The 55558-nt window shown below is 56.1% G+C and carries 60 protein-coding genes (2 of these 60 only partly in view); 23 read left to right on the forward strand and 37 right to left on the reverse strand.

Going from position 1 to position 55558, the window contains the following annotated elements; genetic code table 11:
* The 4 genes from HCH_RS01485 to HCH_RS01500 all read left to right on the forward strand — a co-directional run.
* Positions 1–567: the final stretch of a sigma-54-dependent transcriptional regulator gene (locus HCH_RS01485; RefSeq protein ID WP_011394315.1), read on the forward strand. Its footprint begins 822 nt before the window's first position; 567 of the gene's 1389 nt are visible here — the last part of the coding sequence; its start codon lies beyond the left edge, outside the window; it ends in the stop codon at positions 565–567.
* A gap of 48 nt (positions 568–615) precedes the next feature.
* Complete coding sequence (locus tag HCH_RS01490; RefSeq protein ID WP_011394316.1) at positions 616–1584, forward strand: M28 family peptidase; 969 nt, start codon at positions 616–618, stop codon at positions 1582–1584.
* A 194-nt stretch (positions 1585–1778) separates the two neighbouring features.
* On the forward strand, positions 1779–2192 hold the full coding sequence (locus HCH_RS01495; protein WP_011394317.1) for a hypothetical protein: 414 nt from the start codon (positions 1779–1781) through the stop codon (positions 2190–2192).
* 275 nt (positions 2193–2467) lie between these two features.
* Positions 2468–2962 (forward strand): hypothetical protein, encoded by a 495-nt coding sequence (locus tag HCH_RS01500; RefSeq protein WP_011394318.1) that lies wholly within the window; start codon positions 2468–2470, stop codon positions 2960–2962.
* 89 nt (positions 2963–3051) lie between these two features.
* Here the strand turns inward: HCH_RS01500 and rarD are convergent, their stop codons facing one another.
* A complete protein-coding gene (gene rarD / locus HCH_RS01505) occupies positions 3052–3963 on the reverse strand; it encodes an EamA family transporter RarD (protein ID WP_011394319.1) in 912 nt (303 codons plus the stop codon).
* 213 nt (positions 3964–4176) lie between these two features.
* Here rarD and HCH_RS01510 point away from each other — a divergent pair, with 213 nt between their 5' ends.
* On the forward strand, positions 4177–5721 hold the full coding sequence (locus tag HCH_RS01510) for an FMN-binding glutamate synthase family protein (RefSeq protein WP_011394320.1): 1545 nt from the start codon (positions 4177–4179) through the stop codon (positions 5719–5721).
* Here the strand turns inward: HCH_RS01510 and HCH_RS01515 are convergent.
* Both HCH_RS01515 and HCH_RS01520 read right to left on the reverse strand, forming a co-directional pair.
* A complete protein-coding gene (locus tag HCH_RS01515) occupies positions 5704–6240 on the reverse strand; it encodes a chalcone isomerase family protein (protein WP_049780814.1) in 537 nt (178 codons plus the stop codon). The two genes, HCH_RS01510 and HCH_RS01515, sit on opposite strands and share 18 nt — an antisense overlap.
* Positions 6237–6803, reverse strand: a complete 567-nt coding sequence (locus HCH_RS01520) for a nuclear transport factor 2 family protein (RefSeq protein WP_011394322.1) — start codon at positions 6801–6803, stop codon at positions 6237–6239. The genes HCH_RS01515 and HCH_RS01520 overlap by 4 nt, the downstream gene beginning before the upstream one ends.
* A 216-nt stretch (positions 6804–7019) precedes the next feature.
* Between HCH_RS01520 and HCH_RS01525 the strand changes: the two genes are divergently transcribed.
* The 8 genes from HCH_RS01525 (at position 7020) to HCH_RS01560 (ending at position 15151) form a co-directional block, all read left to right on the forward strand.
* Positions 7020–7970 (forward strand): acyl-CoA desaturase, encoded by a 951-nt coding sequence (locus HCH_RS01525; protein ID WP_011394324.1) that lies wholly within the window; start codon positions 7020–7022, stop codon positions 7968–7970.
* Positions 7967–9226, forward strand: coding sequence for an NAD(P)/FAD-dependent oxidoreductase (locus HCH_RS01530; RefSeq protein WP_011394325.1), 1260 nt, complete (start codon positions 7967–7969; stop codon positions 9224–9226). Before HCH_RS01525 ends, HCH_RS01530 begins: the two co-directional genes overlap by 4 nt.
* The gene (locus HCH_RS01535; RefSeq protein ID WP_011394326.1) at positions 9210–10004 is read left to right on the forward strand and encodes a DUF1365 domain-containing protein; all 795 of its coding nucleotides are present in this window, start codon (positions 9210–9212) and stop codon (positions 10002–10004) included. Before HCH_RS01530 ends, HCH_RS01535 begins: the two co-directional genes overlap by 17 nt.
* 44 nt (positions 10005–10048) lie before the next feature.
* Positions 10049–11287: an SAM-dependent methyltransferase gene (locus HCH_RS01540; protein WP_011394327.1), complete on the forward strand. Its 1239-nt coding sequence runs from the start codon at positions 10049–10051 to the stop codon at positions 11285–11287.
* Positions 11278–12057: a DUF1295 domain-containing protein gene (locus HCH_RS01545; protein WP_011394328.1), complete on the forward strand. Its 780-nt coding sequence runs from the start codon at positions 11278–11280 to the stop codon at positions 12055–12057. Before HCH_RS01540 ends, HCH_RS01545 begins: the two co-directional genes overlap by 10 nt.
* The gene (locus tag HCH_RS01550; RefSeq protein ID WP_011394329.1) at positions 12054–13067 is read left to right on the forward strand and encodes an SAM-dependent methyltransferase; all 1014 of its coding nucleotides are present in this window, start codon (positions 12054–12056) and stop codon (positions 13065–13067) included. Before HCH_RS01545 ends, HCH_RS01550 begins: the two co-directional genes overlap by 4 nt.
* Positions 13068–13599: 532 nt before the next feature.
* Complete coding sequence (locus HCH_RS01555; protein ID WP_011394331.1) at positions 13600–14523, forward strand: DUF4382 domain-containing protein; 924 nt, start codon at positions 13600–13602, stop codon at positions 14521–14523.
* 199 nt (positions 14524–14722) lie between these two features.
* Complete coding sequence (locus HCH_RS01560; protein ID WP_011394332.1) at positions 14723–15151, forward strand: hypothetical protein; 429 nt, start codon at positions 14723–14725, stop codon at positions 15149–15151.
* Between the two features lie 5 nt (positions 15152–15156).
* Here the strand turns inward: HCH_RS01560 and HCH_RS01565 are convergent, their stop codons facing one another.
* The 3 genes from HCH_RS01565 to HCH_RS01575 all read right to left on the reverse strand — a co-directional run bounded on the left by HCH_RS01565 (position 15157) and on the right by HCH_RS01575 (position 19951).
* On the reverse strand, positions 15157–17322 hold the full coding sequence (locus HCH_RS01565; protein WP_011394333.1) for a bifunctional diguanylate cyclase/phosphodiesterase: 2166 nt from the start codon (positions 17320–17322) through the stop codon (positions 15157–15159).
* A 228-nt stretch (positions 17323–17550) separates the two neighbouring features.
* On the reverse strand, positions 17551–18747 hold the full coding sequence (locus HCH_RS01570) for a maltoporin (protein ID WP_011394334.1): 1197 nt from the start codon (positions 18745–18747) through the stop codon (positions 17551–17553).
* Between the two features lie 328 nt (positions 18748–19075).
* The gene (locus HCH_RS01575; RefSeq protein ID WP_041598350.1) at positions 19076–19951 is read right to left on the reverse strand and encodes a MurR/RpiR family transcriptional regulator; all 876 of its coding nucleotides are present in this window, start codon (positions 19949–19951) and stop codon (positions 19076–19078) included.
* Between the two features lie 247 nt (positions 19952–20198).
* Between HCH_RS01575 and zwf the strand changes: the two genes are divergently transcribed.
* The 3 genes from zwf to HCH_RS01590 are packed head-to-tail and all read left to right on the forward strand — an operon-like array spanning position 20199 to position 23073.
* Complete coding sequence (zwf, locus tag HCH_RS01580) at positions 20199–21683, forward strand: glucose-6-phosphate dehydrogenase (protein ID WP_011394336.1); 1485 nt, start codon at positions 20199–20201, stop codon at positions 21681–21683.
* Positions 21676–22383, forward strand: coding sequence for a 6-phosphogluconolactonase (gene pgl, locus HCH_RS01585; protein WP_011394337.1), 708 nt, complete (start codon positions 21676–21678; stop codon positions 22381–22383). The genes zwf and pgl overlap by 8 nt, the downstream gene beginning before the upstream one ends.
* A gap of 36 nt (positions 22384–22419) precedes the next feature.
* Complete coding sequence (locus HCH_RS01590; protein ID WP_011394338.1) at positions 22420–23073, forward strand: bifunctional 4-hydroxy-2-oxoglutarate aldolase/2-dehydro-3-deoxy-phosphogluconate aldolase; 654 nt, start codon at positions 22420–22422, stop codon at positions 23071–23073.
* 131 nt (positions 23074–23204) lie between these two features.
* On the opposite strand, the gene HCH_RS01595 is transcribed toward HCH_RS01590, so the two are convergent.
* From HCH_RS01595 to HCH_RS01615, 5 genes are all read right to left on the reverse strand, one after another.
* Positions 23205–24224, reverse strand: coding sequence for a succinylglutamate desuccinylase/aspartoacylase domain-containing protein (locus HCH_RS01595; protein ID WP_011394340.1), 1020 nt, complete (start codon positions 24222–24224; stop codon positions 23205–23207).
* A 48-nt stretch (positions 24225–24272) separates the two neighbouring features.
* A complete protein-coding gene (locus HCH_RS01600; protein ID WP_011394341.1) occupies positions 24273–25745 on the reverse strand; it encodes a hypothetical protein in 1473 nt (490 codons plus the stop codon).
* A gap of 257 nt (positions 25746–26002) precedes the next feature.
* The gene (locus HCH_RS01605) at positions 26003–27154 is read right to left on the reverse strand and encodes a GNAT family N-acetyltransferase (RefSeq protein ID WP_011394343.1); all 1152 of its coding nucleotides are present in this window, start codon (positions 27152–27154) and stop codon (positions 26003–26005) included.
* Between the two features lie 253 nt (positions 27155–27407).
* Positions 27408–28151, reverse strand: coding sequence for a substrate-binding periplasmic protein (locus HCH_RS01610; protein WP_011394344.1), 744 nt, complete (start codon positions 28149–28151; stop codon positions 27408–27410).
* Positions 28152–28233: 82 nt separating this feature from the next.
* Positions 28234–30777 carry an ExeM/NucH family extracellular endonuclease gene (locus tag HCH_RS01615; protein ID WP_011394345.1) on the reverse strand — a complete coding sequence of 848 codons (2544 nt, stop codon included), beginning with the start codon at positions 30775–30777 and terminating at the stop codon, positions 28234–28236.
* Between the two features lie 488 nt (positions 30778–31265).
* On the opposite strand from HCH_RS01615, the gene HCH_RS01620 reads away from it, so the two are divergent.
* Positions 31266–31583: a GIY-YIG nuclease family protein gene (locus HCH_RS01620; RefSeq protein ID WP_011394347.1), complete on the forward strand. Its 318-nt coding sequence runs from the start codon at positions 31266–31268 to the stop codon at positions 31581–31583.
* Positions 31584–31639: 56 nt separating this feature from the next.
* Complete coding sequence (locus tag HCH_RS01625) at positions 31640–32284, forward strand: methyltransferase family protein (RefSeq protein WP_011394348.1); 645 nt, start codon at positions 31640–31642, stop codon at positions 32282–32284.
* 4 nt (positions 32285–32288) lie between these two features.
* Here HCH_RS01625 and HCH_RS01630 read toward each other — a convergent pair whose 3' ends face one another.
* Entirely contained in the window at positions 32289–33251 is a 963-nt protein-coding gene (locus tag HCH_RS01630; RefSeq protein WP_011394349.1) for an alpha/beta fold hydrolase, read from the reverse strand.
* A 251-nt stretch (positions 33252–33502) separates the two neighbouring features.
* Here HCH_RS01630 and HCH_RS01635 point away from each other — a divergent pair, with 251 nt between their 5' ends.
* Together HCH_RS01635 and HCH_RS01640 are read left to right on the forward strand one after the other, a co-directional pair.
* A complete protein-coding gene (locus HCH_RS01635) occupies positions 33503–34423 on the forward strand; it encodes an ion channel (protein ID WP_148212444.1) in 921 nt (306 codons plus the stop codon).
* Between the two features lie 97 nt (positions 34424–34520).
* Complete coding sequence (locus HCH_RS01640) at positions 34521–35435, forward strand: hypothetical protein (protein ID WP_011394351.1); 915 nt, start codon at positions 34521–34523, stop codon at positions 35433–35435.
* 25 nt (positions 35436–35460) lie between these two features.
* Here the strand turns inward: HCH_RS01640 and HCH_RS01645 are convergent, their stop codons facing one another.
* The gene (locus HCH_RS01645) at positions 35461–36006 is read right to left on the reverse strand and encodes an HNH endonuclease (protein ID WP_127968070.1); all 546 of its coding nucleotides are present in this window, start codon (positions 36004–36006) and stop codon (positions 35461–35463) included.
* A 312-nt stretch (positions 36007–36318) separates the two neighbouring features.
* Between HCH_RS01645 and HCH_RS01650 the strand changes: the two genes are divergently transcribed.
* Positions 36319–37113: a P-loop NTPase fold protein gene (locus tag HCH_RS01650; protein ID WP_011394354.1), complete on the forward strand. Its 795-nt coding sequence runs from the start codon at positions 36319–36321 to the stop codon at positions 37111–37113.
* A 448-nt stretch (positions 37114–37561) separates the two neighbouring features.
* Positions 37562–38956, forward strand: coding sequence for a diguanylate cyclase (locus HCH_RS01655; RefSeq protein ID WP_202945287.1), 1395 nt, complete (start codon positions 37562–37564; stop codon positions 38954–38956).
* A 324-nt stretch (positions 38957–39280) separates the two neighbouring features.
* Here the strand turns inward: HCH_RS01655 and HCH_RS34085 are convergent, their stop codons facing one another.
* Entirely contained in the window at positions 39281–39631 is a 351-nt protein-coding gene (locus HCH_RS34085; RefSeq protein ID WP_041598352.1) for a hypothetical protein, read from the reverse strand.
* A gap of 92 nt (positions 39632–39723) precedes the next feature.
* On the opposite strand from HCH_RS34085, the gene HCH_RS01665 reads away from it, so the two are divergent.
* Positions 39724–40050: a hypothetical protein gene (locus HCH_RS01665; RefSeq protein WP_011394359.1), complete on the forward strand. Its 327-nt coding sequence runs from the start codon at positions 39724–39726 to the stop codon at positions 40048–40050.
* A gap of 27 nt (positions 40051–40077) precedes the next feature.
* Here the strand turns inward: HCH_RS01665 and HCH_RS01670 are convergent, their stop codons facing one another.
* The 23 genes from HCH_RS01670 to HCH_RS01770 form a co-directional block, all read right to left on the reverse strand.
* A complete protein-coding gene (locus tag HCH_RS01670) occupies positions 40078–41163 on the reverse strand; it encodes a hypothetical protein (RefSeq protein ID WP_011394361.1) in 1086 nt (361 codons plus the stop codon).
* Complete coding sequence (locus HCH_RS01675) at positions 41139–41852, reverse strand: hypothetical protein (protein ID WP_011394362.1); 714 nt, start codon at positions 41850–41852, stop codon at positions 41139–41141. The genes HCH_RS01670 and HCH_RS01675 overlap by 25 nt, the downstream gene beginning before the upstream one ends.
* Positions 41849–42370: a hypothetical protein gene (locus HCH_RS01680; protein ID WP_011394363.1), complete on the reverse strand. Its 522-nt coding sequence runs from the start codon at positions 42368–42370 to the stop codon at positions 41849–41851. The genes HCH_RS01675 and HCH_RS01680 overlap by 4 nt, the downstream gene beginning before the upstream one ends.
* Complete coding sequence (locus HCH_RS01685) at positions 42367–43266, reverse strand: hypothetical protein (protein WP_011394364.1); 900 nt, start codon at positions 43264–43266, stop codon at positions 42367–42369. The genes HCH_RS01680 and HCH_RS01685 overlap by 4 nt, the downstream gene beginning before the upstream one ends.
* A complete protein-coding gene (locus HCH_RS32030; RefSeq protein WP_011394365.1) occupies positions 43266–43607 on the reverse strand; it encodes a phage tail assembly chaperone in 342 nt (113 codons plus the stop codon). The genes HCH_RS01685 and HCH_RS32030 overlap by 1 nt, the downstream gene beginning before the upstream one ends.
* Positions 43608–43623: 16 nt before the next feature.
* Positions 43624–45438, reverse strand: a complete 1815-nt coding sequence (locus HCH_RS32035) for a phage tail protein (protein ID WP_011394366.1) — start codon at positions 45436–45438, stop codon at positions 43624–43626.
* A gap of 13 nt (positions 45439–45451) precedes the next feature.
* Entirely contained in the window at positions 45452–46048 is a 597-nt protein-coding gene (locus HCH_RS01700; RefSeq protein WP_011394367.1) for a phage tail protein, read from the reverse strand.
* Positions 46045–47214, reverse strand: a complete 1170-nt coding sequence (locus tag HCH_RS01705; protein WP_011394368.1) for a baseplate J/gp47 family protein — start codon at positions 47212–47214, stop codon at positions 46045–46047. The genes HCH_RS01700 and HCH_RS01705 overlap by 4 nt, the downstream gene beginning before the upstream one ends.
* Positions 47211–47528, reverse strand: a complete 318-nt coding sequence (locus HCH_RS01710) for a DUF2590 family protein (protein WP_011394369.1) — start codon at positions 47526–47528, stop codon at positions 47211–47213. Before HCH_RS01710 ends, HCH_RS01705 begins: the two co-directional genes overlap by 4 nt.
* A 3-nt stretch (positions 47529–47531) precedes the next feature.
* Complete coding sequence (locus HCH_RS01715; RefSeq protein WP_011394370.1) at positions 47532–49556, reverse strand: phage tail tape measure protein; 2025 nt, start codon at positions 49554–49556, stop codon at positions 47532–47534.
* A 7-nt stretch (positions 49557–49563) separates the two neighbouring features.
* Positions 49564–49743: a DUF6890 family protein gene (locus HCH_RS35135; protein ID WP_371824041.1), complete on the reverse strand. Its 180-nt coding sequence runs from the start codon at positions 49741–49743 to the stop codon at positions 49564–49566.
* On the reverse strand, positions 49740–50024 hold the full coding sequence (locus HCH_RS01720) for a putative phage tail assembly chaperone (RefSeq protein WP_011394371.1): 285 nt from the start codon (positions 50022–50024) through the stop codon (positions 49740–49742). Before HCH_RS01720 ends, HCH_RS35135 begins: the two co-directional genes overlap by 4 nt.
* Positions 49996–50226 (reverse strand): HP1 family phage holin, encoded by a 231-nt coding sequence (locus HCH_RS01725; protein ID WP_011394372.1) that lies wholly within the window; start codon positions 50224–50226, stop codon positions 49996–49998. Before HCH_RS01725 ends, HCH_RS01720 begins: the two co-directional genes overlap by 29 nt.
* Before the next feature lie 3 nt (positions 50227–50229).
* Positions 50230–50709, reverse strand: a complete 480-nt coding sequence (locus HCH_RS01730) for a hypothetical protein (protein WP_011394373.1) — start codon at positions 50707–50709, stop codon at positions 50230–50232.
* Positions 50706–51293: a hypothetical protein gene (locus HCH_RS01735; protein ID WP_011394374.1), complete on the reverse strand. Its 588-nt coding sequence runs from the start codon at positions 51291–51293 to the stop codon at positions 50706–50708. Before HCH_RS01735 ends, HCH_RS01730 begins: the two co-directional genes overlap by 4 nt.
* Complete coding sequence (locus HCH_RS32920; protein ID WP_011394375.1) at positions 51290–51526, reverse strand: DnaK suppressor protein; 237 nt, start codon at positions 51524–51526, stop codon at positions 51290–51292. The genes HCH_RS01735 and HCH_RS32920 overlap by 4 nt, the downstream gene beginning before the upstream one ends.
* A gap of 3 nt (positions 51527–51529) precedes the next feature.
* Positions 51530–51985, reverse strand: coding sequence for a DUF2597 family protein (locus HCH_RS01740; RefSeq protein ID WP_011394376.1), 456 nt, complete (start codon positions 51983–51985; stop codon positions 51530–51532).
* Between the two features lie 18 nt (positions 51986–52003).
* Positions 52004–53107 carry a DUF2586 domain-containing protein gene (locus tag HCH_RS01745; RefSeq protein WP_011394377.1) on the reverse strand — a complete coding sequence of 368 codons (1104 nt, stop codon included), beginning with the start codon at positions 53105–53107 and terminating at the stop codon, positions 52004–52006.
* Between the two features lie 2 nt (positions 53108–53109).
* A complete protein-coding gene (locus HCH_RS01750) occupies positions 53110–53763 on the reverse strand; it encodes a phage virion morphogenesis protein (RefSeq protein ID WP_041598353.1) in 654 nt (217 codons plus the stop codon).
* The gene (locus HCH_RS01755) at positions 53747–54235 is read right to left on the reverse strand and encodes a phage tail protein (RefSeq protein ID WP_011394379.1); all 489 of its coding nucleotides are present in this window, start codon (positions 54233–54235) and stop codon (positions 53747–53749) included. The genes HCH_RS01750 and HCH_RS01755 overlap by 17 nt, the downstream gene beginning before the upstream one ends.
* Positions 54235–54699 (reverse strand): head completion/stabilization protein, encoded by a 465-nt coding sequence (locus HCH_RS01760; RefSeq protein ID WP_011394380.1) that lies wholly within the window; start codon positions 54697–54699, stop codon positions 54235–54237. The genes HCH_RS01755 and HCH_RS01760 overlap by 1 nt, the downstream gene beginning before the upstream one ends.
* Positions 54700–54798: 99 nt before the next feature.
* Complete coding sequence (gene gpM / locus HCH_RS01765; protein ID WP_011394381.1) at positions 54799–55500, reverse strand: phage terminase small subunit; 702 nt, start codon at positions 55498–55500, stop codon at positions 54799–54801.
* A 3-nt stretch (positions 55501–55503) separates the two neighbouring features.
* A protein-coding gene (locus tag HCH_RS01770; RefSeq protein WP_011394382.1) for a phage major capsid protein, P2 family crosses the window boundary here: on the reverse strand, positions 55504–55558 show its 3' end. 983 nt of this gene lie beyond the right edge of the window; the window shows 55 of its 1038 coding nt (coding positions 984–1038); its start codon lies off the right edge, out of view; the stop codon is at positions 55504–55506.

The raw sequence follows: 55558 nt of genomic DNA on the forward strand, positions 1-55558 counted from the left end.
GTGGAGCGTCTAGGCTCCAATACGTTGATTCCTTTGGATTTGCGCGTAATCGCCGCCACTAAAATCAGTTTGAAGGAAATGGCGGATAGAGGTGAGTTCCGTAGCGATTTGTATTACCGGCTCAATACGGTGGCGGTGGAAATTCCCTCCTTGCAGGATCGGCTTGAAGATGTGCCCCTTTTGTTCGAACACTTTGCGTTAGTCGCCGCCGCCCGCTATCAACAGGAAATCGTGCCGTTAAAGCCTGAACAACGACATCGCCTGTTGACTCACAACTGGCCGGGCAATGTGCGGGAACTGCGCAATTTGGCGGAGCGTTACGTCATTATGGGGGAAGAGTGCTCCTTTGATATGGAGCACATGCTCGGCGAACCTGAGATACAAAGCCGCCGTACATTGACGGAAAAGGTGGAGCTATACGAACAGACGCTCATCCGCGAAGCCTTGGCCGCCCATCACGGCAGTATCAAGGACTCTCTTGTTGCGCTTGGTCTGCCGCGGAAAACCCTGTATGACAAGATGAAAAAATACGGCATCAGCCGTCAGGATTTTCGTGAGTCGGAGTAGGGCCCGCATTCTGATATTTTCTCTTCAAGGCATGAAGTTATTTCGTTTATGAAACGTCTACTGTGTTTCGTGGTGGCGCTGGCTGCTTCGCTGTTTGCGCTTTGGTATTTCATTACTGTTCCCGTCTTCTTTGTTTCGTCGCCCGAGAGCTACCAGCCGATGGCCAGCGCTGTCACATTGCGACGGCATGTAAGAACGCTTTCTGAGGAGTTGCCTCCCCGCTCTGAGGACGCTGATGAACTGGCGGCGTCTGCGGATTATATCCGGGCGCAATTTCAACTGCATACGGATAGAGTTGAAGAGCAACCCTACGGCGTGTGGGGAATCGAATATCAAAATATATCGGCGAAGTTCGGTCCTGACGACGATAATGGAGCAGTTATCGTCATTGGCGCTCATTACGATGCATTCAAGGGCTTACCCGGCGCAGACGACAACGCCAGCGGCGTCGCCGGACTACTTGAGCTGGCCAGACTATTCGCCGCTCAACCGCCGCCTATCCAGGTAGAACTAGTCGCGTACGCTTTGGAGGAACCGCCGTACTTTCGCACTGACGATATGGGGAGTTTTCATCACGGTCAGTCTCTGAGGGAGAAGGGTGCGGAAGTCAGATTGATGATCTGTCTGGAAATGATCGGCTATTTCTCCGACCAAGCCGGCAGTCAACGATACCCTTTAGCCAGATTGAATACGCTGTACCCGGACAAGGCGAATTTTATCGCCGTTGTCTCCAATCTTGGCGGACACAGCGACGTCCGCGCATTGAAAACCGGCATGCTACAAGCCACGCCTCTTCCTGTGGAGTCGATGATTGGCCCCGCTTTCCTGAGTGGCGTGGATTTCTCCGACCACATCAATTATTGGTATCACGATTACCCAGCAGTCATGGTGACCGACACGGCTTTCTATCGTAATCCCGCCTACCATACGGATCAGGACACCTGGGATACGCTGGATTATGAGCGTATGGCGATGGTGGTTGATGGTGTTTTTAATGGGGTGTCTAAACTTCTATAAAGTATGCTGAACCTACGGTCAAAATACTTTTTATCTAAATGATAAATAAGGGGGTTATGATGACGTTTGAACGGGTAAGTTAAGAATTAATAGTGAAAGTTCTGTACATTATGTGGCGTTAAAATTTAAGGGCGGAGATTGTATCGGATTGTATTTTTTGCCAACTATGCTAAATAAACTCAGGTTAATAGGGTATGACCAGATCATTATGCTTTTTTCTTCTGGCTTTTATTGTTCGCTCAGCCTTGGCTGAGACTACTGGTGTCCCAGCTTCAGTAAGTCAGGTTCAGACCGAGACTGTGAATGGCCAAGTTGTTAGGATTGTTCAGCACAATATGGAGATTAATCCCATCATTCAGTTCGAAATATTATCACGCCCTGACTTTGAGCCCATACAGACGTTGACCGCCGGGGAGCTGCCGTATGGTTCTGAAACGCTGAGCCTGAAGGATTCAAGCGGAGCTTTTGTGGAAGAAGTGATTGTCGAGGATACTCATATTAGTATTGTTTTCGAATATTTCTTTATTGAAGGCCCGTCTGCACTTTTGGAATGTCAGCTACCAGTGATTGGCAAACACTTTGGGCCATTCCAATGTGGTAAGAAATAGAAATTATTCTTCTCTCATTTTTTATTAATTTAATAGAGCGCATACCACAGAAATTGATCGATTCCTGATAAAAATACGCTGTTCAGTTTCAATTCAGCTTGTATCTCCATAATGGCCTCCGTGTTGTCGCTTCATCTGGTTTGACCGAGGTGGAGGGCGCATTTAACGGTTGCCTGCAGCTTTTGATGATAACGGGTGGTTTTCACCGCTGGCGTGGTCGGTTGTATGGCGGATTATCAAATAGCATTCGTGCATAAGTCATCTCAGGGATATCTATGAAAAAGGTAGTGGTAGCGTCGGTTTTAACTTCCTTTATTCTTTCCACAGGTTGCGCAAGTATTGTTAGTGAAAGCAGCTATCCGGTCGCGATAAGCAGTTCGCCTTCTAATGCGCAGTTTGTCATCGAAGATTTAAACGGCAATGAAATCCATGCAGGGCATACTCCCGCAACAGTGACGCTTAGCGCAGGTGGAAGCTACTTTCAAAAAGCGAAATATCGGGTGACGTTCCACAAAGATGGCTACGTGGATAAAACCGTCATGCTGGAAAGTACGCTGGATGGCTGGTATTTCGGCAATATATTGTTAGGCGGATTGATTGGTATGTTAATAGTTGACCCTATTACTGGCGCAATGTGGAAGTTGCCAGATGGAAAGGCGACGGTCCTGGAGGATAGGTATGCTTCAACACAGAACAACGGCGACCTGACTATCGTGTCCATCGACCAGCTGTCAGATGCAGAGCGTAACTCTCTGGTGCGCATTAACTAAGAATTCCGCTTGTCGCAGCGGGCGACTCGCCGCCCGCCGCCTACTTATCTTCTCTCTGTCGCCTCCCTTTTTCTATACGCAGAGCGGTCTCACGCCGCCGGCGCCAGTCGCCGTGAGCGATAGCGCATGACTGCATCCCAGGACACCAGCGCCAAGGCGCACCAGATAATGACAAACGTGGTCCATTTACCCTGGGGCACAGGCTCCTGGTAGAGCGTAATCGCCAGGATGAACATGATGCTGGGGCCGAGATACTGGAAGAAGCCGAGGATGGTCAGAGTCAGTCTGCGGCTGGCGATGATGAACAACAACAGCGGCAAGGTGGTCGCGGGGCCTGCTGCGAGTAGCAATAGATTGTGGTACGTGTCGTTAGTGAGCATGTTGCTGGCGGAGGACGCTGAGGCCCACATATAAATCAGCGCAGCCGGCGCCAACAGGCAGGTCTCCACACACAGTCCGCTGACGGCGTCCACCGCGACCTGCTTACGCAGTAAGCCGTAGAAGCCGAAGGAAAGCGCCAGCACAATGGCGATCCAGGGCAGGGAGCCGAAGGCGATGATTTCGAGTAAAACGCCACCTACAGCGAGGGCGGCGGCGATGCGTTGCAGGAAAGTCAGGCGTTCGCCCAGAAACAGATAGCCCAATAGCATATTAACCAGTGGGTTGATGTAATACCCCAGGCTCGCCTCGGTCATATGATTGTTGTTTACGGCCCAGATGAACAACAGCCAGTTGCCCCCTACCAATAACGCCGACAATGCCAGCCACCGTAATTTGCGCCATTCGAGCAGACCCGCGCGCACAGCCATCAGGCGCCCGCTTACGGCGCACAGCAATACAGTCAACACACTGGACCAGACAATGCGATGCCCCAGGATTTCCAGAGCGGGCATGTGGCTCAGTTGCTTGAAATAAATGGGCATGAAGCCCCAAAGGAGGAAGGCTCCCAACGCGGCTAAGGCGCCGGTGGATGAAGATGGTTGTGTAGACGATGCGCTCATGGGTTCCTGCAGAGGCAAAGGTAGGGACTGGTTACTATGCTGATGAAAGCCCTGACTGGCAAGCTCGGATTTACCTTGGTTTTTCAGAGGATGTGATTCGGTGGCGAGGGGAGCCGTCGCGTTGCATAATTTGTCCAATAACCGTGAACGGTTCCCTCTTGCTGCTAAAATCAGGCGCTACCACGCGACCCGCCGAATATGGAGACTGCTGCGATGCCCGATGCAATCCGAAACCTGACTTTCACCCTGGTTGAAATCGCCACCTTCTTCGGGGCGGCGGTGGTCGCCATATTAGTGGTCTGGGTGGCGATCGCCTATGTCATTGATATTACTCAGAAGAAACACGCGATCCGCCGTAACTTTCCCGTGATCGGACGATTCCGCTATTTCTTCGAGCATCTTGGAGAATTTTTTCGGCAGTATTTCTTCGCCATGGACCGGGAAGAATTGCCCTTCAATCGTGCGGAGCGCGCCTGGGTTTATCGCTCCGCCAAAAACGTGGATAACACGGTGGCGTTTGGCTCTACACGCAATCTCACTCATGCGGGCGAAGTGATATTTTTGAACTGCCCCTTTCCTACGCTGGAGGAAGACGCGGTGCCGCCAAGGGAAATCACCTTGGGAGAGGGTTTTGCGCGTACGCCCTACAGCACCAGCTCCATTTTCAATATCTCCGGAATGAGCTATGGCGCAATTTCCCGTCCGGCGGTGCTGGCGTTGTCACACGGTGCCAAAGAAGCGGGCGTATGGATGAATACTGGGGAAGGCGGGCTCACTAAATACCATTTGGAAGGCGGCTGCGATCTGGTGTTTCAAATCGGCACGGCAAAATACGGCGCACGTACTGAAGAGGGAGCGCTGAGCGATGAGAAGCTGGTTCAGATCGCCGCGCACGAGCAGGTAAGAATGTTTGAAATCAAGATGAGCCAAGGCGCCAAGCCCGGTAAAGGCGGCATTCTTCCAGGCGGGAAAGTAACGCAAGAGATCGCTGCTATCCGGGGTATTCCGGAAGGCAAATCTTCTATCAGCCCCAACGGCCATCCGGAAATCCGCAATGTGGACGATCTGATCGATATGATTCATCACATTCGCGAAGTCACTGGCAAGCCCGTTGGTTTCAAAGCGGTGATTGGCGCTTATGGCTTCCTCGATACCTTGTTCAAGCGTATCCATGAACGCGGGCTTGAGTATGCGCCGGACTTTATCACCATTGATAGTGCGGACGGCGGCACGGGCGCTGCGCCGCAGAGCCTGATTGACTATGTGGGACTGACCATCAAGGAAAGTCTGCCTTTGGTGGTGGATAAGCTGATGGAATACGGCTTGCGACATCGTATTAAAGTCATTTGTTCAGGTAAGCTCATCACGCCTTCCGGCGTCGCCTGGGCCTTGTGCATGGGGGCGGATTTTATCGTTTCCGCGCGCGGCTACATGTTCGCCTTGGGATGCATTCAGGCGCTGCAATGCAACAAGAATACCTGTCCGACCGGGGTCACCACCCATGATCCAGAGTTGCAGAAAGGTCTCGACCCCGCTAATAAAGCCGTGCGCGTCGCCAACTACGCCAAGAAAATGGCTTATGAGGTTGGAGTTATCGCCCACTCCTGCGGCGTGCGCGAACCCAGAGAGCTGCGTCGCTATCACGCCCATATCATCACCGACAGCAGTTTCTCCACGTCCTTGGAGACCTTGTTCCCAACCCGTCAAGTGCGCCCGGAATACGCCGAGGAAGTGGTCAAGCTAGTCCAGTCCGAGTAACCGCTGTTTCAGCGCCTCATCGAAGGGACGTCGGCCTAGCCAGATGCCGAAGTAGGCGTGCGCCAGCGGCTCCTCCCGCAGGCGCGACAGCTCCTGATCGTTGAGCAGCAGGCGTAGACCCTCGTCGGCTTGATACTCCAGCCGATACAGATCTCCGGCGGCCACATCGCGATAGCTGGAATGGAATTGGCGCAGGGCGCTAGTGTTTGCAGGCAAGGTCTGGTTGCGCCGCAGCAAGGCTTCCGCACTTTCGGTAAAAGCATGAGCGGGGATGTTTCGTTCATAGCGAAATAACATCACGCGACTTTCCTTTGTATCCTGCCTCCATGTAGCGGCGCAGTTTTCACGGTAGAGAGCGGCGGCGCCAACGGTGAAAAGGCGATAGGCCTTTAACTCTGCAACGCCGCAGCGTTGCAAGGTCGCGTCAGCGATCTGTTGCGTTGACGGAAAGCTGCCTGTGTCTGAAGCCCATGTTTTGGAAGCGCACAGCGCCAGGATGAGCAGCAGAAAGGCTTTCACTGGTCTGCGCCCACGCCGCTGCGAATTTTCTGCAGGACGCCTCCCACCAGTGGAAGATGGTTGTAAAAGCCTTCCGCACTGTCCCAGTAATCCTGGTGGAGAACGATCTTTCCTTGATCATTAAAACGCAGATGAGAGATCCCGATGGATGTGACTTCGACCTGTTTCCACCAGACTTTGAACTTTAAGGTCATGGTCCAGCGCAGCAGGATGTCGTCGCCTGTCGAAGCAAAGTCAAGAAACTGCACTGACGTGGAGGCTTTCTCCGCCATCGCGGCGAAATAGCGTGTAAGCTCCTCCCGTTCCTGCAAGCTGTGGAAGGTGTCATTGAAATAAAACGATTCCGCATAAGCGCGCTCGACGGCGTTTGGGATGTTGTCAGGCGTGAAATCGTTCATAAGCGCCACAAAGCCTTGCAGCCGTGGCTCCTGCTCAATGGAAGAGAAGGTTTCGGTCCCCGCTGCTTTCAAGTAATCCTGGTGAGGCGTCAAAGGACCTGAACTGGAGCAGGCGCTTAGTAGACTTGCGAAAGCGGCGGTCAAGCTGGTGCGAAGAAGGGCCATAACGTGGTTTCCTGAAAGGTTTTCGTGTACTTGATGCTAAGCTTTACGACGCTGGACGAGATTCAGTTTTGCCATGGCCGGCGATGATGAAGTTGAACTCTCGCCGAACCTGACCAACACAGTTATAAAATCCCGCCTGCAAACCAATCCGCTTCTTCGTTCGTAAGATATTGGCGATGACGGCTGCGACTCTCTCAACTGAGGACTGTTTTTAATATGCAAGGCTTGGGCAGGTTATTGAGCTGGATTGATAATGACCGCAAAGGAATGTTGGTAGATGTAGGTCGGGACGCTGTGGACTGGCGCAGAGTCTGGCCGTTCGTGGGCATTCACTTGGCTTGTCTGGCGGCGTTGTGGGTCGGGTGGAGTCCCGTTGCGGTGTGGGTTGCCGTTATCGCTTATCTGGTGAGAATGTTCGCCATTACGGCGTTTTATCATCGTTACTTTGCTCACAAGACCTTTCGCACCAGTCGCCCCATGCAGTTCCTCTTCGCGGTATTAGGGGCCTCCGCCACCCAACGGGGTCCACTTTGGTGGGCGGCGCACCATCGCCAACATCATCGCACCTCCGATACCGAAGCAGACCCGCACTCACCCAGACATGGCTTTTGGCGCAGTCATGCAGGGTGGTTTCTGGGGGGCAAACACTTCAAGGCTCCGCTGAACTTAGTGAAAGATTTCAGTCAGTATCCCGAATTGCGCTGGATTGATCGGTTTGATTTGTGCGTACCTCTGGCATTCGGCGTTGGTATGTGGCTCCTGGGCGAGTGGCTTGCATATGTGGCTCCCCACCTGCAAACCAATGGTTGGCAAATGTTGGTGTGGGGCTACTTTATTTCCACGGTGGCGCTGATTCACGCGACCTTGGCGATCAACTCTCTGGCCCACCGCTGGGGCGCGCGCCGTTACGAAACGGGAGATGATTCCCGTAATAACTTCATTTTGGCGCTGCTGACCCTGGGGGAAGGCTGGCACAACAACCATCATCACTACTCAGGAAGTGCGCGGCAGGGGTTCTTTTGGTGGGAGTTGGATCTGAGTTATTACCTGCTGCGTATCCTGTCGGCGTTAGGTTTGATCTGGGATCTCCGAGATGTTCCTGAACATAAGAAGTGGGCGCATAAGCCTGAAATCCAGGCCATGACGCTGAGCGGGGAGCGCAGATGAACATCGCGATTATCGGCGCCGGCGTTTCCGGCCTTACTGCAGCCTATTACCTGCATAAAAACCATGACGTCACGCTGTATGAAGCGAATGGGCGTCCAGGCGGCCACACTGATACGCACATTCTAAGTCTGGACGGTCAGGAGGTGGCGGTCGACTCCGGTTTTATCGTATTTAATGAACGCAATTACCCCAGATTCTGCGACATGTTGCGAGAATTAGGCGTGCAGTGGCGAGACAGCGACATGAGTTTCAGCGCGGTGAACGAGGCGACAGGCATGGAGTATGGCGCGGCGGGGCTAAGTCGACTGTTGGCGCAGAAGCGCAATCTGTTGCGACTGGATTTTTACTTGATGCTTAAAGATCTCATACGTTTTTACAAAGAAGCGCCGGAACGCGCGTTGGAAGTGGAGGCGGATCTGACATTGGGCGAATTTTTGCGTCAGGATGGATATAGTCGCGCGTTTATCGACAACCACATTGTTCCCATGGCTTGCGCCTTATGGTCTGCGTCTGCGCGGATGATTGAGGCTTTCCCGTTCCGGTTCTTCATCTCCTTCATGGACAATCACCGTATGCTGCAATTGCGCGGACGACCGCAATGGAAAGTGGTGGAGGGCGGCTCGCAGAAGTATGTGCAACGTATTCAGGCCGCGCTTGGGCGTCGCGTGCGTCTGTCCTGTCCTGTCTCCGTGGTGTCTCGCTGCGGCGACTCCGTGATGGTGCACTCGGAGCGGTATGGCGCTGAAAATTATGACGCCGTGGCCTTCGCCTGTCACAGCGATCAGGCGTTGGCTTTACTCAAGGATTCTGACAGTACGGAGCGTGACGTATTGGGCGCGATTCCTTATCAGGAAAATCTCGCGGTGGTGCATTCCGACATACGCGCCATGCCCTCGAAACGCGCCGCCTGGGCGAGCTGGAACGCCTTTATTCCACAGCAAGCGACTCAGCATTGCTCCGTCAGCTATTGGATGAATTCGCTACAAGGCCTGACTTGCCCGACTCCCGTGATTGTGACCTTGAATCCTACCTTCCCGATCGCCCCTGAAAAAGTATACGCCCGTCGCACATATGCGCATCCCGTTTACACTCATGAGACGCTGATGGCCCAGGCGCGACGTGAGGAAATCAATGGCCGCCGCAATACCTACTATTGCGGCGCCTATTGGGGCTGGGGCTTTCACGAAGACGGCGTGCGCAGCGCGTTGGATGTCGTGTCCCTGATCCAGCGGAGGCGATATGGCGTTGCGGCATAGCGCAATCTGCGAAGGTAAAGTGCGACATCGCCGCTATGCACCGGCGTCGCATTGTTTTGATTACCGAATCAGCATGACCTGGCTGGATCTGGATGAGTTGGATGAAATCAACGCATTGCCGCTCTGGTCCAGCCGTCGATTTAACCTGATGCAATTCCGGCGCTCGGATTATCTTCGCCCAGAGGTTCCGGATTTACGGCAGGCGGTATACGAGCGGTTGCAGGAAGGCGGCGTCACGCCGCAACCAGGCTCCGTTCGCTTGCTTACCCATCTGCGTTCCTGGGGCTTTTGTTTCAACCCCGTGTCGTTCTACTTCTGTTTTAACCTCCAGGATGAGTTGTACGCAATCGTCGCGGAGATTAACAACACGCCCTGGAACGAACGTCATTCCTACGTGTTGCCAGTGACGCCGCAACGGTTGCAGGGACAGGCGCTGACGTTCAGCTTTGATAAGGCGTTTCATGTGTCGCCGTTTATGCCGATGGCGTTGCAATACGAATGGCGATTCCGTCTCGACGAGAAACGGGTGTGGACGCACATGCGGTTATTGGAGCGCGGCGCAGTGGTGTTTGACGCCAGTCTGGGTCTGGTCAAGAAACCTCTGACCGCCGCCAGCGCATGGCGTGCGCCGCTTAAATTTCCCTTTATGTGCATGGCCGTGGCGATAGCGATATATCGGCAGGCGTTCTCGCTTTGGCGTAAAGGCGTTCCTTTCTATCCCCATCCCAATAAAAAGTCACGAAGGGAGAGGAAGCAGATGGAGCAGGAGACAGTTTAATACGGCGTTAAGCCTCGATAGTTCAAATAGCTGGAGAAATAACTATGTGGGCGAGTGCAATCAGCAAACCCTTATTGTTGCCCGAACGTTTTTGGAAACAAGCTTTATACCGTTTGTGCTCGGGTATACAAGGCGGAGAACTGGAGCTGCGCGGCGACGGAGAAAGTCGCGTTTTCGGCGCGCCGGGACGGGACGCTTTGCGGGCCAGGATCGACGTCGCAAACCCTGACTTTTATCGCATCGCGTTGACAGGTGGCGTCAACGGGTTGTCAGAAGCCTGGATGGCGGGCGCCTGGACGTCGCCGGACCTGACTGCGCTGGTGCGCTTGTTGTTGCGCAATCGCGCGCGACTGGAGCAGTTGGAATCCGGCATGGCGCGCCTGCCGGGGGCACTGAGTAAGCTTTGGCACAGCTTCAACCGCAATACGCTGCAGGGCTCCCGCAAAAACATTGCGGCGCACTATGACCTCGGTAATGATTTCTTCCACCTGTTTCTGGATGAAAGCATGATGTATTCCTCTGCGGTATACGTCACCGGCGAGGAATCCCTAGAACAGGCCTCGAAAGCCAAATTGGAGCGAATTTGCCGCAAGCTGGCGTTAACGCCTAACGATCACCTGCTTGAAATTGGTTCAGGTTGGGGAGGCATGGCCTTGTACGCCGCCCGGGAATATGGCTGCAAGGTCACCACGGCGACCATTTCCATTGAGCAGCACACAGCCGTAGTTGAGCAGGTTCGGCAGGCGGGGCTGCAAGATCGGGTGACCGTGCTGTTGCAGGACTATCGCAAACTGGAAGGCCGCTATGACAAGGTGGTCTCCATTGAAATGGTGGAGGCGGTGGGGCATCAGTTTCTGGATGGCTACTTCCGTCAAATCAGCGGCCTGTTGAAGGACGATGGTCTGGGGCTGATTCAAGCGATCACCATTGATGACAATCGTTATGAGAAAGCGCTGCGACACGTGGACTTCATCAAGCGCTATATCTTCCCCGGCAGCTTTATCCCCTGTGTGTCGGTGCTGACGCAGAGCGCCGCCAATGCCGGTTTGCGCCTGTTTAATCTGGAGGATATCGGCGAAAGCTACGCCCTCACTTTGCAGGAATGGCGCAGTCGCTTTCTAAAAAGTCTGCCGCAAGTACGCGCGCAGGGATTTGACGAGCGTTTCATTCGCATGTGGGAGTTTTACCTTTGCTATTGCGAAGGCGGCTTCCGCGAGCGGGCAATCTCCAATGTGCAGATGCTGTTCGCCAAACCGGATAGTCGGCGCGGGCAATGGCTGTGAATCTAATGCTGCTGTGGTGGTCGCCGGCCTGTCTGGCGGCCGTCTTCCTGTTGGGATACCTGGTGCAGACTCGCAGTCGGAATGCGGGATGGGTCGATGTCTGGTGGGCGGCGGGCGTTGGCGTCACTGGGGCTTTATACGCGTTAGTGGGAACGGGCGAACTGGCGTTACGTCTGACCGTGGCGGTGATCTATCTGGTCTGGTTTGGACGTCTGGCGTGGCATTTGGCGAACCGAATTTCCCACACGGAGGAGGACGGTCGATACGCTGCTCTGCGTGCATGGGCGGGAGATCGCTGGCGCAGCGTATTTCTCGGGCTGTATATGATGCAGGCCTCCTGGGTGTGGATTTTCACTTTGCCCGCCTGGGTGCTTAGTCAGGCGCAGACGCCGCCTGCGCCTCTATATGCGGCTGCGCTGGCGCTGGTAGTCGCCGCCTGGATGGGCGAAGCGCTGGCGGACCGGCAGTTGGCGACGTTTAAAGCCGATTCGCAAAACCAGGGTAAAACCTGCCGACAAGGTCTATGGCGCTATTCGCGGCACCCCAATTACTTTTTTGAATGGCTGCACTGGTTCGCCTATCCGCTATTGGGCGCCGCTTCCGCCTGGAATCTCTGGTTATGGCTCGCGCCAGCGCTGATGTTTGTCTTCCTGTATTTCATTACCGGCATTCCGTTCACCGAACGACAGGCGTTGCGTTCACGAGGAGAGGATTACCGGGATTATCAACGCCGCACCCCTATGTTTATTCCCTGGAGGCCCAAGTCATGAGCATGATTGAACTGGCGGAAAAAGGCTGGTTGCCTGACGCCCTGATTCGCTTTGGCATTCGTCGCCTGTGTCGCGAGCGTCTGACGCAGGAGCGCAAGCGTGGCGGCGGCGAGCTTGAGAGAATCGCCCGCTACCTCGACGGTCCCATCGCCATTGAGACACGGGCGGCGAACGAGCAGCATTATGAGGTTCCCGCTGAGTTTTATCGCCTGGTCTTAGGGCCGCGCTTGAAGTACAGCGCCTGCTGGTGGGGGAAAGAGGTAAGCGATCTTGCCGCAGCGGAGGAAGCAATGCTGGCTATATACGCAGAGCGGGCTCAGCTGGCCGATGGACAACGGATACTTGATCTGGGGTGCGGTTGGGGATCTCTGAGTCTATGGCTGGCGGAGACCTTCCCCAAGGCGGAGATTACTGGCGTGTCCAATTCCTCATCGCAGCGTAGTTACATTGAGGAGCAGGCGGCGCTGCGCGGTCTGAGCAATCTTAAAATTCTGACATGCGATGTGAATGTGTTTTGCCCCACTACAACATTCGATCGCATTGTTTCGGTCGAAATGCTGGAGCATGTGCGTAACTATCAGGCCTTATTTGAGCGTATCGGACAGTGGCTGACGCCAGCGGGTTTGTTTTTCGCTCACATATTCTGTCATCGCAAACTGCTCTATCCCTTTGAAACGGAAGGCGCCAGTAACTGGATGGGCAGATATTTCTTTACGGGAGGGCTGATGCCGGCGGCGGGCACATTTGGCCATTTCCAGCAGAATCTGCGCCTGATGCAGCAATGGATGCTGGACGGTCGCCACTATGGCGCGACGGCGGAAGCCTGGCTAAGCAACCTGGACGCCAATGAGGCTGCAGTAAGACGAATCTTTGCTGAGGCCTACGGAGAGGACAGCGCCGAGCTTTGGACACAACGCTGGCGTATGTTTTTCATGGCCTGTGCGGAGCTGTTTAACTACCGCTCTGGCGCAGAATGGCAGGTAGGGCACTATCTATTTATGAAGCAATAGTCGCGTTTGACTTTCTAAGCGATAGTGACACTGGCGACGGTCGCTATCGCCCTCTGTGAAAAACAGCCCTTTCTTCATTATTAATTTTTCTTGTCTTAATGGAATAAGTGCGTCCTGCACTCCAAATGTAATAACGATATATATAGAAATGAATATGTATCTGCAAATGGCATTACGCCCTTCCATGATGCGTCAAAGTTCATGACTTTGCGGTGAATTAATAATGGCGTTATTTTATAACCTGCTGATAATCATGACCATTATTAATGCTAATCCAGAGTATGTAGGCGGTACGATCGTCCAAATAGTCCATATGGATGGTCGTAATTTCATCAATCATGGGGTTAAATACGCCGCTTGTTGGATGGTTCGCGTGTAAGCAGGATAGGTTTCAGTATTGGTCGCCAGGGTCGCCGGCGCTTTTTCCGCCGCAAACGCGAATGTTTTGCAGAAAAGGTTAGATAGATTCTATGGAAGAACCCAGAAATCGGGCCGGTTTCGTTTCTCCGGAGTTTGAGCGGGGAGAATGACGATGTTGAAACTCGTGCTTAAATTTTTGTTTCTTGTCGGCGCGCTAGGCCTGTTCGGTTGTGGGCAGGATGAAAGCGCTGCGGACAAGGCTCCGTTCTCTCTCGAAATCACCGATGCGCCGGTGGATGGAGCGACCAAGGTGGTCATTGAATTCACCGGAGTAGAGATCCAGTCTCAATCAAACGGTCGTTCCGTTTACGAGTATGCAGAGCCGCGCAGTATAGATTTGTTGTCAGAATCCCTGGCTGGAAATCGCATTTCCCTGTTGCAGGGCGAGCTTGGCATTGGCGCATATTCATGGCTGAGACTGATGGTGAATGCTCGTCTGGATGGTGTTTTCGACTCCTACATTGAGTTAGCGGATGGTTCTCGCTATGAGCTGGCCATTTCCGAAGAAAATCTGGATGGGCTAAAAATTGATCGGGAGTTCATGGTCCGCGCCGGACAGCCAAAAGGTTTTCTTATCGACCTGGATTTGAGACGCTCCATCATTGAGAACAACCGCCAATTCAAGTTGAAGCCGGTATTGAAAACGGTGGATCTGAGCAGCGTGCGCTCCTTAACCGTCAATGTTGCGCCTGAATTGCTGGCGGCTAACTGTGACAATTCCGGCCAGTATGCTGGCGCGATATATATGTTCGCTGGCGCGCACGCAGTTTTGGATGATATCGACGGTGACGATAAAGACCCGGTGGCGACTGCCGTGCTGTCCAGTACAGCGAACCCGGAAAATGGCATGTACAGGGCGGTTATCTGGAATCCGGACAACGGGGCTTACCGCTTGGCGTATAGCTGTAATCCCAAAGACAATCCAGAGCTGAATGACCAGGGTTTTTCCTTCGCTGAACAAACGGTCACAGTGGTTGTCGTTAATGATGACGGCGATAAGACCGCAATTCTGGACGCTTCCGCAACGCCGCTTTGAGCGGCGTCTGCGTATATCTAGACTCTTTTCTTCTTCTTTGTTCTTCGGCCCTTGCGCCGTAACTTCAATCTACTCCCTCTCCTTCCTGATGCTACGCCCCTTCCTGTGGCGTTATAGATGATGCGCCTTGAATCGGTTTCAACGAGCATTTTGGTTCTGACTGCGACACTTCCAATAACAACTTTGCAGGAGAACAAGAATGCAAAAGCCAATCCTTATTTCCGCTTTGGCCGCTACGATATTGCTGAGCGGCTGTGCTTCCACAGGCGGTAAGCGCGATCTAAGCCAGTCTTTATACTTGCGTGGGCAGTTTGCCTGGTGGGATGCGTTGGATGAATACAAGGTCAAAAAAGCCGGACCTGATCTTTATGTCGCCAGCGTGGAACTGAAGGCGGACGGTCAGCCCTATGAACTGAAATTCGGCGACGCAGCCTGGAGTGCGGGAACCAACTGCGGCTTCCTGTCCCAGGAAGACCAAATGCTGGAGTTCGGCAAGAAGTCCAAAGCCAATTGCTCATCCGTTTTTGAAAACTTCAAATTCAATCCGCCCGAAACCGGGGTGTACAGCTTTTATCTGGATAACAGCGGCGAACAGCCGGTGGTTTACGTTGAGCCGGCTAATAAATAAAGCCGCTATCCCTGCTGCAGGCTGGTCCCGTTTCTCAGCGACGTGGCCAGTTTGTACAACTGATCCGGGGGCAAAGGTTTGGCGAACAGGTATCCCTGGGCTTCATCGCAGCCCTGTTTTTGCAGATAGGCGGCTTGCGCTTCTGTTTCCACGCCTTCCGCCACTACACTCAGATTAAGGTTGTGAGCCATGGCGATGACTGCATTAATGATGACCCGATCATCCGCGTTCGTTTCCAATTGCGACACAAAGCTGCGGTCGATTTTGATGCAAGAGATAGGGAAATGCTTGAGATAGGCGAGGGAGGAGTAGCCGACGCCAAAGTCGTCGATGGATAGACGGAAGCCCATTTTGATCAGCTCGTTGAGGTGAGCCATGTTGGATTCGATGTTCTGGATGAAAACTTCCTCTGTCAGTTCAAACTCCAATTGCCTCGGCGGGACGTCGAACTCTCGTAGAAGGTTGTCAATCTTATGGACCAGCTCTTTATCTTCCAACTGGATGGCGGATAAATTGATCGCGAGCCGGATATGGCTCAGCGGGGTGCCTCGCCATTCCGATAATTGCTGACAGGCCCGGCGCACTACCCACATGCCCAATTCTTTGATTAAGCCAGTTTCTTCCGCCAGGGGAATAAATTCCGCCGGGGAGATAAAGCCCTGTTCCGGACGATACCAGCGCAGCAGCACTTCGGCCCCGGTGTAGTCACGCGTCTTCAGGTTCACTTTAGGTTGAAACGCGAGGCTGAGTTCGTTGCGCTCTATCGCTTCGCGTAGCCAGCGGTCCAGCTCCAGACGTTTGAGCGCTTCCGCATGCATGCCTGTGGTGTAGAAATGATAGCCGTTACGCCCCGCCGCTTTCGCTCGGTAGAGCGCGGCGTCGGCGTTGCGGATCAAGTCCTCGGCGCTGACGCCTCCTTCTGGATAAACGGCGATGCCGATGCTGCAGGTGATGAAGACCTCTTCATCGTTAAGCGTAAAGGGCTGTTTCATACAGGCCATGATGCGATTGGCGATGGCAATCACCTCATCCACGGACTCGGGGTTTTCCAGCAGCATCATGAACTCGTCGCCACCGGCCCGGGCGATGCTGATTTCGTTTTCCAGCAGTGTATTGAAGCGCTTGGTCAACGCCACTACTAATTGGTCTCCGGCGCTGTGAGTGAGGGTGTCATTGATTTTCTTGAACTGATCCAGATCCACCAGCATGACAGCGAGATATTTGTTTGCGCGCTGGGCGCGGAGAATCGCCTGAGCCAGATCCTCCTGGAAAAATGATCGATTGGGCAACCCCGTCAATGCGTCATGAGTGATGACATGAGACAGCGTCTGCTCAACTTCCTGTCTACTGGCGACCTCGCTTTGCAGCGCTTCGTTGGCGCTCAGCAGTGAGCGGCGTTGACGCCCGAGAGACATGGCGAGATAGCAGACCCAGGCCAGCAGCGCTGACAGTATGGTTCCTGCGCTCATGACGAAGGCGGGAAGAGGGGAAGAGTAATTGTGCAGCCAGCCAGATTTAGGCTGGACGCTCAGACGCCAGGAGAACTGCAGAGGTTTCCAGTCGGCCGCCGCGGTGATGTCGGGGCTGACGTCGGTGGCGCTGTTGCTGAATATCAGCTTATCTCCCTCATATACGCGCACATGAAAATGTTCTTCTTCCCGCGGCGAGATAAGGCTGCCCAGTAGTTGCTCCACCAGAAAAACGCCGACTATAAATCCCTGAAAATTCTCACCTTTACTGATAGGAACGTATACGACCACGCCTTGGCCTCCTTGTTGTAAGGTGATCACTGGCGTGGAGTTGATGTCGCCCTGCGCGCGGGCGGAGTCCAGCGCCCGGCGCCGGCTCTCGTTGAAGGCCACGTTGAATCCCAGCGCCTGTTCATTACCGGCCATCGGCTCGATCCACTGGATAACGTAATTCTTGTCCGTCCATTCAATGGCTTTAAAGTTAGGAAAGTCTTTATGCAATTCCTCTGCGTTTTTGCGCCAGGTTTCCTTGTTGAAGCCGCCATTGTGGTCCCAGTAAGCGGCCAGACGCTTGAGCGCGTTCACTTGTTCCAGAAACTGGCGGGTAATGCGCTTGCTGAGAAATTCGGCCTGGTAATCCAGAGCGTGCTGCCGCCTCTCGCTGGTTTCAATATCAATACGCGACCATAAGGACAACGTCATTGTAAAGCCCAGGCAAAATACGAGGAGCGATAGTAACAAGTGATAAGAGGCTCTGGCGGACAAAAGGCACCCTGTAGTTTTGTGATACTTATCAATAAAAAATAGCAGGCGCAGCCGTGATCGACAAAGACCAGACGGCGTTTGGCGGGAGTGAAACCCGACAGGCAAAAAAAAGGGCCGGTTAACCGGCCCGAACACTTGGGTTGAGATTGGGGAATGGGTAGCGGCTTACCACCAGGCTTCCATTTGCACGCCGAAGTTCAGCACGCTGTCTTCGCCGCCTTCAAACGGCGTACCTTCGCCGTCGTTAATGTAGCTGGCGAAAACCCGGATTTCCGGACGCGCCCAGAAACTGGGGCCAGCGGACCAGGCTTGTGCGATGGTGATCTTGTCCAATTGGGAGTCGACGCCATCGTCATCCGCTGCGAAGTAGCCTACTTCCAGATAAGTGCGCATGTAGTCGGACCACTTATACGCTGGACGGGCGGAAATGCTGTAGAAAGAAGAGTCGTCGTTCATGTCGTCGTCTTCAAAGACGCCGTACATGGCGGCATAGCTGAGCTCGATATTGGCGCTGGGTTTCACCACGCCCCAGTCGATCAGACGGAAACCTTTGCCGCCTTTATCCAATGTCCCATTCCATTGCCCGCCGCCGAAGTTGCGCATGGGGGAAGCGTAGCCTTCCGTTCCGTACTGGAACACGATTTTGTTGAAACCATCCATGATTGGCGTGGACAGTTCCGCGGTGAACAGCGTGCTCAGATCGTCTGCTGCGCCGGCGTCTTTCTGGGCGTCAGTCAGTCTTGGTTTGGCCAGGTCCAGGCCGACTTCCAGCGAGCTGGCGCCGACTTGAATGCCGGAATAACGGAAGTCGAGGATGTTTATGTTGCCGTAGCCTCTGGTCCAGGCTGCGGAGAATTTGCCTGCGCCTGCATCGATGCCTTCAATACCGGCCCCAGGACCTGACACGTCCCAGTAGAAAAGATCCAGATGGTGGATATCGTGGCGCTGATAGTAGCGTTTACCCGCCCACAGCGTCGCTTCAGGGGCGAAACCCAGCACCCCTTTGGCCTGAACGTTCATCTGGCGAAGCGCAATTTCATCGTCTTCGCTGTTCAGGGCCTCGTAGTCTCCGTCCTGGTTGGATTTGTAACTGAGCATGGTTTCAACTTTGAATGTTTTGCCGTCGCGGTTGAAAAGCTCTTGCTGAAGGTCCAGCTCCGCATAAGTTTCGCATTCGTTGCCCAAACGGCCAACCGCCTGCTTGTTAATGCACTGCTGGTCGCCGTTGTCGCTCATGCCGATACCGGAGCGCGCATAGCCGTGCCACTCAACGGCGCTCGCATTCACGGTGAACAAAGAAGCCGCGATGGCGGTCGCCAGAGGGGCTACTTTGAAGAGGCGCTTGTTGTTCTTGTCTGTCATCGTTTTTTCCTGCTCTTGTTGTTAAAGGACTCGCCAGGCCGGGCCTTTGCGTACGCCCGGAAAACGGAGGCGCTTTGTCGATGGGACAAATTGTTATTTGCTGGGTCTCATACTCAGTGAACGCCTGATATGGCACATCCTCCGTTAGGAAAGTTTTGGGGGGGGAGGAGTCAGGGGGAGGGGGGAGGAGAAAGGTAGTAATGGTGAGCGTCAGGCTGATAGCGAGCGCTATTCAGGCGCTTGCGGGCGCAAAGTGAGAGCGCCCGGAGAGAAGCTTTCGCTCTCCGGGTTATTACTGCAGAAATAGAGGAAGAATCAGGGCGGAGGCTTAGACGCCGTCATCGTGAGGATAACGGGTATCGCGCAGGCTGTCCTTGATGCGCTTCAGATGCGAATGGAAGTCCGCTCCACGCTTAAGCGTGACGCCGGTGGCCAGAATATCGATCACCGCCAGATGGACGATTCTGGAAGTCATCGGCATATATACGTCCGTATCTTCCGGCGCAATAACGTCCAACGCCACGGTGCATTCCCGGGCCAGAGGGGAATCCGGAGCCGTGATGCCTATTACAACGGCGCCCTGCTCGCGGGCGATTTTGGCGACTTCCACCATTTCCCGCGTACGCCCGGTATAGGAAATGGCGACGATAGCGTCGCCCGTATGCGCGGCGGCGGCGACCATACGCTGCATGAGAAAATCGTCGTAGGCGGTAACCGGGATATTGAAGCGGAAGAACTTGTGCTGGGCGTCGATGGCCACGGCGGCGGAAGCGCCCATGCCGAAAAACGAAATTTGCTTGGCCTGGATCAGGTAGTCCACCGCTTTGGAAATGGCGGTGGTGTTCAGTGACTGTCTGGCTTTGTCGAGATCGGCGATGGTGCTGAGGATTATTTTATCGCTGTATTCCTCAACGGTATCGCTCGACTCGACGCTCTGGCTTACGTAAGGCGTGCCGCTGGCCAGACTTTGCGCCAATTGGATCTTGAAATCGGGAAATCCGCTGGCCGCGAAGTTACGACAAAAGCGGTTGACGGTCGGTTCACTGACGTCGGAGGCGCGCGCCAGTGCGGCTATACTGTAGCGAGTAGCGGCTTTGGGGTCGCGCAGGATGACTTCGGCGACTTTGCGCTCGGATTTATTCAAATCGTTGAGCCTCTGCCGGATCACCTCCAGCAGATTCTGGTGGGTTATGGTTTCATTCATTATCTGTATGGATTCCGGGAGCGATTTATTTATTGTTGTAGTGAAATTACTACACATTTTGTTATCGCCCCTAATATAACTCTGCGCACACTGGGTCGCCAGCCGAACGGTCGGTTGGCCACTAGTCAATAAGTGGAAGGGAAATCAGTTGAATACGGAAAATGTAGTAAAATTATCACAATATTTGCCGTTTCAGGTTGAAAATACCATTTTTTTGTCTCAAAATTACGAATAATTACTACCAAATATGAAAACTATGAATCGAGCAGCATCTACACAATGTGACTTGGCGCTCTTCGGCGCGCTGGGCGATCTGGCGCAACGCAAGTTGTTTCCGGCGCTATTTCAACTGGAGCGGGCCAAACTGCTACATCCGCAGACTCGCATTCTCGCGCTGGCCAGACAGGAAGTTGACGAAGAGGCCTTCAAGGCGCAGACGTTGGAGCGTTTCAAGGCGTTACTGCCCAAGAACGATCTGGACGACGCCGCGCTGAAGCGCTTCTTCGGCAAGGTACGCTTCCAGCAGCTCGATTTCGGCGACGCCGAGGGCTATCGCCGCATCAATGAATGGCGCGGGGATTCTGAAGACCCACTGATCGTCTACATGGCGACGCCTCCTGCGATCTACGGCATGATCGGGGAAAACCTGAAAGGCGCCGACTGCATTCAGCCATCCACCCGCGTAGTGGTGGAGAAGCCTATCGGTCATAATCTGGAGTCTTCTTTCGAGATCAACGATCGTCTGGCTGAATTCTTTGATGAATCCCAGCTATACCGCATCGATCATTATCTGGGTAAAGAAACCGTACAGAACCTGATTGCGCTGCGTTTCGCCAACAACCTGTTCGCGACGCAATGGAATCAACGTTATATCTCCCACGTGGAAATCACCGTGGCGGAGAAAGTCGGCATCGAAGGCCGCTGGGGCTACTTTGACAAGGCTGGTCAGCTGCGCGATATGGTGCAGAACCATTTGCTGCAACTTTTGTGTCTCATCGCCATGGACCCGCCTTCTGATTTGTCCGCCGGCAGTATTCGCGATGAAAAGGTGAAAGTGCTGAAGGCGCTGAAGCCGATTACGCCGGATCTGATGGAAACCCACATGGTGCGCGGGCAATACACCGCCGGCAACATCGATGGCAAACCGGTTCCAGGCTATCTGGACGAAGAGGGCGCCAACGAGGGCAGCTCCACGGAAAGCTTTGTCGCCATCAAGGCGGAAATCTGCAACTGGCGCTGGGCGGGCGTGCCCTTCTATATGCGCACCGGTAAGCGTATGCCGCAGAAGCTGTCGGAAATCATTATTCACTTCAAGCCGGCGCCGCACTACATATTTGATCCGGACCAGAAACATCTGGCCAACAACAAACTGATAATCCGTCTGCAACCGGATGAAGGCATTTCCCTGCAGGTGCTGACCAAAGACCAGGGCCTGGATAAAGGCATGCGTCTGCGTCAGGGGCCGCTGCAGTTAAGTTTTTCTGAAGCGTTTAACACAGGCCGCGTGCCCGACGCCTACGAGCGTTTGCTGTGGGAAGTCATCAAAGGCAACCAGTACCTGTTCGTACGCCGCGATGAGGTGGAGTACGCGTGGCGCTGGATTGATCAGGTCATCGAAGGCTGGGCCGAACTGGGTCTGCCGCCGAAGAAATATCCTGCAGGAAGCTGGGGCCCCGTGGCTTCCATCGCCATGATCACCCGGGACGGAAGGAGCTGGTACGAAGATGCTTGAACTATCCTGGCCGCAGGGCGTCACCCTGCAAGTTGAAGAAGAACGAGCGGCGTTGGCTCACAAGCTGGCGTTGCAGACCGCAGAGTGGCTGCGCGCCGCGCTGCAGGAGAAAGAGCGCGCCTTGTTGGTGATTTCCGGCGGCCGCACGCCAGTGGCTTTTTTCAAATCGCTGGCGCAGCAGGAGCTGTCCTGGAGCAAGGTGGATATAACGCTGGCGGATGAACGTTGGGTCGATGAAACCCACGACGACAGCAACGCCGCGCTGGTAAAAGAGTTTCTTATACAGGGGCCGGCGGCGGAGGCGAACTTCCTGCCGCTGAAAAATTCAGCCGCCACGCCTGAGGAAGGCTGCGAGCAGTTGGAGGCCAGACTGGCTGAGCTGTCCTGGCCTATCGACGTATTGATTTTGGGAATGGGCGCGGATGGACATACCGCCTCTCTGTTCCCGGGGGCGAAAGAGCTGGCGCACGGCCTCGACACGACGGACAAATGCGCCCCGATGCATCCGGTCACGGCGCTGCATCCGCGCATGACGCTTTCCTATAACGCATTGGCGGCGGCCAGGCATCAGGCGCTGCATATCACTGGCGAAGACAAGCTGACCACTCTTAACAAGGTGCTGGCCAAGCTGGACGCGGTGGCGGAGATGCCCGTGCGCGGATTCATCCGCCCAGGCCTCAATGTATTTTGGAGTCCTTGAGAAGGAACTTGAGAGTAATAGAGAGAATAGAAACCTATGACATCCCAGACCTATCCTGAAGCGTTGCAAAAACAACTGGACGCTATCGTAAGCAGTTGCCCGTTGGTGCCGGTCATCACTATCGATCGTCCGGAAGACGCGTTACCGCTCGGGAAAGCCCTGGTGGAAGGCGGCGTCCGTATTCTGGAAATCACTCTGCGCACGCCGCACGCCCTGCAGGCGATCACGGATTTGCGAGCCGCGCTTCCCGAAGTTTGGGTTGGCGTAGGCACTGTCGCGACGGTTGAGCAATTCAAGGCGGCGGAAGACGCCGGCGCTCAGTTCGTGATTACGCCGGGCTCCACCAAAGAACTGTTGGAATATGGCCTGACGGCGAAAATTCCGATGTTGCCGGGCGTGTCTTCACTGTCTGAAGTCATGGAAGGTTATCGCCTTGGATACCGCGCATTTAAGTTTTTCCCGGCGGAAGTGGCTGGCGGCGTATCCGCGCTGAAGGCTTTCTCCGGTCCTTTCCCGAATGTGAAGTTCTGCCCGACCGGCGGCATCACCCGGGAAAAAGCGAAAGAATATCTTGCCCTGCCGAACGTACTGGCGGTGGGCGGCTCCTGGTTAACCCCCAAGGACGCCATCACCGCAGGCGATTGGCGGCAGATCCGGACTATTGCTGAAGAGAGTCTGGCCGCTATCTGACGGCGGACAAGGATTCTCTTTATCGATAGCAACGACCCTCCCTCATTGCATTAGCAATATATTTTCACCCGTCGCCTGGCGGGTTTTTTTATTTCTGAGCTGACGTATTGAGAGCGCCCTTCCAGGCTGCGTCATGTGTTGGCGCAGTCGATGAAGTAAAACAGACAATCGGTGGTGGCGATGATGGGATTGGTGGTCACCATGAACAACTTCAATGGATGTTTGGGGGATAGCCTGCCATTGATGGCGGCGAAGTGATCATGCAGACGCTCTTTTCCCAGATGATCTTTGGCGGTCAAGGCGTCCAGCCCCGCTTTACCCAGAATGGCCAGCCTCTCCCCGGCAGGCACGGAGCCGTAGTTGAAACGGGCGGCGTCCAACGGCAGCGTCAGCGCCGCGTCGGGATCGGCGTCGTCGCCATAGTGGACTCTGCGCCCGGGTTTCAACTCCATGCGGATAGGGTTGCGGAAGCGATTGACGCCATAATCGTGTCCGGCGGCGGCCAACACCTGTTCGCTGCTGAAATAACGCTGCATGCCTTCCCGGGCGATCAACAGAGAGGTTTCATCCTGCGCCCCGCCGCATTCTATCGTCACCGTCGGCACATCCAGCTCACTGATTTCCATCAGGGCCCCCAGCCGTAAATCCGTGACGATCAGGTCGTTGGTCCAGAGTGAAGTCAATGCGCGATGGTCGGCGTCACAGCGGATGGCGACGCCAAAGGCGGGACCGCTGCCTGAGGTATTGTGCAGATCAATGAGGCACTCAGGTTTGCTGTCGTGCAGAAAACGCAGAATCGCTTCCGCCAGCTTGCCCTGGCTGTCGTCGAACGGCGGGCGAAAGCAGCGGTTGAGATCACGCTGGCCGGGCAGCATGCGCTGACTGAACGCAGGAGGAGCCAGTGCCGCGGGAATGGAAGCGATAATGAGGTCGAGGTCTACCGCTGGCGTTTCGCCGGAGCGCAGATAAGCATATAAGGCGCGCGCGCCGGAGGGTTCATTGCCGTGCAGCAGGGTGCAGAAAGCGCGGCGGCGTGAACTGTCGCGGCCTTGTAGCCGGATCAGGGTCGGTCCGCCCAGTTGTTGTAGAAAGGCGGAGAGATCCTCCTCGAAAGTTAAGTTGCGAATACCGTCAATAACCTTGAGCGGCATAGTGTTCAGCCCCTTGGGTAATGGTCTGTCGCGGCGGACGCCACATGCTCAATACGTCCACTGATGCACGGGTTCTCCACTGAGGTAATTCTCCTGATAGCGAATGACCAGCTCTCTCAACGCTTCTTCGTCGCTGCGGTGAGGGCGCAATCTCTCCAGCATTCGCAACTGCCAGAGAGCGCCGTTGACCGGTTGCGCCAGATTTTCAGCGCATACGTCCAGATAATGACGAACGTCCGTCGGCGCAATGGCGAGAGCATGAAGCCCTTGCTCCGCCACAGGCAGCATATCTTCCAGAATGTCCAACACCGGCCGCTCCTGCAAGCCTGCGCCGCCCTGACCCGGCCAGAACAGCTTGGCGCGAAGCCCGTATTTGGCTGCGCGGTAAAAATTGTATTCGCAGTAGCGAAAAGGTATGGCGGGAAGCATGTCATGCATGGCTGGACGCAGTCCTTCGATCAAGCCCACCGTCAAAGCCGCGTTGGCGAGCATGTCCGTGGTGCTGGGACCCGCCGGTAGCGCGCGGATTTCAATACGGATATGGCCGCCGTCCGCCGGATCATAAATAGGGCGATTCCAGGCCCAGATACTGCCTTGATGCAAGCGCAGCTCATCCAATGGCGGCGCCTGCCCGGGACGGAGCGCGGCCCCATCGCCGCAAATAGGCAGCAAAGGCTCGAACAGAGAAACGCCTTCGCAGAATACCTCATGGGCGTCTTTGCGCACCCAGCCGTTGCCGAACAACACCCGCGCGGGAAGCCTTAGCCGCAAGGGTGTTTCTATGCGATAGTCCGTGGCCTGTTTGAACAGGGCGACGCGGGTTTCATGCCACAATCGACGTCCCAGAAACAACGGGGAGTTGGCCGCCAGGGCGACCGCCAGCGGCGTGACCAGTTGCGCGGCGTTAAACGCATCAGCGAAATCCGCCGGGTTCACGCGATAATGAAACTGGAATGACGTATTGGCGCCTTCCAGGGAGACGTCCTGCCAATACAGATCCAGTGTATCGCGACCCTTGATGCTGATATGAAAGTCCTCTCCGCGCTTCTCCCTCAGTTGGCGCGCCAGCGCTTGATAACGGGGGCTGTCGGTGATGGCGTCCGGTCCCATGTCCTCTGACTTCAATGTCGGCAGAATGCCTATGGGCAACAGTGACGCCTCATGGGAAGCCGCATGGCCCTGCAGTGTTCGCAGTACGCTGTCGATCTGTCTCTGCAGAGCGCTGAAGGAGGCCCCGGATGCAGGGGTTGGCTCCAGGTTATACTCAAGGTTGAAGCGGTTCAGCTCCAGAGTGAGGTTGGGATCGTTGACGGCGGCCAGGATTTCCTGGTTTTTGGCGCTGGGGCGTCCCTGTTTATCGATGATGTACAACTCCAGCTCCGCGCCGAATGAGGCAGGTCCGACGCCGAAATCGGGGTCATCCAGCAATTTGCGCAAAGTCGCCAGGTTCTCCTGCAATCTTTGTTGGAAGTCCGCATATTCCTGGGCGCTGAACTGCGCCTTATCAACATGTCGCCCCATATCTGCGAGTTCTCCAGCGAGCGCCTTTCAGCCGCCTTTTTTCTAATCATTAACATGGCGATGATATTGGCATGTTAATAACCAGACGCATGGATGCGCCTGCGCGGCGGCTAGCTGCGGGAGACAAGGCCTGACATGCGCAGGCCCTGTCGTTGCAGACAAACAGAAGGAAGCTATTTGTCTGCCTGATTAATAAAGTAGGCTAACTTTTCCGGGGGCGAAACTTCAGCGCCCAAAAAGCGTCTGGCGAGAGCATTCTATTCCACCTGTTTGAAAGGAAGGTGGGCGTTGGCGTCGCGCATGTATTCACTGACGCCCGCCCTCTCTTCATCAAGAAAGTTGGCGATGGCCTGACGGAAAGCGGGATGCTCGATTCTATGCAGGGAGTAGGTGGGCGTGGGCCGAAATCCCCGCAGCAGCTTGTGCTCTCCCTGAGCGCCGGCGTCGAATCGCAGCAGTTTATGTTCAATGCAGTAATCGATGCCCTGGTAATAGCAGGTCTCAAAATGCAGATGATTAAACTCTTCAGTACAGCCCCAATAGCGGCCGAACAACGTTGAGTGGTTTTTCAGAAACAAAGCGCCGGCGACGAAGCGTTGCTCCCGCTGCGCCAGAATGAGAAATACTTGTTCCGGCATAACCGCGATCAGGCGTTGGAAAAAGGCGTCGCTGAGATAAGGGCGCTGTCCTCGTTTCAGGTAAGTTAGCTGGTAGAAGTCATAAAACGCCTCCAGTTCAGGCTCGCCTACATCCGCTCCTTCGATCAGCTTGAATGCAATGCCCTGGCTGAGCACTGCCTGGCGCTCTTTACGGATGTTTTTACGTTTGCGTGAGGCCAGCGCCTGCAAAAAACCATCAAAGGAAGCGTAGCCTTCATTGAGCCAATGGAACTGGGTTCCGTGACGCAATAATAGGGAGGAGTCTGCACCCAGACTTTTCCGAGTTGGTTCGTCTGGAAACAGCAAGTGCCAGGAGGAGGCGCCGGTGTGATGCGCACGTTCGGCCATGGCGTGACTGACCGCCTGCGAGATGCGCTTCCGGTCAGCGCCGGCGGAGACCAACACACGCGGTCCTACAGACGGCGTGAAGGGGATCGCAGTGAGTAATTTCGGATAATACTCCAGGCCATGGCGATGGTAGGCGTCAGCCCAGGCCCAGTCGAACACGTATTCCCCATAGGAATGGGTTTTCAGGTAGCAGGGGGCTGCGCCAAGCAAAACGTCCCGTTCGTCGCGGATCAGTAAATGTTGAGGTCGCCAGCCGGTTGCTTCGACGACGCAGCCGGTTGTTTCCAGCGCGTGCAGGAACTCGTAACGGGTAAAAGGATTATCTACGCCGCTCAACCGGTTCCACTGAACGGCTGGGACGGCTTCAATGCTGTCGATAAACTCCGCGCGCAGCGCTGTCATACTCGGACCCAATGCATGTTTCGATGAAACCAGGGAACCTCTGAAAAACTACCTGCGGCGCCATTGCGGCGTCAAAAGTCGGCTCAAAATGCTCATTTATTCACGATAAGCTGCGCTTTTTCGCCGACTCTTTCCTTGCACTGGCGGCCTCGCCGACGTTTTTCAGAGGCTCCCTAGGAATCCGGCCCATTATTGGACAGTTCGGCGTAAAGGAAAAGCCGGAGCGACGTCAGCGCGGTCCGGCGGAAGGGGCTTACATGACGGATTCCAGGCCGCGCTGAGCGAGAATTTCCCGCGCCTCGCCGGATTCATAGGTTTTACGCAGCGCCTTGTTGAACTGGTTCACCAGTTTGCGTCCGGTTTTTTTGCTGAATCCAATATGGTAGTTGCGTTCCGTGTGGGTCCAGGCGAAACGCACTTTGTCCGTCAGCCCGCTTTGCCGCATCAGGTCGAGGCCCACGTCGCGATTGATATAAACAGAGTCGAGTTGTCCCTGAATCAGTTTTTTCAGGTTGCCCAGATCGTCTTTGGACAATTGTATGTCCATGTTCACCACTGGATTGATGCGATCCAGCGTCTTGGAGCTGCTGGATGGTCCGAAGACGCCCACCCGATGGCCGCTGAAACTGGACAGGGTCAGGTAATCTTTCTTGTCCGTCGCCGGCACGAAGAATCCCCAGCTGGTGCGCAGCACTGGCAGGGTGTAGTACATCCACTCTGCGCGGCTTTCGCTCCAGCTCACCAGGTAAACGCCATTAACGGCGCCGGCTTTTACCTGCTCTTCCGACTTGCTGAAAGATTCTTGTTTGATATTGCAGTCTACATTGATTTTCTTGCAGGTGAGCAGGATGACGTCGGTGACGGGACCGCCCATCTTGCCGTTTTCCTGGTAAACGAATGGACTGAATTCCGCAGAGTTGAAGATGAGCTGTTCGGATCTGGCGTAGCTCGCCAGGGAAAGGAAGATGAATGAGATGACCGAGATGATTAAGCGCATTTTGACTCCTGTATAGTTGGTCGTTTTATCGGAGCGAACTGCAAAAAGGGGGCGGAACCGAAGTTCCACCCCCTTGAACTACTTACATCGGGCGGCGGCGTGCGAACCGCATGGTCAGCAGAGCCAGAATGCTCAGCAGACCCAGGCTGCCGCCCCCGTCATCCTTGCCTTTGTTGGTGTCGCCTCCGCTGTTTCCTTCGTCGGAGTCGTCATTTCCGTCGTTGTCGTCGACGGCTTCCAGGTTTAACGTCACCACAACCGGATCATGGTCGGAGCTGCGATAAGGGCCGACGCCGAAGTAACCGGTGGAGTCTTTGTAGTATTTGAACAGGCCGTCCGCCTGCAGGGCGTAGGCTTCAATGGAGTTAACGTTCCAGTGATCGAGATCCACGATATCCTCCATGGCGGCGCTGCTGGCCAGGATATGGTCGAGGCTGCCCTGCGCGCCGTCGTAGGTATAAGAGAACCCTTCCGCATCATGGGTTTCCGCTACCAAAGCATAGCCATAGTTTTTGCTTACTTCCACTGCGGCGCCGGCGTCCATGCCGGTGTTGGCGGCGGTTTTAATGGTGTAGCCGTGGGTGGCCGGGTTGTAGTCGGTCAGCACGGAAATGGGGTCTTCCTTGGAGTAGGCGTTCAGGTCCCCCAGAATCAGAATGCGCTCAGGCAGGCCCAGCGTCGCCAGGGCTTCGCCCAGGGTGACCGCGGCGGAGACGCGCAATGGGTTGCAGTTGCCCTGCATCTGATCGATATCCGTTGGTCCGCTGTTATCACAGGCGCTGCTGGAACGCTTGGATTTGAAGTGGTTGATGGATACCGCAAAGCTTTGACCGGAAGCCTTGTGAGTGAAGGCCTGCACCAAAGAAGGACGCATGGCGGCGGTTTCTGAGCCAAGCGTCTGCTCAGGCATGTCGATCACAATGGCGTCGCCTTTGGGGGTGACGTTGGCGGCGCGATAAATCAGGGCGACGGTGATTTGATCCGTCCCAGGCTTGCCGCCGTCCTTCGTTGACACGTAAGTATAGGCGTCTTCGCCGATTTCATTGTTCAGCGCCGTCACCAGAGTGTTGATGGCGGAATCATCGCCGAAGCCGTCGTTCTCCAGCTCCATCAGGCCCACGACATCGGCGTCCAGGGTTTTCAACGCTTTGACGATGCGCGCCTGTTGCAACAGGAACTCTTCTTCTGTCGTAGCGCCCCGTGGGTTGGCGGAGTAGTCGATGGAACCGTCGTCTTTTTTCACGCCGTTGAAATAGTTCAGGACGTTGAAGCTGGCCACCGCCAGATTGCCCAACGCGGCTTCCGGCGTTGCGGTGCGGCCGGGGGAGGTGACGCTGATCGGGGCCATCGGGTTGATGCGGTACACATCGTAGGAGAAGTTCAGCGGACCGGTGGCGGACACCAGATCGCCCAGCAGAATGGGATTGTCGTAGCCAAATTCAGGATAGAAGCTGACGCTGGCGGTGTTCTGGCTGGAGGAATTGTCTTCGATATAAAGCAGGTTGGCTTTGTTTTCCGTAATGACGGCGTTGTATTCCGCGCTGCCGGGAATGGCGACGTCGGTGGGGGTCCATTTCAGCTTGTCGCTAATGGTGATTTCACCATAGCGGCCCAGGCCGTAAGTATTGGCGACCACCGCGTTGGACACGCTGACGACCATGCCTTCCAGCGCTTCAAGGTTAAGATCCGCGGCGAACGGCAAAGTAATGGGCGTCACGCTGGCGACGGCGTCGGTAGCGCCGCAATCCGCCAGTTCAGAGACGCTGATCTGGCTGTTGCCGTGATAGTCGGAAACGGCGCCTTTTATACGCACCAGATTGCCCAGGGTCAGAGCGCCGCCGCCATTGCTGAATGCGAAGATGCCTTCAGAGGTCTGGGGATTACCGTCTTCGTCAGAAGGTTCTTCCTGCACGAAGAATCCATTGTTGCGAAACCCGGTGACGATGCCTTCTACCGTAACGGTTTGGTCTTTCATGGCCACAGCGTCAGCACTGCCTTGTACGGCGCTGATCAGCGTGGCCGCTTCGCCGCAGGCGCCCAGAGTCGGCGCAGGATCGCCGCCATCTCCACTGTCTCCTCCGTCCGCGCCAGGGGCTTTGCCCAGCCCGCTGAAGGTGTCTTTCGCCAGTGTTCGCCACTGATCCTGGTTAAAATCTGGGTTGGGAGTCGTATCTGTGCGGGACAGAGTGACATCTTTCAGGTAGGAGCTTGAGCCTTCTTTAAGCGTTCCCACACGGTCGACAATATCGCCGCCAACCAGGCGCAACACGACGGAATCGCCGCCATTAAAGCCGATGGCGTCGTCAGTTGAGGTGCTGTTGGCCAGCGCTTTCAAGCCATCATTAGCGCCGCTGTTAGCGTGAACATATACCGCGCCGGCCGCCAGGGAAAACGAAGGCAGGGTCATAAAAGCGTTAGGGGTTTCTGCGCCGTCTTTGAAACGGGCGATCTCATAGGCGCTGAGCTCTACGGCGTCGCTGCCGGTGTTGTAGAACTCCAGGGCTTTATTGTTGGAAGAACCTTCCACGTATTCCGAAATGATGAGGCCCGCCTGAGCGGAGAGTGGGAACGCGGTGATCATCGCCGCCATGAGGGCGCGGCGTCTGCTGTTTTCAGGATATTTCATTTTAATTATTTCCGAGTTACAACCAGGATTGTATAAAGTGCGTCCGGCCAATACTGCTCTGACTCCAGCCAGATATAACCGGACGAGAGCTTAGAGCAAGCGTTATGCCACGATCAAGGCGGGGAAATGGCGTAATGTGACTTGGTTACAATAAATAAAAGTACCTACTCCCTTAGGGGCACTGTGGTATCAAAACAAAACGAGTTTAATAAGCGGCAAATCAATAGTTTATGAAGCGAAAGCCTGAGTTTGCCGAAGTGGGAGGGACTAATCCGGGATAGAGAAAAAAATCTGTTTATAATTTGACCATGCGATCAACAAAAGTGCATTTTCTGACGCAAAGGTCAAAAAGTGCGCATCCTGAAAAGATTCTTTCATGGCGAGATGTTCAGTCAACAAATCCCAGTGGCCTGGGGTAAACTCCTTAACTCGTCATCTTTAAAGCAGAGACGGCGGCAAACCAAATAAAACTACAGGTGATCAGACCGGTGTCGGAAAATGAAGTCGCCGCCATGAGTTGGTGTGTGTATATGTTGTTGGTCAGCGATAACTCGCTTTATACGGGCATCACCAATAACCCGGCGAAACGTTTCCGGGATCACTTGCAGGGGAGCGGAGCGAAGTATTTTCGCGGGCGTAAGCCAGTGCGTCTGCTGTATGCGGAGGTGGGGCATGATCGCGCCAGCGCAAGCCGCCGGGAAATTGAGATAAAAAAACTAAAACGCAGTGGCAAACTGCGCCTGATAGAAGAAAATGTATTGGATAACGCTTTTCGGGAGTTGAATCGTAGTTGCTTCGGCCTGTGACGACAGGTCCCGCGTTCCTGAGGCGACCTTCACCAAGTGATATGGAGAACAACACGATGTCCACGGACGTAATCGTCAGCCACTTTCTGGCTATTTTTTTCACTATGATTGGCGTGCATTACACCTGCCGTAGCCTGGGGCTGCGTAAACGCACCGGCGTCAGTCACATTCATTACGGCGCCGCCGTCAGCAAAAGCTGGTTTGTGCGGTGGGTGTTCAATCTGTTTCGTTTATTGATCCTGGCGGTAACGGTGGCGCGGGTATTCTATCCCAATGTGGACGCCTATCTTGGCGTATTTCCCGCCTTATACACGCCGGTGGTATTGTGGACGGGAATTGGCCTGCTGCTATGTTCCTTTGGATTGATTGACTATGTGCATTCCTACATGCACACGGACTGGCGCTCCGGCATCGACGCGGACGGCAAGGCGCAGTTGTTAACCCAGGGCCCTTTCCGCTATTGCCGCAATCCGCTGTTCGCCGGCGTGTATATCGGACAGATCGGTCTGTTCCTGGCCCTGCCGTCGTTGTTCACCCTGGCCTGTCTGATTATCGGCGCCGGAATGATCGCCATTCAGACGAGACTGGAGGAGGCCGCTCTGCGACGTACATTCGGTCAAGCCTATGAGCGATACTGCGAGCGAGCCCCCCGTTGGTTTCCCCGTTTCGGTAAAGCTATGGGGCCGGGCTGGCAGGACTAAGCGATCAGCCCTTTTCCGCTTCCAGCAGGCGCATGAAAATCTGGGTGATCTCCGCGGTTTTCTCCGGCGCTTCGATCATTGGCGCGTGGCCGACGCCATCAATGATCATCTTGCGTGAGTTAGTGATCAGCCGGGTGAATACCTCCGCATTGCGGTAGTTGATCACCCGATCTTCTTTCCCCCACAGCACCAGGGTCGGACACTTGACGTTCTGCAACACTTGCTTGAAGTCATAATCGTGGCGATCCCTCACCAGCTCCGCGAATATATGATCGTATATGGCGGTATTGGCGATGGCTTTTTCCGTGAGCACGGAGGTAATCGGCCAGGGAATGAACGGCTTGTCCTCCATGGCGAAATCCATAAGAACGCCAAAATCCTCCGGCTTTCTCACTATCAGCGGATTTTCTCCCTTTTGCAGGCGCGTTTCCAATTCGCTGGAAAACTCGTAAACGCCTGCTGGATCAATCAACACCAAAGAAGCGACAGTATCTGGATACTCGGCGGCGTACATGGAGGAAATTGCGCCGCCCATTGAATTCCCCATCAAATGAAAACGGGTCAGCCCGGCGGCTTCGGTAAAGGCGCGCACGTAGCCGACCTGATCGTCAATATCATAGGGAATGCTGGGGTCCTTGCTGCTGTCGCCATGGCCCAACAGGTCGACGGCGACAATGTGATAGCGCGCAGGAAGGTGGCGTATGAAGCGCAGCCAGTTCTCTTTGCTGGCGCCGAAGCCATGCAGCAGCAGGATAGTTTCGGCGTCCGGCGCAGCCTGATTCTGCAGATAAGCGAAATGACGCCCCTGGGTCTCCAGGCTTTTGGGAGTGACCCCCGCCTGGGAACGCTCGAAGTCCATGGCGAGTTCGTACAGGCCGTATTTGATCTCGGAACACGCCGACAGCAGGGTCAGCGCAGCGACGAGAAACCCGGCCCGGAAGAATTGAGCGGAATGAGACATGCGCATGCTGTTTCCTGTAAATCCATACTGACAAACGGGGTTCTATAGATATTGCTGGGCAATGGATCTAAGGGCCGCCGTAAGCGGACATTTAATCAAATCAGGAGCCGCCGAGGCAACGGTCTAGCCTTGAATCTGAGCGGCGGCGCAGCTGAATTCTCCACACTGATCTACACTGAGATTGTTCTGTAAATCAAAGCGTCTTTTACTTCTATATGAATGTGACGCACAGGCTGATTGCGGTGGAGAACCAGGCTATGACCGCTGACACCCAACCCCCTGACGACAGTTTTTGGCGCGACGCCGATCGCGAAGAAAGCGATGAGTTGAAGTTTCAGCTGGAGCAACGCGCGCGTACGGGCGAACCCATGCGCGGGTTCAAGTTGAGCCGGGCGGAACTGTCTGGGATTGATCTGGTGCGACGCAACTCCAAAACCGGATACCAACTGGTGGAGTCCGACCTCTATCGCGCGAATCTGGAGGGCGCCCATTGTTTTCATCTGGATTTACGGGGTTCTTCCCTGATGAAGGCCAACCTCAGCAAGGCGAATTTACACTGCGCCAATCTGCAGGACTGTAATTTGCTGGGCGCGGTGTTTGAGCAGACCAAAATTGAACACATTCAGTGGGGCGAGAAGCTGTTGCAGGAGAAGCTGGCGGAAAAGGCCGCCAATCGCGAGCAAAAGCTGGATTTGTATCAGCAGGCGGAGGAAATCTACCGGCATCTGCGCAAAGTCGCGGAGCAACAAGGCCTGTTCGAAACCGCCGGCCATTTTTTCCAGAAAGAGATGCTGATGCGTCGCTTTCAGTTGCCGCCATTCTCCGGCGCGCGTTTCGTCTCCAAACTGGTGGATTTATTCTGCGGATATGGGGAGCGCCCCGACCGCGTCATTATCTTTTCCTGTCTTATCGTATTGGCCTTCTCTCTGATCTATTTCACCCTGGGCATCCGCGAAGGAGAGCAGGCGCTATACGCCGGCGGCGGCGCCAATCTGTGGTCGGAATTGCAGTATTTTCTGAGCTGTCTGTATTTCAGCGTCGTCACCTTCACCACCCTGGGCTATGGAGACATCGCCCCGGTGGGCCTTACCCGCGCATTCGCCGCGACTGAAGCCTTTGTCGGCAGTTTCACCCTGGCGCTATTTGTTGTCGTTTTCGTGAAGAAAATGACGCGATAGACGGGCCGGCTGGAATCTGATCCCGCCATGGAACCCGCAGGACATGGGCTATAGTTAAATTAATTGTGACAGAATTGAAATATTCGGGAGCCGGATTATGGGATTCTCATATTTCATTGTTGCGGCGGTGTTGAGCGCTTCATGCAGTCTGGAGCCGCCAGAGCTTACGCAGCCTTTATACAGGGTGGCGGTGATTGACCGTTTTTACCCTGGCGATGAGTCCTTCGCTTCCGAAGAAGATAAGGACATGGACGGTTGGCTTAACGGCATGGTCGATCTGGATCGCGACCGCAAGCGTGAACCGCTTTATCATGGCGACATCGTCAGCCTTCTGGCTTCCGCCCCGCAAGTGGCGGTGACGCCCTATCCCCTGACTCCCGGCCAGCCTGCGCAGGCAGAAATCCTGCGCCAGCTGGCGGAAGTGCGCAAACATGTCTTCTGGGGCGAGCCCATTGACGCGGTGGTGTTGTCCTGGGAGTCCTCCACTTTGATTAGCGCTTTTGAAAAGCCCCTGCGTTCGGAAAATGTGGAAAGCTACAAAGCGGTCGTGCGCAGCTGGGCGGAGCATGATCCGGTATGGAGCCTTAGCTATCGCATCATTCGTCTAATGGAGGATCTGGCGGAAACAGGCGTGCAGGTCTACACCATCGCCGGCAATGGCGGGCGCGGCATGGTCAACACCTATTCCTTTGCGGATGGCGTGGTGACGGTGGGCGCGGTGGAGGAAGAGCTGGGAGACTTCATCGCCGACAATGAATTGGTGGACACTCACGATCAAGCTGCGTATTTCTTCCGACTGGTGCTGGACGTTACCGGCGCTCCGGTAGGTTACGATGTGGACGGAGACGATTGCGCCGACGTGCCGGTAACCTGCCTCACAGGCTATTCTCCTGAACGTACGGATTATCCGACCAGGCCCTGGCCGCCGTTGAAAGGCTCTTCCTTCGCCGCGCCCATGGCGCTGCGCAGGCATCTTTTGGGCGATCAAAGCCACAGGTGCTCTGGGACCTGAAGCAAATTGAGGGGCGCTTCCGCTGTTACGCCACCAGGTTGCGGAAGCCTTTTTTCAAATACTCCATCTGATCCGCCAGAATGCGTCGATTGGCCAGATACAGATACTCATAGCGATTCGGCGTATAAGGCACCGCCAGTAACTCCATGTTGCACTCGCTCAACAATCGCGCGCCTTTATGCCCGTTGCAGCGTTTGCAGGCCGTCACCACATTGGTCCACACGTTACGACCGCCTCGGCTCAAGGGCACTATGTGGTCGCGGCTCAGCAGGCTGTGGTGGAATTTTTCGCCGCAGTACATGCAGCGGAAGCTGTCTCGGGAAAAAAGGTAGCGGTTGAGGAGGGGAGGAATGCTGCGCAGTTCTTTGGGGTCCTTGCGGCCGACGATGATCTGCGGCACGTCAATAGTGGACTGAACTCCTTGCGAGTTGTATCCGCCATGCAGGGTGGAGCATATTTCTCCAAATGTATATAACGCCCTATCGCACACGATCTCAGTCACGGCGGCGTAAACATCCAGCCAACACTGAGGAAGTCCTGACGGCGTTATCTTGAGTACCATGGGATACATGGACACCTCTGATCTTTCGTCAATTAGGCACGTTCCAGTGCTATATGAAATACATTTACTCTGACAGTTGTATTACAAGTGAGCCGTTTTTTCCATGTATTTCGGTAAATTAAGTGAGCAAGTCGATGATTTTTTGTACGCCCGGAACGGATTTTGTATTCCTGAAAGTGGTCAGTTCAAGCGCTGTAAAAATGTCGGGCGACGGTCGCCCAACGGGGCTTACTTCAGCGGCCTGTCCCGTCAACAATAACCGAACGGCTCTTTCCCTCTGCTACACTTTCAGCATCAGCCTTTCAGAGCAGGGATACGGATATGAGCGGGAGTACTTCAGAGGCGCAGGTGCAGGCCGTTGGGGGCGCGTCGACGATGAATAAAGCGTCTCCATCCGCCTGCAGTCCTTCCAGTAAAATCGCGTCAGAGAGCAGCAGCGACGAGGATCTTCTCAACCGTTCGTCTCTGGCGGATACGCTCGCAAGCTTTCTGGCTGCGTCCGCAAACAATGATCATCAAACCATTGGTCTCATGGGAGATTGGGGCGTCGGCAAAACCTCGTTTATACAGCAGTTGAAAAAGACGCTGCGGGAAAAGCACGGTGACAAACAGCCCTTTATCTTCGGCGAATATAACGCCTGGAAATACGAACATACGGAAAGCCCGCAGGCAGGTCTGGCGCAAGAGACGATTAAAGCGCTGTCAGCGTTTCACGTCGCTGCAGGAAATGGCGGATCACCGTCCCTGAAACATAGTCAGGTAGGGAAGGCCGTGTTTTCCCTGGCTGCCATGCTTGTTCTCCTGCTCGGAGCGCTGCATTTGCTAAAAGGCTATGCCGGATTCAGCACCTGGGTGACGGATTTGACCGGCGACGGCATGCTGTCCTGGCTGATGTCCGCCAGCGTCATACTGGCGGCCTCTTCCATCCTGTATTTGCTGTATCTGGCCTATCACAATCGCCAAAAACTGCTGCTGACATTCAAGTTCGGGTGGAAACTGAAGTCAGAGCGCATTTGTATCTTCGCCGCCGTATTGGGATTGCAGATCGTATTCTGGTGCATGCAATACACGGACGACACTTCCGTGTATTTCGGGGTTTATGCTCTTATTTTGTGATAATTTTAACTTTAAAAACAATGAGTTGTATTATTTAAAAAATAAGATTCGTGATATTGAGTGCAAAAGTGTCCACAAAGTGTCCATACAGATTGTAATTATGGGCACTGACCACCACCCTCCCTCAAAAAAGTCCGTGCATCTGCTTACTGGCAAAATAGTTGGATAGTATCTTTCACAGGCTCGCAGGTACTAGGGACGGCAGCCTATCGCCTAATCATCCAATACCCGTTGACTAGCTTCAGTTCTTCTCAAACCCTTTCAAAATACGAAATCACGTGTTGATCGCTACTCCCTGTGGCGCGCGCTTTAGCCCGACTTTCTGATTTCACCACGGAAAAGATTCTGCAAAGCTCGCAGGCGTGGGGAGGAGTGAGTTTATCACTATTGAAGAGCCGTACCGTATTTCTAATCTACACTTTAATTTGAGCTATAGAAAAAGGCAGAAATGATGATGTCGCACAATATTACTGAGCTAGACTTAAAAAGGCTCCTTGAGCATGCTCATATTGGAGTCGTCATTCACCGGTGGGATACATCAATTGTTTACGCAAACCCGGCTGCATTACGCCTTCTCCGCTTATCGTATGAACAAATTATTGGCAAAGATGCATTTGATCCGCAGTGGGCCTTTCTAGATGATTCAGGGAAAAGTCTTCTAGTTGAAGATTATCCTGTTAATAAAGTGAAAAGGATGAAACATCATCTTTCAAATGAAGTTATAGGTGTGATTGATGGTTCAAAAGAAGACGTGAGCTGGTTTATGATTAATGCGTACCATGAAGGTGAAGCTGGCAGTGACGACTGTTTTATAATAGTTACATTTAGTGATGTTTCAGATTCTAAAAAATTATTTTCATTTCAGGACATTGTTGAAAATACGCAAGATGTTGTAATTGTAACAGAGGCGGGAGAAATAGACTATCCAACAGGGCCTAAAATAGTATATGTAAATAAAGCATTTGAAACGTTAACGGGATACAAGCGCAAGGATGCTATAGGAGAAACGCCACGTATACTGCAAGGGGTGCTTACTGATAAGACGTCAAAAGGTCGAATCCACTCTGCGCTAAAAAGCAATCAATCTGCCAGTGAAACTTTGTTGAATTATGATATAAAAGGTCGGCCGTACTGGATAGAAATGAATATTATTCCTTTGAAGAACAAATATGGTGATGTTACTCATTTTGCAGCTATCGAACGGGATGTTTCAGAGCGTAAGTTTCATATTGAACAACTAGAAAAAAGAAATAATGACTTAAAAATACTGAAAAGAGACCTGGAGAAGCTTGTTAAAGAGAGGACTATTGAGCTACAAAAGGCAAACGCTAAGCTTGAAAAAATGGCTTTTTTTGATCCGCTAACTAATATACCAAATAGACGTTATTTCATTGATCAAACTAATAAGTTGATGAAGTTTTGTAATAGAAGGGGATTGGTCTTCGCGCTTGGGCTTATTGATATAGATAACTTTAAGATATTGAATGACTCATATGGGCATGATGGTGGAGATATCGTTCTCAAGGAGCTAGCAAGGTATTTTTACGGTTTCTTCAGATCGGATGATGCAATTTGTCGATATGGTGGAGAGGAATTCGCATTTGCGATGGCGCTCAATAATGAGTCTGATGCTGACAAGGTAACACTAAGGCTTTTAATGGGAATTCGGGATTTAACAATACAAATTAATTCAGATGTTGTTTTGTCGATCACCACCAGCATAGGTGTAAAATTAGTTGATGCATCACATCACCTTGATTTAAAGGATATAATAAATCAGGCTGATAGAGCACTATATCAATCAAAAAGAGAAGGAAAAAACAAGGTAACCATATATCAATAAATTATCCAAAACAATTTTTATTTATTATTGCCAAAATCAAATAAATTTTTGTCGCTTGCAGTTAAACTTATATTTTCTTGTTGTTTCTCATATATAAGGATACTTTTGCATTAAATTATCGTTTAATTTTTTAGCTTGTCAAAAATTATTTTAAAAATAACAATTTTGAAACCCTGGCGCTTATCTTTTGTTGGATGCAATCATAGCATAAATGCTGAGAAATTTTGAATTATTGTTATGAGTAAAGGTATGTATTTGAAGTTTTTATTAATGTTTCCTATAGCATAATTTGGGCTATCTGTTCAGCTAAAGAAGCGGCATAGTCTACATGGGTTTGCTGATTGTCATGACTTGATGGAATGCCGCTTTCGTCATGGGTATGAATCGCCGTCGTAGTCCCCACTCCTGAACCACTCCGATCAGATCCGCAATCACCTGCAACACGTCCACGCCACCGCCGCCCATGGCCGGCGCATGGATCTTCCTGGCCGCGCTGGCGATGTCCGTGTGGCGTCCCTGAACGGTTATGGTTTTGTTGGCGTTGGTCTGCTTGTCGCTCTCTTTGATCGTTGCTGAACGCGAACCGCCCACCGTGGCGCTGTCGTCACCTTGGACTGACGCTTTCCGGTTCCGTGCGGCCGTCTGGTTAAGATTAGCGGCGGTGGTCGTGTTCAAAATAAGACACTATTCGCCATAATCCGCCCTAATAAAGGCCATAATTGCAGTGTATAACATAAGAATGGTCCAGCACTGAAAGAGGTGTTGCAATGACTACTTATGACGTACATGAATCAAATAATGCCATTCGCTTTCTTACACTGCACATCATAAAAGAGCTTGAAATAAAGCATCCAGATAGATTTTTAGAGATAAAAAATGATTTCCCATTAAATAACAAGGTTGCTGAATGCAAAGTGTTCATTGCTAAACTTCTGGATATAGACCATGATTTTTATTGCAGTCTCATTAATGATGTGGCAAAAAAGAAAATCTCAATCCTCTATCGTTCTTCATTAAATATTGAAAGTGTTTTTGATGGGCGTCTTTATAAAATCATCAATAGAAAGAGCTATAACAATGATTTTTATCTTTAATAATCATGCGATTGATAGCTGATATAATCACGGCATAATGCTTGATATTTGGCCCTTTAACCCTTCTGCGCGGCTCGCCTGACTGCTATGGCTCCCACTGCTTGATGGCGTTCCGCTTCCTCCGTGTGTGTGACTCGCTGCTGTAGCCGCCAATTCTTGAACCACCCCGATCAGATCCGCAATCACCTGCAACACATCCACGCCCCCGCCGCCTATAGCGATGGCCGGCGCTTGGATGGTCACGGCGGCGCTGGCTTTTAATTCGATGATTTGCGCCTGGATCTTCCTGGCGGCGCTGGCGATATCCGTATGGCTTCCCTTAACGGTTATGGTTTTGCTGGCGCTGGTTTGCGTGTCGTTGCCGCTGATCGTTGCGGAGCGCGAGCCGCCCACGGTGGCGCTGTCGTCGCCTTGGATCGACGCGTGTCGGTCCCGTGCGACCGCCTGGTTAAGGTCGGCGGCGGTGGTCAGGTTTAGGTTATCCGCCGCAGACAGGTTGGCGTGGCCGCCGGTCAGCAGTTTTAACGCGCCCAGGGCTTCTACTGTCTTCACGCCGCCCACCTGTTCCACGCTATGTTCGCTGACCTCGATCTGGCTGTCTTGGTAGCGCTCCTGGTTGTCCAGGGCGTCCACGCGCCGGCGGGCGCTGGTGTCGGTTATATCCCCGTGCGTCTCGCGCAGCCAGTCGCCTTTGGCGCTCACACGCTGGCGCACCGCTTCGGATTGCTGCCACACCAGGTCACCCGGCTGGACGCCAGGCGCGCCTAAACCCTGTCCCAACACCGTGCGGATAAAGGGCTGATCCGGCAGGCCGTAAGCGAACGCCACCTCTACGATGGTCCCGGGTTCCGGGAAACCATACTGCCCGCGCTCGATGCCGCCATAGGACGCCGGCAACGGCAAGCAACGATAAAGGGGAAGTTCTGGGTCTTCCTCGCCCTGGGGCGACAGCACACGCACGTCTACGGCGTAGCGGGGGCGGAAGCGGTCGCAGAGTTCCGGCTTTTGCAGTGGGTCGCTGATCGCCACCACCTTGGCCAGGCGCGGCAAATGCAGATTCCCGCTTAGCTCCGGGAACATTCGCAATACTATCTTTTTAATCTCTTCGTCCACGGCGCAGCGCTCCAGGTCAGGTTCATATGATTGTCAGCCAGGCACACCTGGGTGACGTAATGGGTTTGGTTTAGCCAGACGCCCGGGCGGAGCTTTGGCGCTGCTGGCAGGCGGGCGCGGTTTGCCACGCCGAAGCCGTTTAGTAAATGGGTTGGGATCTCTACAGGCCGCGCCGCCCAGTAGCTATGCGCCCAGCTTCCCACGTAGACCGCGCCGTCGCCTTGCTGTTGCCAGATCATCTGCGGGATGGCGTACACCTCCGCCAAGGCGTCCATGCAGTGATAGCCGCCGCCCCAGGAATAAAACACCGGCGCTTTGGTGTTGGCGTAGGGTTCCGGGGGCGTCACGAAGATCAGCCCGCTGTCCTGACTGATTGCCGCCAGGGTTTCGTTTAGCGTGACGTGCCGCAGATTGAGCGCTAAGCGTCGGTTTAAGGTGGCGGTCAGTTCCCGACAGAAAACCCGCTGTTGTTGGTTGTCTAATGACGTGCAGCTTTCCACGTATCCGATAAAAAAACGCTGTAAGGCGTTGGGGTCATAGCCCAGGGCGAACTGGACCAGACCCGACAAGGGGGCGTCCGCCTGCACGGTAAACACCGCCCGCCCAGGACTGAACAACGCCAGGCGCACGTCTTCAGAGACCAATTTAAGCGGCGTTCCGCCCACGCTCAGGGATTTATGCAACTTCATGCCAGCGCCCTGTCCACCTTGCTCAGGAACGTTTCAAAGCCGGTCAGGGTTTCCCCTTCGGCGGGCGTCTCTTCCTGGGCGGCGATGGTTTCCCCGGTCGCCTGTTGCGCCTCCGCCTGGCTCAGGTCGCGGCGCTGTTCGGTTTTCTCCGCCACGCTCAGATATTCCGCCAGGGTAAAACTGACGCGCCAGGCCTGGCTGGGGGACAGATCCTTGCACACAAACGCCCCCGTAAATTGCACCTGGCGCACGTTCATCGCTCGCGCCGTGTCTTCCACAATGTCGTAAACGCGCAGCTTGCCGGCGCCGTCCTCCGCTTCCGCCACTTTCACTAGGTCGGTTAAATCTTTGGCGTGTTTCTTCAGAATCAGCAGGGACACCGTCAGCGTTTTCGGCTTGATGCCTTTGTTAGCGCGATCCGTGCCGCTGGTCTGGCCGCCCAGATCCTCGGTCTCGATGCGCAGATTGCCCGTCACCGTTAACTCGGTCCCGGGGACGGTAAAGTCGTTGAGTCTCATAACCCGAAATTCTCTTTTAAAAAGGTGAGCTGACCCACGCCGGCAACAAACAACGCTCCCGCCGTCAGCACGAATTCATGCCCCGGCGCACCTGCCTGTAACTGCGCCGCTATGGCTGACGCATCGCCCTGGGCGTAAAGCGCATGACCTGCCTGACCAGTCAGCTGGCCTTTTAACTGGTCGTAGTGACTTTGCAGCTGTTGCAGGCGTTGGCGCTTTCGTTCAATGACGGCTTGCAGCTCTGCCACCGGGCTTGGTGTTTCCGCTGCGTAACCTTGCGCCGTGGCCAGCTGCGCCCCGACCGCGCGCCCGTGTTGCGCCAGGCGCGGGATCTGCACGCCGTCGCGCGCTACCCAAAGCGGCGTCAGGGGCGCATCCGGTAGGATCCATTTTTCCTGTTCCAGGGTGGCCAGCTGCGCCGCCCGCCGCTGCGCCAGTTGCAGTTCCGGCGTGGGGAATACCGCATTAAAGGCCGCCAAGCGTTCGGCGAAGCCCGCCAGATCCCGCGCCACGATCAACACGGCCACCGCGTCCAGCAGGCCACGGGGCCGGCCCGCGTCTTGGGCGTCGGTCAGTTTGGCCGCCAGGCGCGCCGCCGCATTGGGCGCGGACAAGTAACGATAGAGTCCGCCGCCGTCGCCCACGCCTTCCTGAAACGGATGCACGCACAACACGCGGCCTTCATAACGCATTAACGCCTGGTAGCTTTCCCGTGCTGCCGCCGCTTCGCTCGCCTGCGTCGCCAAAGGATTTCGCACATAGGATAAAGACACGCCTTGTATCCGCTCGCTGGCCTCTGCCAGGGATGCGTCCGCGCCGTCCAGGATCGGCGACGCCAGGGCGACGGTTTGCGCCTCGGTGTTTGACGCGTTGAACGCGGTCAGTCGCCAACGCATCAGGAACGATCCGGCGCACTGGGCCGCACGCACTGCGGAAAGTCCGCCTGCTGGGGATAGTCGCGCAAGGCGCAGCGATACGCCCGCCAGCGCTGCGCCTGGCCATCGCTGTCGCGGTCCTCCACTTTGAATAATTCAATGTCCGCCCGTTTCAGCTCGGCGTCGCGCCAGGCGCGTTCCGCGCTCATTTGGGCGGCCAGCGCCGCCGCGTCATGATCGAAGGGAATCAGCGTCGCCTTGCCCCCGTCCACCTCGGCCAGGATCTGGCGGCGATGCCGGCGCGGATAGGTGGTGGCCTGACATATAAACTCGCCAAACTGGTTTTCTATATAGCGTTTCATCTTCGTGACTGACTCCTTAAAAGCGGGCGTCCAAAATGGCGCGGCCATGCCTGATCGCGGTGTGTCCGCTGCCGTTAGGCTGCATCGTGATATAACAATTTTTATCGGAGATCCCTTCCGCCTGCGCCCAGTCGCCGCCGTCGTAAGACAGGTCCAACAAACTGACCGCCGGCGACACGCGCATGGTGGGATACCATAGGCTACCCACCGTGAAGCGCTCCTTGTCGGTGGTCCATCCTTGCAAGTAGGGAATCGTCAGCGCGCGGTAATAGCGTTGGCATTGCGCCAGGGCTTCATGCAATGAAATCAGTTCGAAGTCGGTGGAGCGGTGGCCTTGCTCCAATTGCAACGCATGCAGGCGCAGCTGGTGATTGATTGCGGCGCTGAAGCCGTAATCCGACGCGTCCTCAAAATGCACTGAGACAATCAGCCCCGCGCCGGTTCTTTTGGGGTCCAGGTGCCAGTCGCCGAATTCAAAGGCGATTTCCGCTTCCTGGTAGGGAAACGACGCATCGCCGGCCACCTCCACCGCCTTCCAGCCCAGCAAAATACTGGTGTCATGGTTGTGCGCCGCCAGGGCCAGCTTGCCCCGGTAATTGGCGCTGAAGCGGATTTTAAACACCAGGCTTACTTTGTCGGTCTTGTTAAGGTAGGTCAGCGGCTGCAAGGTCGTGGCCTCGACGAACTGGGCCACGCTCACCAGCGCCCGCGATGACGCCGTGGCGGTGCAGGTCAGCGCCAGGCCGATTTTGTCGTCAAGCAGATGCGCGTTGAACTGGCCGTTGAATTCACTCAGCCGGTGCAGCTTCCAGCCGTCCGCCAGGTAGGTTCCCTGGATCGGGGCCAATACCTGGGGGCCGGTTTGCCACACCGCGCAAAAGGGATTGATCAGCAGATTTTTACGCCCGGATTTCAGATCGCTGTATTGCGTCTGACGCAGGTATTGCGGGTGCGGGTCAGGCGTCGCCTGGTGCGCCTCCAGCGCGGCCTGAATCGCCGCCGCCGACGTGGTGCGGCGATCCGTCACGCCGCCGTCCTGGGCAATGTCCGCCAGCTTCGCCACGTAATGGCGCACGCCGTGGGCGTCGGGGCCGCCTTCGATCTGGTCCGCGACGATTACTTCAAAGCGCGCCTCCACGCCGCTCACGTCGCCCACCAGGGCGGCGTCCACCCATACGCTGGCGGGTGCTTGCGGGACCGTGATAAACAGCGGTTCCGTCTGCTCGATGCGCACGCCGCCCACATAGCCGACGCCAGGCTGTAATTCGTAACGAGAGCCCGATTTCACCAGCTTGAAGCCGTTCTGTATAAACGCCGCCGGGCCGTAGAGGTCCTGATTGCTCAGGCGCTCGCGTTCGTCGATGCCCAGCAGGCGGGCGGTGAAATCAATCTGCCAGGTGTCAGCGCTGACGCTGATATCCGTCAACGACTGCGCGCCGCTGAACTCCAGCATAAAGTTGCGGGTGATATTGTTGCCGGTGACGCTGCCCTGGGTTTTGCGTTTCTGTTGCAGCGGCACATGGGCGATGGCCACCACCGCATTATCGTTGGTGCGGGACACCAGGCCGATCCAGTTAAACGCAAAGTCGCCCTGGGTGCTGTCCAGGCTCAACGAATACACCACCAGGTTAGGATTGACGTAACCCACCTGGGTGACGCCGCCGCTAAACACCTGGCGGCTGTCTTCCGGCAAGCCTTCGTGACGGTCGATGGGCGCGGCGGGGTCCAGCCACGGCACGTTGGCCAGCACAAAGGCGTCTATGGTCAGCGGTTCGCCCGCCGCTTGTTTCTGGGCGATCAGACGTTCCCCGGCGAGGGTGATCACAGGCATGGTAAAAACTCCTTTAAAGTCGTGCGACGAACAGTTGTGAATCGTGGTGAGGCTCCGCCAGACGTAAGGTCAGGCGCAGGCTGTTAGGCAAGGTCGCCGTCAGGGTGTGCTGGTCCCAGTCGAACGTCCCGGCGGACACGGCGAGGGTGACTGGGGTAATCAGTTCAAATTCGTAACGGCGACAGGTGCGCCCGTACATTTGCAGGATGATGCGCAATAGCTCCGGGTTGGCGCTCAGCTGACCGTCGGACAGACGCAGGGTGATGACGTCCCAGTCCCGTCCCGGGGCGCGTTCCTCGATCTCCACATAGCCCACCCCCAGGCGCTGCAAAATACGTTTGAAGCCGGCCACGCTGCCAGCGTCCACCGCATTGGCGTAGGCGTACTTCACCCGCAGCCGATAGAGGCTTTCCGGCTCGCCGGTAAAGCGCGCGATATTGCGCTGCCAGGCGAGCAGATCCAGCACGCCCAGGGCGCAGGTTTCCGCGTCGGTCTGACGCAACGGCCAACGCAGCCAGTGTTCCACCCGCTCCCAGTAACGGCGGGCGGCGCGGGACAGCTTGGCCAGCTGCTCCCCGCCGAGCCAAAACGGCAATTTAATCTCGATCATGGCAGGGTCACCGTCAGCGACTTCAGCCGGGGAATATCCATCTGGCTGGTGATATCGCTGGTTTTAAAATCAATAGACGCCAGCGCCGGAAACGCCGTGTGTAGCTCCTGCGCCAGGCGGCTGAAGGAAAACCGGCTAAACGGAAAGGTCCGCGTCGGCTGGTAGTCCTGATTCTCCCGAAACGCCGCCCGGATAAACTGCGTCACCGCCTGCTTTAACTGCTCCCGCGCGGCGGCGTCCAGATGACTGACCGCCCACAGATCCGCGCTGACGTCGTGCAGGGTTTCCGGCATGGCGAACACTTGCAGATCGTCGCCGTGGCCGTGGTTGCCTTCGTCGGAAATCCGCGCCTGGATGCGCGCCAAAAAGGCCGCGTCCGGCGTTCCGGTTTCAAACAAGATAAAGGCGTTTGCCGTCCCCGGACCGCGCGGCGCTTCATGCTCAAAAAACACGTTATCCACGCTGACGCCGTCAAAGCCGGCGATAATCGCCGTATACACCGCGTCGGTGTGCCACTGATTCACCGCGCTGAACTGGTTGCGCACCCTCAAGCGCAAGGCGTCGTCGGTCTCGCGATCCGCGCCTGGATGCAATAACCAGTTGTCCAGGTTGGTGACCGTTACCCCGGGAATGGGAGTTTGTAGGACGGCGTAATAACCCGCCGCCAGGTTGTAGCCGCTGCCCGTGTCCACCGCCTCCACGTCCACCAGTAACGTGGCTTCTCCATCAGAAAAACGTCGCGCCTGGGTGGTGTGCAGGCGGTAGATTCTGCCGTTGATGCTCGCGCTCTGTATGACAGTTCCCGCGCGTATCTCCAGCTGACCGGACAGGTCGCCCCGGGTGAACTGCACGCGTCCGCGCGCTTTGGCCGCCTGCTTGCGTTCCACCGCCACGCCCCAGGCCAGCAGATCCAGGGCGGAGCCGCTGGCCGTCTTCACGAACATTTGCGGGAGGACGCCGGTCATCAGCAGGTCCACCAGCCATAGCACGGGCATAGTCACCAGCGCCGACACAATGCGCCACCAGGGCGAATACTCGCTGTTGTTGCTGAACGCCACACCCTGGGCGGCGACTTCATTTTCCCAGACGGTTTTTAGCTCCGCCTCGGTAGTCGGAATGCCCGCCTCTTTGACTAGGCGCGCAAAGTCCGCGTGGTGATCGTTCATAGGTAAAACTCGATGTGTCCGTATTTCAGGGTTTTGGCGGTGATATAAAACGTTTCCAGATCCGTTCGCGTGACCTTCGCCGTGCCAGGCGTAATCCGCGCGTCGTTCTCCACCCGGGTTTCAATCCGGCTCAGGTTCAACGCCACTTTTTCCGGGTTGCGCTCGCCGATCAGCTCCACCAGCAGGCCGCTGTCGCGGATCATGTGTTTGATATCCTGGGCGATGGACGCGCGCCCGCTGATCTCCTGCGGCACGCCGATAGCGTCCAGGCTGATATCGTTGTTAACGATGTGCAGGTCGATAAAGTCCGCCATGATTTACCCCGCCGCCATGCTCAGTTCGTCCGCCAGCATGAAGCCGTTTACCGGCCCGTTGGCGTTCACCTCCAGTTTCTCCACGGTCACGCCTCTGTTGGTCGTCGTATTCGCATTGCTGACTTGCTGCAGAAAGCCCCCGGGCGGCGTCTGGTTCACCCGGCCTTCGTCCAGCGCCGGCGCAAAGCGCTGGATGCTTTCGCGCTCCTGGCGCACTTTTTCCGAAAGCTGGATCTCGCCGCCGTCGCCGAGGTCGATCCCGGGAATGGCGTTGATTTTGTCTATCAACCAATCCACGCCGGCGCCGATCACCGCGAAGGGGTCCAGCTGCGCCAGCCAGTCCGTAAACTGCGCCCACCAGTCGGGGATCTTGCCAAACGAATCAATCACCCATCCCGCCAGATCCGCCGCCGCCAACAGGGGCGCGAATACCGCGCTTAAAAAGGCGTTGTCCTCGATCAGGCTGCGTAAGCCGGTCCACTTTTCCACGATCCAGCCCAGGGCGGCGGAAGCCGCCGCGCTGACTTCGTCCCAATAGATCACCAGGGCGGCCAGGGCCGCGATCAGCGCCACCACGCCCAACACGATCCAGGTAATGGGGTTGGCCAGCAGCGCCGTGGAAAACGCCCAGGTCGCCGCCGCGCCAGTCAGCAGGGCCGCCCGCATCGCAGTGAACGCCCCCGCCGCCAGATAGGTTCCGATCTGCAAAAGAAACAGCGCCGCGCGTCCGGCGCTGACCGCCAGCGACCAGGCGCGCATGGCTCCCGCTCCCAGCAACAGCACCGCGTGCCAGCCCGCCAGGACCAGCTGGGCGACCCCAGCGGCCAGGGCGAAGGCGGAAGCCGCCGCCACCAACCCGATCACGGTTAAAGTGGCGATCGCCACCAGGCGGGTGAGGTTCGGAAACAGCCGAGTCCAACGCGTCAGGGTGTCCGCGCCGGCGGTCATCCGATCTAACAGCGGTTGCAGCAAAGGCAGGAACGCCCGCCCCAAACTGACCTTGACCGCATTGACGCCCGCCGCCCAGCGCTGCCAGGGATCTATCATGGCCTCGGCCATGGTCCGCGCTTTGTCCATGCCGGTCTGCGCCCCCAGCTGGTCAATGGCGCCGGCCAGGCCCTGGGTGTTCTGCATCAGCAGTTTGACCAGGCCGACCGCTTCCGTGGAGCCAAAGGCCTGTTTCAATAGATCCGCTTTGGCCACCGTGTCGATGTCGCCGAACTTGCCTTGAATGCGGGTCAGGATCTCCACCATAGGCAGCAGACGGCCTTGGCTATCCGTGAACGCCAGGCCCAGCGCTTTCTGGGCGTTGCCAACACCGGCTAAGAACGCCTTGTATTTGGTGCCGGCTTCGGTCCCGCTCATGGTCGCTTGCAGCGATCCCAACACCGCCATTTGTTCCGCCATGGTCACGCCCTGGCTTTGCGCTTCCGCGCCCAGATTGCCAAAAGCCGCCGCCATCTCCGCGCCGGTGGTTTTGAACATCTGCACCGCGCTGGCGGTCTGCCCGGCCAGGCGTTGCACCCATTGCGCCTTGCCCATCTGCTCCGCCGTGCGCTGAAACACGCCATACATGGTGCCCATGTAATTGGTGATCGTGGCGCTGTCGGATTTGGTGGCCTTGGCCAGCACGCCGCCGGCCTCGGTGAAGGCGGCCAGCTCGCGACCGCTCAGCCCGGCAATCGCGCTTTGAATGTCGTAACTGGAGCGCACGAAGTCGTCGGCGGCCTCGCCGTAGCGAATGGAAAAGCGCAAGGCGGTTTCCTCCAGGGTGCGCAAGGCCTCATTGGCTACACCCAGGCTTTTGACTTCCCCCAACGCGCGATCCATCTCGATGGCCGGCCCCAGCATGCTCTCCAGGGCCACGCCCGCGCCCAGCAAACCCGTCGCGCCGGCGGCCATCTGCACAAAGCCCCGGGTGGCGTGCTGGGTGAGCTTATCCAGGCTATGCTGGATCTTGCCCGCGACGCCGCTCGCCCGGTCGATCAGCGAGACGCTGAACATCAGCTTTTCGAGTTTGTTGCTCATTGAGTCGTTACCCTTTCAAGGCTTTGGCGATGCCATTCGCCACGGCGATTTCGTGTTTACTCCAGTAATCGCGCTCTAAAAATAACGCGAGTCCCAGGGCGTCCTCGTTGGGCTCCTGCGCGGACAGCCACTTGGCGGCGTAGGCGCGTAGCTGGTCGTAGCCGTTGGCGGCGATCTGGTCCGCTATGCGCTGCGCTTTTTTGCCACGATGCCCAGATCCGGGGTGTACTCCTCCAGCACCGCGCCGGCCAGCTGCACCTCCGCGCCTGGCGTTTCTCTGATTAGTTTCACCAGGGCGTCGCGCTGCTCCTGGGCGATGGTCCCGACCAGAAAGTTATGGCTGGGGGCGATCTTGTTGTTAGGCGTCACCGCGTTGACGTATTTGTTGTACGCCTCGCGGGTCACGTTAAAACTGAAGTCCTGGCCGGCGGCCGTAACGTCAATCAGTTGGGTGGTTGGGTTGCTCATCTTGGTTAACTCCGTTGCGTTGTTTGCTGGCCTGTTCGCGGGCCAGGTCTAAATGCTTTTGTTTGTAATACCAGTTCATCACGAAGGTGGCGGCGGCGATCAGCAGCCCGCCCAGGGCGACCACCTGGCTCAGGCTCAAGCCGAATAAGGTCGCCACGGCGGAGCTGGCGTAAGCCGCCGCTGACGCGGCTTTGTCGTGCATGGCTCACCCCCTTTTACGGGCTTTCATAAAGTGCAGGATGCGGGGCGCGGCGTTGGCCAGCGCGCGCTCGCCAAACAGGAATCCCAACACCAGCACGTTGATGGTGATCAGCGCGGTTTGTTGCTGCTCGTCCAGGGTCCAGGCGCTGAACCACATCCAGTCCAGATACAGGGTGGCGAAGCCCCAGACCGGGCGCTGACAGCCTCGCAGAAACAACATGAGCGGCCCCAGGATCGGCAGGCGCAACAAGTCCTTGGCGCTGCCTTCCAGTTCCTTGATGCGCTCGGTTAACTGCTTTTCCGCCGCCTGGCGCGCTAGCTCGGCCTGGCGCTTTTTTTCCAGCTCCAGGTTTTGCAGCGCCAGCTGCACATTGGCGCGCTGCGCCTCGCTCATGTCTGGCGGGAAATAGTCTTTAACGACCTGGTAAGCCCTGTCCGCCAGGCCGCCGGTCACTACGTCCACCACTTTGCTTAACAGGCTCATAGATCCCCCTCATCCAGCAGGGTGTAAGTGAAACGATTGCCGTACAGCCCCGCCGCCTTGCGACACAAGGCCATCAGCACATCAAAGTCGGCGCTGTCTGCAATGACCTGGCAGCCCGCTGACCAGCGATCTACGCGAAGGCTTTGACCCGCGTCAGTGGCGCGGTGGCAGTTAATGCCAAACAGGCCGGTTTCCACCTTGTCGCCGGTCTGCAAATACGCATCCCGGTTAGCGTCGCGATAGACCGTGATCGGTGCGCGCTGCACTAACGCCTCGTATTTGCCCTGGTGTTTGCCCAACGCCCACACGCTGGGATACTGGCCAGGTTTCACAATCGCCGCGCCGGCGGGGTTCGCCAAATGCTCCCGCCAATAAACGCCCGGGTCCGTGGTCGCGGGGAAACTAAAGCAGTGGGTTTGCCCTTGGATCTGAAACGCCACACAGAGCAAATCGTTAAAGGTGTCGGCGTGGCGATCCTGGGCGCGCACGCCCACCAGGTTCAGGTTGTAATCGCCCGTTTCAAAAAACCGGTGGCCTTGGTTACGCACCGCCGCGCGCAGTTGTTCATAGTTGATAGCCATCATCCGCGCCCCCTTTGGCGTATTTGCCGTTGCGCATGTTGGTAGTAGTCTTCGCATTCCACACAGCGGGAGACGCCGCCGAGTTGCTGGCGTAGCGGCGGAATCGCGTCCTCGCAGTCGATGCAATGAGCGCGGCTGGGTTGGCCCAAGGCGGAGCCGGCCCGCTGCCGGGCCAGTGCGGACGCATTAAGTCGTTCTTGCAGTTCGGCGGCCTGGTCTAAGATGTCCCTTGCCATGACTTACACCAGCTTTTCCGTTTCCGACGCGTCCACGTAGGGCACGCCGTTAATGCGCACAAAGTCCGGGTCCGTCACGTCATATGCCAGTTTGTGGGTCAGCTGCTCGCCGCCGCTGGCTTTGGCGTTGAGGAGATCCGAAATTCTTAACTTGCAGCCGAACGCCTCTATGCGCAGTTCGCCGCCGCTGGTGGCGCCGTTAAACACCTGGTCGAAGGGCTCCAGGGCGCGGAAGCTGCCGGCGGCCTTGGCCGCGTCTAAAATGGTTTGCAGGTTGGTGGTGTCCACCGTGATATCGCCCGAGGCGCTGACTTCGCCGTCTACGTATCCGTTAGGAATGCCGCGCGTTTTGGTCACCGCCGTGGCGTCCTCAATGCTCAAAGTGACTTCCTCCACATGCACCAGCATGTCGCCGATCATCACGTCTATGTCTTTGCCGGAGAGGCGCTTTTGACTCATGGTTGTTGCTCCGTGTCCTTAGTGGGACAGATCCAAAATGATGTTGGCGGTAATGTCCTTGGGGCAGTTGTACGGCTGTACTTTTAAGTACACCTCCACCCGGGTTTTTGTGGGCCAAACAATCTCGATGCTCTCGTCCTTGGGGCTTTTGATCTCCCCGGGAAAATGTTCGCCCGCAAAAACGACGCTTTTGCTCATCTCACGCAGCGGGCGCATGAAATAGGTTTTATTGGCGGCGATGCTGACCGGGGTGGAATTCAGCGAACGGTTCGCCACCCGGGCGATGGCCAGAATGCGAATCGCGCGCGCGGCCTTGTCCACCACACGCAGGTTTTCAATCACCTGGTAATCGCCGGCTGGCACGTCCAACAGATTGCAGTCGCCCCAGTAGGTCCCCGGGTAATCCGGGTAACGCTGCACGCAGGACAGGCGGTTGGCGTCCAGGGTCGCCAGGGTGGCGTCCGGCAGCTCTACGCCGTCTCGATCCACAGGGGCGTCCCCCAGACCCAACACGGACCCGGTAGCGACGCGCATCGGGCTATCGGCGATACTCACCGCCCGATTACACAAGCGCCCCACCAGCACGCCTAAGTCGTTGCGATGCAGCAGTGGGACCACGGCGACGCGAGGACAGGCCGCGCCGTGGGTGATCGCCGCCTGGGCCGCTTCGTAGTCGCTCCAGCTTTGCGTTTCAGAGTCCACGCCGGCGCTGGCGGTCAGCACAATGACGCGCCGCCCGATGGTCGTGCGGATCAATTCCGCCTTGGTCTGCATCGCCTCAATGGCGGCGGCGTCCGCCGCCGGCGAACACAGCGCCACCAGTTCCGGCGATACGGTCAACATGGCCTGATCTAAGGCCGCCTCCCAGGGATCGCCGCTGTTGATCGGCGCCGCGTAGGCTTGCCAGTTCTCGCCGCCATTGGCCTTGGCCGCCGCGACGTTGGTTTTTAGGGCGCTGTCGTCCGCGCCCAGGATCTCGTCCAGGTTGCTTTGGGTGTTGAGGGACAGCACCCGTCCCAGATTCTTAACGCCTACGCCGATAAACAGCGCCTTGCGCTCCACCTCGGGGAAGTTCCCTTGCGAGAGGTTCAAGTTATTGATGGTGACCTTGCCTTGCGCCATGGTTAACCCTTTGTTGCCTGCTTGAATGTCTGCTCAAAAATGCGATCAATGAACGCGTCGATGTCGTGCTGCGTCGCCCCTAAAAAGCTCCGCGCCGGCAGAGGAATCAGCCAGCGCCCCTGGCGCGGTTTGTCGGTCAGCGCGCGCAGCACAGCGCCGGCCTGGCCGAAAGTCAGGTTCTGCGTGACCCACTTCAGCGTGGGGCGTTTGCGTCCGCGTCCCTGGCCGCGCGGGAGGGTGAATCCGGCTTCGCGCAACTGCCTGGCCTGGCCCCGGGTGGCCGGGGCGGCGTAGTCGGGGTGGCCGTGGCGCTGTTGCATGCGGGCGCGGGTCATGATTTCCGTGACGCCCTCTTGCTGCGCTCGCGCGATCCGTCCGACTAGGGTGTTTTTAAAGGTGATCGTCACCCGGTCCGCGCCGGCGAACACCGCCAGGCGTTTGCTCAAGCCCCGCAGCATTTTTTTATTGCCCTGTTTGCGTGCTTGCCAGGGCTGACCGTCCAGGCCGGTCTGGCTGCGCAGGCGCTTGCGCGACTGGGTCCGCACCTGGCGCCCGATCTGTCCCAATATCCGCTTGCGCTTGGCCGCCGGCAGTTTCAAAAGGTCCAGCTGGCGCTGTAGCTTCAGGTGGCCGCCAACCTCAATCTTTACGGACATAGGGCGCATCCGTGGGCTGGGCCTGGTCGTCGCCCACGCCGACCGCGTCGGGCTCGTACACGGGGACGCTTTCCACCCGCCAGCGTGCGCCGCCAAACTGGATCGCGCCGGCGGCGTCCACGACCAAGTCCAGGTTCTCGTAAAAGCCGATGCGGATTTCTATGTCGGCGGTATCGTCGCCGTTCACGTCCACGTCGATATCGGGATGGCCCAGGCCGTCCCGCTCCCGTTGCGGGTCGTGGTCCATGAGCCAGGTCACCACATGGGCGATCAGTAATTGCGGCGGGCCGCTGTAGCGCTCGACCACCAACACCGCGTCATACTTCAGCCGGCACACGCGCACCCCCGCGCCCAGGCGCTTATCCGCCGCCTCCAGAGTTCCGTTTTCCATCCAGCTGTCCCACTGTTCCGCCGGCGCCAGCTCCTGGGACAGCAGAAAGCGGGTCAGCTCGCGCAGCTTCGCCAACGCCATTACAGCAACTCCGCCGTAATGCCCGTGGCCGCGCCCAACAACCGACGCAGGGCGCGCACGCTGTCGCTTAACAGGCTTTGCTCGGTGTCGTCCGACTCTTTGGCCAGGTTCTCCGCCTGCGCCCGTCGGTTCATGGTGGCGAAGGCGTTCAGCAGCGACGCTTTGGCCCGGCAGGACACCGCGCGCAGGTAATACAGGACCAGCACGTTATGCCCGTCCAGCTGCTCTGCGCCGACCGCGTCCAAGGTTTTAAACCCGCCGCCCAGCCATTCCGCCTTACGCATCGCCAGGCTGAAATTAATGTCCAGCATGGCCTGGCGCACATGGGCCGCGACCATGTCGCCGTGATACTCCGCCGGGATGCGGTAGACCCGTTGGAATTCCGCCAAAGACAGGTCCGGGAAAAAGCCGTCATTAGCCAGCGTCGCCTCTATAACGGCGTTACTTTTACCGCTGAAACTCATGGTCGCAGCCTCCGAATAAGAAGGCGGCGCGCACTGGGTTAAGCTGACGCGGCGCGAGGCCGGCAGCGCCCCCAGGCGCCCGCCTGGGTGGGTAGTCGGTTAGGCCAGTCCTAGCTTGGCCTGTAGTTTGGCGATGCGGGTTTTACAGCCCGCCGCCGGGTTGGCCGCCTGCGCCTGTTCGAAGTAATTAAGCGCCGCGTTCAGGTCGCCGTTTTGCTCCGCATTCAGACCGCACTGGCGGTACAGCTTGCCGGCGACAATGTCGTTCGCCGTGGGCCAGATTTGGTCTGTCAGCTTCGCCGCCGCGTCGTCCAGGTAGGGACTGGCGCTGTCGCCTGCTTTGAACTGACGCTCCGCCCAGTCGTGGACCTCTTCCAGCACATAGGTAGGCAGATCCCGTTTAAAGTGGCGGGGCATACATTGCTGTTGTTCGATGGCGAGGCCCGCCCAGGCCATGGCGCTTTCGATGTCGCCCACGTCGAACAACCAGATGATGCAGAACACCAGCACCTCGTTGGGGTAACGCTGGCCGCTGTCCTGGTAGGTCTGCAAAAAGTCCATGAACTGGGGCAGCACGCGCGCCTTTAACGCGACCTTGTCGGGGATGCCGTCCAGCTCAGCCAGCTGCTCCCGGCATTGCGTCAACGCAGCCAGCGCCACCTGGTAATCGCCCCGCACCCGGGGCGACAGGGCGCTATTCATTACTGACGAATTGCGCGCTACCTCCGCCGCGGTTATGGCGTCGTTGGCGGCCTGCTTCGCAAGACGGCGCTGTTTATGTTGGACGGTCAGCAACGGCATGGGTTAAGCCCAGTCGCCGGCGCCCGTGGGCAACTTCACGTTGGCGAACTCAAAGCCG

This window comes from Hahella chejuensis KCTC 2396, assembly GCF_000012985.1.
In the GTDB taxonomy this organism is placed as follows: domain Bacteria; phylum Pseudomonadota; class Gammaproteobacteria; order Pseudomonadales; family Oleiphilaceae; genus Hahella; species Hahella chejuensis.

Coding starts and splice junctions, on each gene's coding strand:
- HCH_RS01490 (WP_011394316.1), top strand. CDS start 616: ATGAAACGTCTACTGTGTTTCGTGGTGGCGCTGGCTGCTTCGCTGTTT.
- HCH_RS01495 (WP_011394317.1), top strand. CDS start 1,779: ATGACCAGATCATTATGCTTTTTTCTTCTGGCTTTTATTGTTCGCTCA.
- HCH_RS01500 (WP_011394318.1), top strand. CDS start 2,468: ATGAAAAAGGTAGTGGTAGCGTCGGTTTTAACTTCCTTTATTCTTTCC.
- rarD (WP_011394319.1), bottom strand. CDS start 3,963: ATGAGCGCATCGTCTACACAACCATCTTCATCCACCGGCGCCTTAGCC.
- HCH_RS01510 (WP_011394320.1), top strand. CDS start 4,177: ATGCCCGATGCAATCCGAAACCTGACTTTCACCCTGGTTGAAATCGCC.
- HCH_RS01520 (WP_011394322.1), bottom strand. CDS start 6,803: ATGGCCCTTCTTCGCACCAGCTTGACCGCCGCTTTCGCAAGTCTACTA.
- HCH_RS01525 (WP_011394324.1), top strand. CDS start 7,020: ATGCAAGGCTTGGGCAGGTTATTGAGCTGGATTGATAATGACCGCAAA.
- HCH_RS01530 (WP_011394325.1), top strand. CDS start 7,967: ATGAACATCGCGATTATCGGCGCCGGCGTTTCCGGCCTTACTGCAGCC.
- HCH_RS01535 (WP_011394326.1), top strand. CDS start 9,210: ATGGCGTTGCGGCATAGCGCAATCTGCGAAGGTAAAGTGCGACATCGC.
- HCH_RS01540 (WP_011394327.1), top strand. CDS start 10,049: ATGTGGGCGAGTGCAATCAGCAAACCCTTATTGTTGCCCGAACGTTTT.
- HCH_RS01545 (WP_011394328.1), top strand. CDS start 11,278: ATGGCTGTGAATCTAATGCTGCTGTGGTGGTCGCCGGCCTGTCTGGCG.
- HCH_RS01550 (WP_011394329.1), top strand. CDS start 12,054: ATGAGCATGATTGAACTGGCGGAAAAAGGCTGGTTGCCTGACGCCCTG.
- HCH_RS01555 (WP_011394331.1), top strand. CDS start 13,600: ATGTTGAAACTCGTGCTTAAATTTTTGTTTCTTGTCGGCGCGCTAGGC.
- HCH_RS01560 (WP_011394332.1), top strand. CDS start 14,723: ATGCAAAAGCCAATCCTTATTTCCGCTTTGGCCGCTACGATATTGCTG.
- HCH_RS01565 (WP_011394333.1), bottom strand. CDS start 17,322: ATGACGTTGTCCTTATGGTCGCGTATTGATATTGAAACCAGCGAGAGG.
- HCH_RS01570 (WP_011394334.1), bottom strand. CDS start 18,747: ATGACAGACAAGAACAACAAGCGCCTCTTCAAAGTAGCCCCTCTGGCG.
- HCH_RS01575 (WP_041598350.1), bottom strand. CDS start 19,951: ATGAATGAAACCATAACCCACCAGAATCTGCTGGAGGTGATCCGGCAG.
- zwf (WP_011394336.1), top strand. CDS start 20,199: ATGAAAACTATGAATCGAGCAGCATCTACACAATGTGACTTGGCGCTC.
- pgl (WP_011394337.1), top strand. CDS start 21,676: ATGCTTGAACTATCCTGGCCGCAGGGCGTCACCCTGCAAGTTGAAGAA.
- HCH_RS01590 (WP_011394338.1), top strand. CDS start 22,420: ATGACATCCCAGACCTATCCTGAAGCGTTGCAAAAACAACTGGACGCT.
- HCH_RS01595 (WP_011394340.1), bottom strand. CDS start 24,224: ATGCCGCTCAAGGTTATTGACGGTATTCGCAACTTAACTTTCGAGGAG.
- HCH_RS01600 (WP_011394341.1), bottom strand. CDS start 25,745: ATGGGGCGACATGTTGATAAGGCGCAGTTCAGCGCCCAGGAATATGCG.
- HCH_RS01605 (WP_011394343.1), bottom strand. CDS start 27,154: ATGACAGCGCTGCGCGCGGAGTTTATCGACAGCATTGAAGCCGTCCCA.
- HCH_RS01610 (WP_011394344.1), bottom strand. CDS start 28,151: ATGCGCTTAATCATCTCGGTCATCTCATTCATCTTCCTTTCCCTGGCG.
- HCH_RS01615 (WP_011394345.1), bottom strand. CDS start 30,777: ATGAAATATCCTGAAAACAGCAGACGCCGCGCCCTCATGGCGGCGATG.
- HCH_RS01625 (WP_011394348.1), top strand. CDS start 31,640: ATGTCCACGGACGTAATCGTCAGCCACTTTCTGGCTATTTTTTTCACT.
- HCH_RS01630 (WP_011394349.1), bottom strand. CDS start 33,251: ATGCGCATGTCTCATTCCGCTCAATTCTTCCGGGCCGGGTTTCTCGTC.
- HCH_RS01635 (WP_148212444.1), top strand. CDS start 33,503: ATGACCGCTGACACCCAACCCCCTGACGACAGTTTTTGGCGCGACGCC.
- HCH_RS01640 (WP_011394351.1), top strand. CDS start 34,521: ATGGGATTCTCATATTTCATTGTTGCGGCGGTGTTGAGCGCTTCATGC.
- HCH_RS01645 (WP_127968070.1), bottom strand. CDS start 36,006: ATGTATCCCATGGTACTCAAGATAACGCCGTCAGGACTTCCTCAGTGT.
- HCH_RS01650 (WP_011394354.1), top strand. CDS start 36,319: ATGAGCGGGAGTACTTCAGAGGCGCAGGTGCAGGCCGTTGGGGGCGCG.
- HCH_RS01655 (WP_202945287.1), top strand. CDS start 37,562: ATGATGATGTCGCACAATATTACTGAGCTAGACTTAAAAAGGCTCCTT.
- HCH_RS01665 (WP_011394359.1), top strand. CDS start 39,724: ATGACTACTTATGACGTACATGAATCAAATAATGCCATTCGCTTTCTT.
- HCH_RS01675 (WP_011394362.1), bottom strand. CDS start 41,852: ATGAAGTTGCATAAATCCCTGAGCGTGGGCGGAACGCCGCTTAAATTG.
- HCH_RS01680 (WP_011394363.1), bottom strand. CDS start 42,370: ATGAGACTCAACGACTTTACCGTCCCCGGGACCGAGTTAACGGTGACG.
- HCH_RS01685 (WP_011394364.1), bottom strand. CDS start 43,266: ATGCGTTGGCGACTGACCGCGTTCAACGCGTCAAACACCGAGGCGCAA.
- HCH_RS32030 (WP_011394365.1), bottom strand. CDS start 43,607: ATGAAACGCTATATAGAAAACCAGTTTGGCGAGTTTATATGTCAGGCC.
- HCH_RS32035 (WP_011394366.1), bottom strand. CDS start 45,438: ATGCCTGTGATCACCCTCGCCGGGGAACGTCTGATCGCCCAGAAACAA.
- HCH_RS01700 (WP_011394367.1), bottom strand. CDS start 46,048: ATGATCGAGATTAAATTGCCGTTTTGGCTCGGCGGGGAGCAGCTGGCC.
- HCH_RS01705 (WP_011394368.1), bottom strand. CDS start 47,214: ATGAACGATCACCACGCGGACTTTGCGCGCCTAGTCAAAGAGGCGGGC.
- HCH_RS01710 (WP_011394369.1), bottom strand. CDS start 47,528: ATGGCGGACTTTATCGACCTGCACATCGTTAACAACGATATCAGCCTG.
- HCH_RS01715 (WP_011394370.1), bottom strand. CDS start 49,556: ATGAGCAACAAACTCGAAAAGCTGATGTTCAGCGTCTCGCTGATCGAC.
- HCH_RS01720 (WP_011394371.1), bottom strand. CDS start 50,024: ATGAGCAACCCAACCACCCAACTGATTGACGTTACGGCCGCCGGCCAG.
- HCH_RS01725 (WP_011394372.1), bottom strand. CDS start 50,226: ATGCACGACAAAGCCGCGTCAGCGGCGGCTTACGCCAGCTCCGCCGTG.
- HCH_RS01730 (WP_011394373.1), bottom strand. CDS start 50,709: ATGAGCCTGTTAAGCAAAGTGGTGGACGTAGTGACCGGCGGCCTGGCG.
- HCH_RS01735 (WP_011394374.1), bottom strand. CDS start 51,293: ATGATGGCTATCAACTATGAACAACTGCGCGCGGCGGTGCGTAACCAA.
- HCH_RS32920 (WP_011394375.1), bottom strand. CDS start 51,526: ATGGCAAGGGACATCTTAGACCAGGCCGCCGAACTGCAAGAACGACTT.
- HCH_RS01740 (WP_011394376.1), bottom strand. CDS start 51,985: ATGAGTCAAAAGCGCCTCTCCGGCAAAGACATAGACGTGATGATCGGC.
- HCH_RS01745 (WP_011394377.1), bottom strand. CDS start 53,107: ATGGCGCAAGGCAAGGTCACCATCAATAACTTGAACCTCTCGCAAGGG.
- HCH_RS01750 (WP_041598353.1), bottom strand. CDS start 53,763: ATGTCCGTAAAGATTGAGGTTGGCGGCCACCTGAAGCTACAGCGCCAG.
- HCH_RS01755 (WP_011394379.1), bottom strand. CDS start 54,235: ATGGCGTTGGCGAAGCTGCGCGAGCTGACCCGCTTTCTGCTGTCCCAG.
- HCH_RS01760 (WP_011394380.1), bottom strand. CDS start 54,699: ATGAGTTTCAGCGGTAAAAGTAACGCCGTTATAGAGGCGACGCTGGCT.
- gpM (WP_011394381.1), bottom strand. CDS start 55,500: ATGCCGTTGCTGACCGTCCAACATAAACAGCGCCGTCTTGCGAAGCAG.